Origin of the sequence: Roseateles subflavus (assembly GCF_030285365.1) — a bacterium.
Classification (GTDB): Bacteria; Pseudomonadota; Gammaproteobacteria; order Burkholderiales; family Burkholderiaceae_C; genus Roseateles_B; species Roseateles_B subflavus.
On record NZ_JASVDS010000003.1, the window covers coordinates 1 to 52,817 of the forward strand.

The following is a 52,817-nucleotide window of genomic DNA, read 5'->3' on the forward strand; positions in this document are numbered from 1 at the left end:
ACAACGTCGGCATCACCGTGAAGCTGATCGCTCCGATCGCCATGGAAGAAGGTCTGCGCTTCGCTATCCGCGAAGGTGGCCGTACCGTCGGCTCGGGCGTGGTTGCTACCATCATCGAGTAATCCCTGCGTGACTTGCGGGCGGCCTCACGGGTCGCCTGTCAACACCATTTACGCGGCCTCGCAGCCGCACGCTCTTTGAAGGAACAGTCATGCAAAAGCAAAAGATCCGCATCCGCCTGAAGGCCTTCGATTACAAGCTGATCGACCAGTCGGCTCTGGAAATCGTGGAAACCGCCAAGCGTACCGGCGCCATCGTCAAGGGCCCCGTGCCCCTGCCGACCCGCCTGGAGCGTTTCGACATCCTGCGTTCGCCGCACGTCAACAAGACGTCGCGCGACCAGTTCGAGATCCGCACCCACCAGCGTCTGATGGACATCGTCGACCCGACCGATAAGACGGTTGACGCCCTGATGAAGCTGGACCTGCCGGCTGGCGTGGACGTGGAAATCAAGCTGCAGTAATGCGGGCTTGATGCGGGGAGCCTTGCGGCGCTCTGCATCTACAGCGTGAGAAGGGCAACCTCCAGGTTGCCCTTTTTTCTTGACCCTCGTGTGACGCCGCTTGCGGCCCGCTCAGGGTTGACGCTATACTCGCAGACTTTTCCGCGCTGGTCTTTGCCAGTGCGGCTTTAGTGCATCGCCTAGATGTGCCCTGGGACGCCTTTACCGGCCCGGGAGCGGATTCAAGCGGTGTTTGGTCAGCCCGACCAATCGTTGTCGGGTGTTTGTATATGGCTCTTGGAGCTGCGGGCTTGGGCTTTGGTCTTGGCTTGGCGGTGAAAGGGGCTGGAGAAAAAACATGAGTCTTAGCAATCGTCTCGGATTGCTGGGCCGCAAGGTGGGCATGATGCGCATCTTCACGGACGATGGCGACGCCATTCCCGTGACGGTGCTGGACGTGTCCAACAACCGCGTGACCCAGGTCAAGACCGAAGAGACTGACGGCTACAGCGCCATTCAAGTGGCGTACGGTGCACGCAAGGCCTCTCGCGTGACCAAGCCGGAAGCCGGCCACCTCGCCAAGGCGGGTGTGGAAGCCGGTGAAATCCTCAAGGAATTCCGTGTCGCTTCTGATGTCGCCGCCGAATACAAGGCCGGCGCTCAGGTGCCCGTGACGCTGTTTGCCGCCGGCCAGAAGGTCGACGTGCAAGGTACTTCGATTGGTAAGGGCTTCGCCGGCACCATCAAGCGCCACAACTTCAGCTCGCAGCGCGCTTCCCACGGTAACAGCCGTTCCCACAATGTCCCGGGCTCCATCTCGATGGCGCAAGATCCGGGCCGCGTGTTCCCGGGCAAGAAGATGTCCGGCCACATGGGCGACGAAACCGTGACCACCCAGAACCTCGACATCGTGCGCGTTGACGAAGCTCGTCAGCTGCTGCTGGTCAAGGGTGCTGTGCCGGGCGCCAAGAACGGCCACGTGGTCGTGCGTCCTGCCGTCAAGGTCAAGGTCAAGAAGGAGGCCAACTGATGCAGCTCGAGCTTCTGAACGAGCAGGGTCAGGCCACCTCCAAGGTGGACGCGCCTGACACCGTCTTCGCTCGCGAATACAACGAAGCCCTGGTGCACCAGGTGGTCGTGGCCTTCCAGGCCAACGCCCGTCAAGGCACCCGTGCTCAAAAGGACCGCGAACAGGTCAAGCACTCGACCAAGAAGCCCTTCCGCCAGAAGGGCACCGGCCGCGCTCGCGCCGGTATGACGTCCTCGCCGCTGTGGCGTGGGGGTGGTCGCATCTTCCCGAACCTGCCGGAAGAAAACTTCTCGCACAAGCTGAACAAGAAGATGTACCGCGCCGGTATGGCCGCCATCCTCTCGCAGCTGGCTCGTGAAGGTCGCCTGGCCGTGGTGGATTCGATTTCCGTCGAAGCCCCCAAGACCAAGCTGCTGGCAGCCAAGTTCAAGGCCATGGGTCTGGAATCCGTGATGCTGATCGCTGACCAGGTGGATGACAACCTGGCGCTGGCTTCGCGCAATCTGCCCAACGTGCTGGTTGTCGAGCCCCGTTACGCCGACCCCCTGTCGCTGGTCTTCTACAAGAAGGTGCTGGTGACCAAGGCCGCAATGGAGCAACTCAAGGAGATGCTGGCATGAGCGCCCCGAAGTTTGCAGAAGGCCGTCTGGCCCAGGTGCTGCTGGCTCCCATCGTGTCCGAAAAGGCCACTCTGGTTGCTGAAAAGCACAACCAAGTGTTGTTCAAGGTCCTGCGTGACGCCACGAAGCCCGAGATCAAGGCTGCCGTTGAACTGATGTTCAAGGTTGAAGTCGAGTCCGTGAGCGTGGTGAACACCAAGGGCAAGGTCAAGCGCTTTGGCGGCCGTGTCGGCCGTCGCGACCACGTCAAGAAGGCGTATGTGTCCCTGAAGGCTGGCCAAGAGCTCAACTTCTCCGGGGAGGCTGCGTAATGGCCGTCGTTAAAGTCAAGCCAACCTCGCCTGGCCGCCGTGGCGTGGTCAAGGTTGTGCACAAGCACCTGCACAAGGGCGCTCCTGAAGCGTCGCTGCTGGAGCCGCAAAAGCAGAAGTCCGGCCGTAACAACAACGGTCACATCACGATGCGCCACAAGGGCGGTGGTCACAAGCACCACTACCGCGTGGTGGACTTCCGTCGCAACAAGGACGCCATCCCCGCGAAGGTTGAGCGCATCGAGTACGACCCGAACCGCACGGCCCACATCGCTCTGGTGTGCTATGCCGACGGCGAGCGTCGCTACATCATCGCTCCGCGCGGCCTGGAAGTCGGTTCGACCATCCTGAGCGGCGCTGAAGCTCCGATCAAGGCTGGCAACACGCTCCCGATCCGCAACATCCCCGTGGGTTCGACGATCCACTGCGTGGAAATGATGCCGGGCAAGGGCGCACAGATGGTGCGTTCGGCAGGTGCTTCCGCGGTCCTGATGGCCCGTGACGGCGTCTACGCCCAGGTTCGTCTGCGTTCGGGTGAAGTCCGCCGTGTCCACATCGACTGCCGCGCCACCATCGGTGAAGTGAGCAACGAAGAGCACAGCCTGCGTCAATACGGCAAGGCCGGCGCCATCCGCTGGAAGGGCATCCGCCCGACCGTCCGTGGTACCGCCATGAACCCGGTTGATCACCCGCACGGTGGTGGTGAAGGCCGTACCGGTGAAGGCCAGGCGCCTGTGTCGCCGTGGAACACCCTCACCAAGGGCTACCGCACTCGTAACAACAAGCGCACGCAGACGTTCATCGTTTCGCGTCGCAAGAAGTAAGGGGTAGACCAACATGGCTCGTTCCCTCAAGAAGGGTCCGTTCGTGGACCATCACCTGCTGGCTAAAGTCGACAAGGCTGTGGCCAACAAGGACAAGAAGCCCATCAAGACCTGGTCGCGCCGCTCGACGATCCTGCCCGAGTTCATCGGTCTGACGATCGCAGTGCACAACGGCAAGCAACACGTGCCGGTCTATGTGTCGGACCAGATGGTCGGTCACAAGCTGGGTGAGTTCGCGCTGACCCGCACCTTCAAGGGTCACCCCGGTGACAAGAAGGCCAAGAAATAAGGATTGAGACGATGGAAACCCGTGCAATCGTTCGCGGTGTCCGCCTGTCGGCCGATAAGGGCCGTCTGGTGGCGGACCTGATCCGCGGCAAGAAGGTGGACCAGGCGCTCAACATCCTGGAATTCACCCAGAAGAAGGCGGCACTCATCATCAAGAAGGCGCTCGAGAGCGCCATCGCCAACGCCGAGCACAACGACGGCGCTGACATTGATGAGCTGAAGGTCACCTCGATCTATGTGGAGCAAGGCACCACGCTGAAGCGCTTCTCGGCTCGCGCCAAGGGCCGCGGCAACCGCATCAGCAAGCCCACCTGCCACATCTTCGTGTCGGTCGGTAACTGAGGCCAAGAGGAAGACTATGGGACAGAAAATCCATCCGACCGGCTTCCGCCTGCCTGTCACGCGTAACTGGGCTTCGCGCTGGTATGCGAACAACCAGAACTTCGCCACGATGCTGGCTGAAGATCTGCAGGTTCGTGACTACCTGAAGCAGCGCCTGAAGAATGCCGCCGTGTCGCGCATCCTGATCGAGCGCCCCGCCAAGAACGCCCGCATCACCATCTTCTCGGCTCGTCCGGGTGTGGTGATCGGCAAGAAGGGCGAGGACATCGAGAACCTGAAGGCCGAACTGACCAAGCGTCTGGGCGTGCCGGTGGCCGTGAACATCGAAGAAGTGCGCAAGCCTGAAATCGATGCTCAGCTGATCGCCGACTCGATCACCCAGCAGCTGGAAAAGCGCATCATGTTCCGCCGCGCCATGAAGCGCGCGATGCAGAACGCGATGCGTCTGGGCGCCCAGGGCATCAAGATCATGTCCGCCGGCCGTCTGAACGGCATCGAAATCGCTCGTACCGAGTGGTATCGCGAAGGCCGTGTGCCTCTGCATACCCTGAAGGCCGACATCGACTATGGCTTCTCCGAGGCCAAGACGACCTACGGCGTCATCGGTGTGAAGGTGTGGGTGTACCGCGGTGACCGCCTGGCCAATGGCGAGGCTCCCGTGATCAACACCCCCCCTGGCGCTGAAGACGATCGTCGTCCGCGTCGCAACGCCCGTCCGGGCGCCCCGGGTGGCCGTGGCCGTCCTGGCGCTGACAAGCCCGCCGACGGTGGCGACAAGCCCGGCGCTAAGCGCGTGGTCCGCAAGGCCCCCGCAGCTGGCGAGGCCAAAGGAGAATAAACATGCTGCAACCCGCTCGTCGCAAATTCCGCAAAGAGCAGAAGGGTCGTAACACTGGCGTGGCCACTCGCGGCGCCAATGTGTCGTTCGGCGACTTCGGCCTGAAGGCCACTGAGCGTGGCCGTCTGACGGCTCGCCAGATCGAAGCGGCTCGTCGTGCAATCTCGCGCCATATCAAGCGCGGTGGTCGCATCTTCATCCGCATCTTCCCGGACAAGCCCATCTCCCAAAAGCCCGCCGAAGTCCGTATGGGTAACGGTAAGGGCAACCCGGAGTACTACGTCGCTGAAATCCAGCCCGGCAAGGTGCTCTACGAGATCAACGGTGTGCCGGAAGCCCTGGCTCGCGAAGCGTTCACGCTGGCTGCTGCAAAGCTGCCCCTGCGTTGCACGTTCGTGGCACGCCAGGTCGGCCTCTGATTGGAGAGATCACCATGAAAGCATCTGAACTGCGTGGCAAGGATGTCGCTGCCCTGGAAAAGGAAGTGACCGATCTGCTCAAGGCCCACTTCGGCCTGCGCATGCAAAAGGCCACCCAACAGCTGAGCGACACCACTCAGCTGGGCAAGATCCGCCGCGACATCGCTCGCGTCAAGACCGTGCTGGCCGAAAAGAAGAAGGGGGCCTGATATGACGCAAGCTCAAGAAAAGAACACCCGCACCCTGGTGGGTCGCGTGGTGAGCGACAAGCGCGCCAAGACCGTCACGGTTCTGGTGGAGCGTCGCACCAAGCACGAGCTCTACGGCAAGATCGTGGCCCGTTCCCGCAAGTACCACGCCCACGACGAAAAGGGCGAGTACAAGATGGGTGACGTGGTCGAGATCGCTGAAGGCCGTCCTCTGTCGAAGACCAAGAGCTGGGTCGTGACCCGCCTGGTCGAGAAGGCAGAAGTGGTCTAAGGCCTCCGGGTCAAAGGCGCAAGATCCCTGGGGTCTTGTGCCGCGCGACCTGCGAACGGTCGGAACGCTGGGATACTGGCGTCCGACCGTTTTTCATTTCCGCCCGGCCAGCTGCTGCGCCGGGCTTTGCTTTTGAGGAGAGCCCCATGTTGAAGATTGGCGACAAACTGCCTAGCGCGACCGTGCAGGAATATGTGGAAGTGGAGGGCGATGGCTGCTCCATCGGTCCGAACGGCTTTGACGCGGCAGCGCAGGCGGCAGGCAAGACGGTGGCCATCTTTGCGTTGCCCGGCGCCTTTACGCCCACCTGCTCTGCCCAGCATGCGCCCGGCTATATCCAGCAGGCGGATGCCCTGAAGGCAGCGGGCGCCGACGAGATCTGGTGCCTCTCCGTCAACGACGCCTTTGTCATGGGTGCGTGGGCGCGTGAGCTCGGCGCCGGCGGCAAGGTGCGCTTCATCGCCGACGGCAGCGCTGACTTCACGCGGGCTACCGGCCTGACGCTGGACCTGCAAGCTCGCGGCATGGGTCTGCGCTCGCAGCGGTACAGCATGCTCGTCGTGGATGGCGTCGTGAAGACGCTGAACGTCGAGGCGCCGGGCAAGTTCGAGGTCAGTGGCGCTGACACCCTGCTGGCTCAGCTGAAGGGCTGAGCCTGGCGGGTTTGCCCGCCCTGGCGGCTGCCCTCGCCCGATGGGTGGGGTGCCGCCTGGCATTGCCTGGCCATGGATGTCGGGTACGGGGAGGCGCTCCGTTAGAGGCGCCTTTCAACTTTCAGCGGATCGGCTGCTTGACACGGCATCCGAATCGCTGGCACAATCTAATGCTTCGCCGAATGTCGGGCGCATCATGCGGTGCGTCTCGGCCTCGGATCCGCCCACAACCGCTGTAGGCGCTGGCTGGTGCACTTGCTGTGCTAGAGAGCGTCAAGGCTTACGGGCCCAAGACTGACCGGTTTGGTCTGTAGCGATGGTCGCTGCAGGTCGAGGCGGGAAAAGTTGGGGACAGACATGATTCAAATGCAATCGCGACTGGATGTCGCGGACAACACTGGCGCCAAGTCCGTTCAGTGCATCAAGGTGCTTGGTGGTTCCAAGCGCCGGTATGCCGGCATTGGCGACATCATCAAGGTCAGCATCAAAGAAGCTGCACCGCGTGGCCGCGTCAAGAAGGGCGAGGTCTATAGCGCTGTGGTCGTGCGTACCGCCAAGGGCGTGCGCCGCCAGGACGGTTCGCTGGTGAAGTTCGACGGCAATGCCGCCGTGCTGCTGAACGCCAAGCTGGAGCCGATCGGCACCCGTATCTTTGGCCCGGTCACGCGTGAACTGCGTACCGAGCGCTTCATGAAGATCGTGTCGCTGGCGCCCGAGGTGCTGTAAGCCTCGTCAAGTCAAAGGTACTGCCATGAACAAGATTCGTAAGGGCGACGAGGTCATCGTGCTGACCGGCCGCGACAAGGGCAAGCGAGGCCTCGTGGCTTCGCGTGTCGATGCTGACCACCTGATCGTGGAAGGCGTGAACGTCGTGAAGAAGCACGCCAAGCCCAACCCCATGAAGGGCACCACCGGCGGCGTGGTCGACAAGACGATGCCGATCCATCAATCCAACGTGGCGATTTTCAACGCCGCTGCCGGCAAGGCCGATCGCGTGGGCATCAAGCTGCTCGACGACGGCAAGAAGGTGCGCGTCTACAAGTCGACCGGCGAAGAGATCAAGGCTTAAGAGGTTCGACATGGCTCGTTTGCAAGCGTTTTATCGCGAAAAAGTCGTTCCCGGCCTGACCGAGAAGTTCGGCTACACCTCCGTGATGGAAGTGCCGCGCATCACCAAGATCACCCTGAACATGGGTGTCAGTGAAGCCGTCGCCGACAAGAAGGTCATGGATCACGCCGTGGGCGACCTGACCAAGATCGCCGGCCAGAAGCCCGTGGTCACCAAGTCGAAGAAGGCCATTGCCGGCTTCAAGATCCGTGACGGCGTGCCTATCGGCTGCATGGTGACCCTGCGTGGCGTCCAGATGTATGAATTCCTGGACCGCTTCGTGACCATCGCCCTGCCCCGCGTGCGTGACTTCCGTGGTATCTCCGGCCGTTCGTTCGATGGCCGTGGCAACTACAACATCGGCGTCAAGGAACAGATCATCTTCCCCGAAATCGAATACGACAAGGTGGATGCTCTGCGTGGTCTGAACATCAGCATCACGACGACTGCCAAGACGGACGACGAAGCGAAGGCCCTGCTGGCCGCGTTCAAGTTCCCGTTCAAGAACTGAGGTGACCCGTGGCAAAACTCTCGATTAAGCAACGTGAGCTGAAGCGCGAACAACTGGTCGCCAAGTTCGCCAAGAAGTACGCAGATCTGAAGGCCATCATCGACGACTCCAAGAAGTCTGATGAAGAGCGCTACGCCGCTCGCCTGGAACTGCAGAAGCTGCCCCGCAACGCCAACCCCACTCGCCTGCGCAACCGCTGCGAGCTGACTGGCCGTCCGCGTGGCACCTTCCGCAAGTTCGGTCTGGGTCGTAACAAGATTCGTGAACTGGCTTTCAAGGGCGACATCCCCGGTGTCGTCAAGGCAAGCTGGTAATCGGCAGGATTAGGAGATTTCGTATGAGCATGAGTGATCCTATCGCCGATATGCTGACTCGCATTCGCAACGCCCAGAGCGTTGAGAAGGCCAGCGTCGTGATGCCTTCCAGCAAGCTGAAGGTCGCGATCGCCAAGGTCCTCAAGGACGAGGGCTATATCGACGGTTTCGCGGTGCGTGGCGATGCAGCCCGTCCCGAACTCGAGATCGCGCTGAAGTATTACGCCGGTCGCCCGGTGATCGAGCGCATCGAACGCGTGAGCCGTCCCGGCCTGCGCATCTACAAGGGCCGCCACGACATTCCTCAGGTCATGAATGGCCTGGGTGTGGCGATCGTCACCACCCCGAAGGGTGTGATGACCGACCGCAAGGCACGTCAAGCCGGTATCGGCGGCGAAGTGCTCTGCTACGTCGCCTAAGCGCAAGGAGAGACAGACAATGTCCCGCGTTGGAAAAATGCCGGTCGCACTCCCGCAAGGCGTGGATGTGACGATCTCCGCTGAGCAGATCAGCGTGAAGGGCGCCCTGGGTACGCTGGTTCGTGCAGCCAACCCCCTGGTCGCGATCAAGAACGAAGGCGGCAAGCTGAGCTTCAGCCCGGTCGACGCTTCCTCGGAAGCTGACGCCCTGAGCGGCACCTTCCGCGCGCTGGTGGCCAATATGGTCAACGGCGTGAGCAAGGGCTTCGAAAAGAAGCTGAACCTGGTTGGCGTGGGTTTCCGCGCCCAGGCTCAAGGCCAGAAGCTGAACCTGCAGATCGGTTTCTCTCACCCCGTGGTGAAGGACATGCCGGCTGGGATCAAGGTGGAATGCCCGACCCAGACCGAAATCCTGATCAAGGGTGCCGATCGCCAAGTGGTGGGTCAGATTGCCGCCGAAGTGCGCGCCATCCGTCCTCCCGAGCCCTACAAGGGCAAGGGCATCCGCTACGCTGATGAAAAGGTCTCCCTCAAAGAGACCAAGAAGAAGTAAGGAGCCGCGCAATGTTGACCAAGAAAGAACAGCGCATCCGTCGTTCGCGCCAGACCCGTGCCCGCATCGCCGTGCAACGCGTCGCCCGCCTGACGGTTTTCCGCTCCAACCTGCACATCTACGCCAGCGTCATCTCCGAAGATGGCACTCGCGTCCTGGCTGCCGCTTCGACGGCGGAAAAGGACGTCCGCGCTCAGCTGGGTGGCGATGGCAAGGGTGGCAATGTGGCCGCTGCCACGCTGATCGGCAAGCGCATCGCCGAGAAGGCCAAGGCTGCTGGCGTCGAGAAGGTGGCGTTCGATCGCGCCGGTTTCGCGTACCACGGCCGTGTCAAGGCCCTGGCCGAAGCTGCCCGCGAAGCCGGCCTGCAGTTCTAAGCGCATAAAGGATTGATGAACATGGCAAAGTTTCAACCCCGCGTGCAGGACGAAGGTCGCGACGACGGCATGCGCGAGAAGATGATCGCGGTGAACCGCGTGACCAAGGTGGTGAAGGGCGGCCGTACGCTGTCGTTCGCAGCACTGACCGTGGTCGGCGACGGTGATGGCCGCATCGGCATGGGCAAGGGCAAGGCGAAGGAAGTTCCGGTCGCCGTGCAGAAGGCCATGGAGTCGGCTCGCCGCAACATGGTCAAGGTGAACCTGCGCAACGGCACGATCCACCACAACGTGGTGGGCGAGCACGGTGCTTCGCGCGTCATGATGGCTCCGGCTCCCGCCGGTACCGGCGTGATCGCTGGCGGCCCGATGCGTGCTGTCTTCGAAGTGATGGGCGTGACCGACATCGTGACCAAGAGCCACGGTTCGACCAACCCTTACAACATGGTTCGCGCCACCCTGGACGCCCTGAAGCGCTCGACGACGGCCGCTGAAGTCGCTGCCAAGCGCGGCAAGACCGTTGAAGATATCTTCAACTGAGTCGCCAGGATTGGAGAGACAGATGTCTGACAAGAAAACTCTGACGGTCAAGCTCGTGCGCAGCCCGATCGGCTGCCGTGCCTCGCACCGTGCCACCGTGACCGGTCTGGGCCTGCGCAAGCTGAACAGCACTCGTGTCCTCGAGGACACCCCTGCTGTGCGCGGCATGATCAACAAGATCGCCTATCTCGTGCAGGTGCTGTAAGCACGGCGCGAACTGAGGACTAGAAATGCAACTCAACACCATCAAGCCCGCCGCTGGTGCCAAGCACGCCAAGCGTCGCGTGGGCCGTGGCATCGGCTCCGGTCTGGGCAAGACTTGCGGCCGCGGCCACAAGGGCCAGAAGTCGCGCGCTGGCGGCTTCCACAAGGTCGGCTTCGAAGGCGGCCAGATGCCCCTGCATCGTCGCCTGCCCAAGCGTGGCTTCAAGTCGCTGACGCTGCCGTTCAACGCCGAGATCACCCTGAGCGATCTGCAAGGCCTGGCCGGTGACGAAATCGACATGCTGACGCTGAAGGCTGTCGGCCTGGTGCCCGAGCTGACCAAGTCGGTGAAGGTCATCCTGTCTGGCGAAATCAGCCGCAAGGTCACGCTGAAGGGCGTGGGCGCAACGGCTGGTGCCAAGGCTGCGATCGAAGCCGCTGGCGGCTCCGTCGCTGCTGAGTAAAGCTCAAGGATCAGGCAACAGTGGCTACCAACCCGAATCAACTGGCCAAGAGCGGCAAGTTCGGTGACCTGCGTCGCCGGCTTGTGTTCCTGCTGCTGGCGCTGGTCGTGTACCGTATCGGGGCGCATATCCCCGTGCCGGGCATCGATCCGGTCCAGCTGCAGCAGTTCTTCAAGGGCCAGCAGGGTGGCATCCTGAGCCTGTTCAACATGTTCTCTGGCGGTGCGCTGTCGCGCTTCACCGTCTTCGCGCTGGGCATCACGCCCTACATCTCGGCCTCCATCGTGATCCAGCTGATGGGTTATGTGGTGCCGAGCCTGGAAGCGCTGAAGAAGGAAGGCGAGTCGGGTCGTCGCAAGATCACGCAATACACCCGCTATGGCACGCTCGGCCTGGCAATTTTCCAGAGCCTCAGCATTGCGCTGGCCCTGGAGAGTTCGCCCGGTCTGGTGCTGGCTCCCGGTTTCGGCTTCCGCCTGACCGCTGTCAGCAGCCTGGTGGCTGGCACCATGTTCCTGATGTGGCTGGGTGAGCAGATCACCGAGCGCGGTCTGGGCAATGGCATCTCGATCCTCATCTTCGGCGGTATTGCGGCAGGTCTGCCGGGTGCCATCGGTGGTCTGCTGGATCTGGTGCACAACGGTGCCATGACGATCTTCTCCTGCCTCGTGGTCATTGCCATCGTGATTGGCGTGACCTGGCTGGTGGTGTTCGTCGAGCGTGGTCAACGCAAGATCCTGGTGAACTACGCCAAGCGTCAGGTTGGCAACAAGGTGTACGGCGGTCAGTCGTCGCACCTGCCCCTGAAGCTGAACATGTCGGGTGTGATTCCCCCGATCTTCGCATCGTCGATCATCCTGCTGCCGACCACGCTCGTGAGCTGGTTTGCAACGGGTGACAGCATGCGCTGGTTGAAGGACATTGCGGACATGCTGCGTCCGGGTCAGCCGATCTACGTGCTGCTGTACGCTTCCGCGATCGTGTTCTTCTGCTTCTTCTACACGGCACTGGTGTTCAACAGCCGTGAGACCGCAGACAACCTGAAGAAGAGCGGGGCGTTCATCCCCGGGATTCGTCCCGGTGAGCAGACCGCAAAGCACATCGACAAGATCCTGTCCCGTCTGACCATGGCTGGCGCCATCTACATCACCGGTGTGTGCCTGCTGCCTGAGTTCCTGACACTGAAGTACAACGTTCCCTTCTACTTTGGCGGCACTTCGTTGCTGATCATTGTGGTGGTGACCATGGACTTCTGGGCCCAGGTGCAGTCCTACGTGATGAGTCAGCAGTACGAGTCTCTGCTGAAGAAGGCAAATTTCAAGGCGAACTGAGTTTCGACTCGGTGGAGCCCATCCATTAACTACCGTACCAACCGAAGCGGCACGAGGCATGGCGAAAGACGACGTCATTCAGATGCAGGGTGAGATTCTCGAGAACCTGCCCAATGCCACGTTTCGAGTGAAGTTGGAGAACGGACATGTCGTTCTCGGTCACATCTCCGGCAAGATGCGTATGCACTACATCCGCATCCTGCCTGGTGACAAAGTGACCGTGGAGCTGACACCGTACGATTTGAGTCGTGCTCGCATCGTGTTCCGGGCGAAGTGAGCGAATTTGTCCCCCGGACGCGCTGTTTGAGCGAATAGATTTAGGTCAAGGAGCAGACCATGAAAGTTTCGGCATCCGTCAAGAAGATGTGCCGCAATTGCAAGATCATCCGTCGCAAGGGCGTGGTGCGTGTGATCTGTACCGATCCGCGCCACAAGCAGCGTCAAGGCTGATTGCTGCACGACACGAGCGAATTAGAGGACGCAAATGGCACGTATTGCTGGTATCAACATTCCGCCGCAAAAGCACACCGAGATCGGTCTGACCTCGATCTACGGCATTGGCCGTACGACCGCGCAGAAGATCTGCAACGCTTGCGGTATTCCCCTCGACAAGAAGGTCAAGGACCTCAATGACTCCGATCTGGAAAAGATCCGTGAGGAAGTGGGCAAGCTGACCATCGAAGGCGATCTGCGCCGTGAGATGTCGATCAACATCAAGCGATTGATGGATCTGGGCTGCTATCGCGGTTTCCGTCACCGCCGTGGCCTGCCGATGCGTGGCCAGCGCACGCGCACCAACGCCCGTACCCGCAAGGGTCCGCGCAAGGCTGCGCCGACCGGCAAGAAGTGATCCAGCGGCAACCCTGAAGAGAGCTCACCATGGCAAAAGCACCTAACAACTCGGCTGCCCAGCGCGTTCGCAAGAAGGTTCGCAAGAACGTGGCTGACGGCATCGCCCACGTCCACGCGTCTTTCAACAACACCATCATCACCATCACCGACCGTCAAGGCGGCGCCCTGTCCTGGGCTTCGTCGGGTGGCCAAGGCTTCAAGGGCTCGCGCAAGTCGACGCCTTTCGCAGCCCAGGTGGCGGCTGAAGTGGCTGGCCGTGCTGCTCAAGAGCAAGGCATCAAGAACCTGGACGTCAAGATCAAGGGCCCCGGCCCGGGTCGCGAGTCTTCCGTTCGCGCACTGGCAGCGCTCGGCATCCGCATCAATTCGATCTCGGATGTGACGCCTGTCCCGCACAACGGCTGCCGTCCGCAAAAGCGCCGTCGCATCTAAGGCGATTTGCTGCGATAATCGCGGACTGTTTTCCCCGCCGGCGGGCACGAAAGTGCCTCGCCGGCTGTTTTGCTGAGCACGGCATCGCTCGTCGCTCATGAAGCCCACCGTTCGAGCCCATAAAAACACGGGCCGGACTCGCGCAGGCACCGCCTTCACGCGGCGCTTGCGTCAGATTGAACAAGGACACGCAAAGTGGCACGTTACCTCGGCCCGAAGGCCAAACTTTCCCGCCGTGAAGGCACTGACCTGTTCCTGAAGAGCGCCCGCCGCGCCATCAGCGACAAGGCCAAGTTCGACACCAAGCCTGGTCAGCATGGCCGCACCTCCGGTCAGCGCACCTCCGACTTCGGCCTGCAACTGCGTGAAAAGCAGAAGGTCAAGCGCATGTACGGCGTGCTGGAGCGCCAGTTCCGCCGCTACTTCGCCGAAGCCGAGCGCCGCAAGGGCTCGACCGGCGTGAACCTGCTGACGCTGCTGGAATCGCGTCTGGACAACGTCGTGTACCGCATGGGCTTCGGCTCCACGCGTGCTGAAGCACGTCAGCTGGTCTCGCACAAGGGCATCACCGTCAATGGTGAAGTCGTCAACATCGCTTCCTACCTGGTGAAGGCTGGCGACACCGTCGCCGTCCGTGAAAAGGCCAAGAAGCAGCTGCGCATCCAGGACAGCCTGAAGCTGGCCGAGTCGATCGGTCTGCCCGCCTGGGTGCAGGTCGATGCCACCAAGATGGAAGGCATCTTCAAGAAGACCCCGGATCGCGACGAATTCGGCGCCGAAATCAACGAATCGCTGATCGTTGAACTGTATTCGCGTTAATTCTTTCGCGCTTGCCGAGCGGCCCTTCGTGGGCCTGCTCGGCATTTCCTCGTCCGGGTCCAGCGCTCTCGCTGGGCTCGGTTGGTCCCTCAGCCTTATCGGTGTAACGAACCGAGGGTATTGAAAGAAAGACCTCATGCAAACCAATCTGCTCAAACCCAAATCCATCAATGTGGAGCCCCTGGGCGGTCATCGCGCCAAGGTCACCCTGGAGCCGTTCGAACGCGGCTATGGCCACACCCTGGGCAACGCCCTGCGCCGTGTGCTGCTGTCCTCGATGGTGGGTTATGCGCCGACGGAAGTGACGATCGCTGGGGTGCTGCACGAGTACTCGGCCATCGATGGCGTGCAGGAAGACGTGGTTCACATCATGCTGAACCTCAAGGGCGTCGTGTTCCGCCTGCACAACCGTGAGGAAGTCACCCTGGTGCTGCGCAAGGAGGGCGAAGGCCCCGTCACCGCCGCAGACATCCAGACGCCTCATGACGTCGAGATCATCAATCCCGAGCACGTCATTGCCCATCTGTCGCAAGGCGGCAAGCTGGACATGCAGATCAAGGTCGAGAAGGGCCGCGGCTACGTGCCGGGCACGATGCGCCGTTACGGCGACGAGCCGACCAAGTCCATCGGTCGCATCGTCCTGGATGCCTCGTTCTCCCCGGTGAAGCGCGTCAGCTACGCCGTCGAGAACGCCCGCGTGGAACAGCGTACCGATCTGGACAAGCTGGTCATGGAGATCGAGACCAACGGCGCCATCTCGCCGGAGGAAGCGATCCGTGCCTCGGCCAAGATCCTGGTCGAGCAGCTGGCCGTGTTCGCTCAGCTGCAGGGTACCGACCTGGTCGACGCCTTCGACCAGCCGGCCCAACGTTCCAGCACCTTCGATCCGATCCTGCTGCGTCCGGTGGACGAGCTGGAACTGACGGTGCGTTCGGCCAACTGCCTGAAGGCCGAGAACATCTATTACATCGGCGACCTGATCCAGCGCACCGAGACCGAGCTGCTGAAGACCCCCAACCTGGGTCGCAAGTCGCTCAACGAAATCAAGGAAGTGCTGGCTTCGCGCGGTCTGACTCTGGGCGCCCGCCTGGAAAACTGGCCGCCGCAAGGCCTGGACAAGCGCTGATCCCCCACGCCCTGCGCGCTTCGCGCGGCCCCCGCCAGGGGGCGGGCTCGCAGGACCGGCAGAGCCGGATCCTCGAGCCCCGCGGGGGACTATGGGACAGAGAGTATTTTGAAAGGGGCGGGGTGTTGACAAACCCCGCTCGGTGCTCCGGCAGTACCTGATACGGCTGCTGGTATTACATCGTAGGAAAGGAAAGCACCATGCGTCATCGTAACGGCCTCCGCAAGCTCAACCGCACCAGCGAACATCGCAAGGCGATGCTGCGCAACATGTGCGTCTCGCTGCTGCAGCACGAAGCCATCAAGACCACGGTCCCCAAGGCCAAGGAACTGCGTCGCGTCGTCGAGCCCCTGATCACCCTGGCCAAGGAGCCGACGCTCGCCAATCGTCGTCTGGCTTTCGACCGTCTGCGTGACCGCGACATCGTCAGCAAGCTGTTCAACGAGCTGGGCCCCCGTTTCGCCACCCGTCCGGGCGGCTACACCCGCATCCTGAAGATGGGCTTCCGCGTGGGCGACAACGCTCCGATGGCCTATGTCGAGCTGGTGGACCGCGCCGAAGAGTCGGCTGAGGCTCCGAAGGCTGAATAAGCCAGCACCGCGGCCCTCGCGGCCGCAGGTGACTTGAAGAAGGTCGGCATCCGCCGGCCTTTTTTTACGTCCGCGAACCCGTGCGATTGGCTGGCAGGCCCTGTGATTCCGTGGCTTATCGCATGCCGGGTGGCGGCTGGCCTTGGCAGCCGCTAAGCTGCGCGCTTCGCCGCGGCCGCACCGTGGCGCCCGGCAAGAGCCAACGCCGGGCGCTCTGTGCCGGCGGCCTGGCACGAAGAGAACTCAGCATGAACATGATCAAGCAAGCGGTATCGCCCTGGCTGGTGCGGGTGCTCGCACCCCTCCTGTTGGTGGTCGGTGCATGGGCGCCCGCAGCGGCGCAGGCGGACGACTTCCTGGAGCCCGAGCAGGCCTTCAAGCTGGCCGCCCGCGTTCAGGGCGACAAGAGCCTCGAGCTGCGCGTCACCATCGCGCCCGGCTACTACATGTACCGGGAGCAGTTCCAGTTCGCAGCCGACGGCGTGCAACTCAAGCCCGCCATTCCGGACGGCAAGAAGAAGTTCGACGAGACCTTCCAGAAGGAGGTCGAGATCTACCGCGACGGGCTCACGATTCGTCTGGACGTGACCCAGGCCCCTGCCAGCTTCGAGCTCAAGGCCACGGGTCAGGGTTGCGCGGACAAGGGGCTGTGCTATCCGCCCATGACGCGCCCTCTGCAGGTGCAATTGAAGGGCTTTGGGGGTGCCGGGCAGGTGCGCCTGTTGCCGCCGGGCGAAGGGCTCGGCAGCTTCGGGGATGGCGAGGCGATGGCGCCTGCCACCGAGGGGGCGCCGGCCGGCAGCGATGCCAGCGCCGGTGTGCGCGCGGCGTCGTCCAATGAGCCCGGCGGGCTCGAGGGGGCGCTGCAGTCCGGGCGCTTCTGGTGGGTCGTCGCGCTGTTCTTCCTGGGTGGCGTCGGGCTGTCGCTGACGCCCTGCGTGCTGCCGATGGTGCCCATCCTGGCATCGATCATCGTGGGGGGCGGTCAGCAGGTGTCGCGCGGTCGCGGCTTTGCGCTTGCGCTCGCCTACTCTCAGGGGATGGCCCTGGTGTACACGGCGCTGGGCGTGGCGGCGGGGCTGGCGGGCGAGGGGCTGGCGGCCTACTTCCAGTCGCCTTGGGTTCTGGGGACGTTCGGCGTCGCGCTGGCGGTGTTCGCGCTGTCCATGTTCGGGGCCTACGAGCTCCAGCTGCCCAGCCGATTCGCCAATCGCCTGAACGATGCCTCGCAGCGCCTGCAGGGGGGGCGCCTGGTGGCCGTGTTCGTGATGGGCGCACTGTCTGCGCTGCTGGTCAGCCCTTGCGTCACGGGTGTGCTGGCGAGCGCGCTGCTGTACCTCAGCAAGACGCACGACGTCGTGCTGGGCGGCTCGGCGCTGTATGCCATGGCCAATGGCATGAGCGTGCCGCTGCTGCTGCTGGGACTGTCGGCAGGATCGCTGCTGCCCCGTGCCGGCGCCTGGATGGATGGCGTGAAGCACTTCTTCGGGATGTTGCTGCTGGCGGTGGCGATTTGGACGGTGCAGCCGCTGCTGTCAGATGCCGTCACGCAGATTCTGATCGGCGCGCTGGCCGTGGCGGCGGCCCTGGCGCTGGGGCTGTTCAAGGGCTGGCATCCGCATGCGGGCCCGCGCGCCTGGCTGGGCAAGACGGCGGCACTTGCCGCGCTGGTCTTCGGTCTCCTGCAGTGGGTCGGCGCCGCCGCCGGTGGGACGGATCCGCTCAAGCCGCTGCGCGGCGTCTTCGGTGTGTCTTCGGCCCAAGCGGCCACGCCCGCTGGGGTCACGCAGGGGCTGGAGTTCCGGAAGATCCACAGTGTCGAGGAGCTCGACGCCGCGCTGAAGTCGGCCGGGCGCCCGGTCATGCTGGACTTCTACGCGGACTGGTGCAAGTCCTGCAAGGAGATGGAACGCTTCACCTTCACGGACGCGAAGGTGCAGCAGCGTCTGTCCAAGGCCCTGCTGCTCAAGGCGGATGTCACGGCCAATTCGCCGGAAGATCGCGAGCTGCTCAAGCGATTCAAGCTCTTCGGTCCGCCGGGCACGATCTTCTTCGATGCGAGCGGTGCAGAGCTGCAGGACCGCCGGGTCATCGGCTTCCAGGACGCCGCTACCTTCATCCGGTCGCTGGAGGCTGCCGGCATTTGATCGGCTCTTCAAATTCGTGCTATACTTTTAGCTTCAGTCGCGGGGTGGAGCAGTCTGGTAGCTCGTTGGGCTCATAACCCAAAGGTCGTAGGTTCAAATCCTGCCCCCGCAACCAGAATTCTTGAGGAAGGCGCTGGCATGCAGCCGCGTTTGACTCGAAGCCAGCCGCTGGCCATCCAGGTGATCTGCAGTGATTTCCTGATGTCAGGCGGCTTGTTTTTTCCTCGGTTCACAACCGGGGCGGCATCCGAAGGGCCCAGGCCCTGATGCTGGCGACAGTTCAGTCGCGGGGTGGAGCAGTCTGGTAGCTCGTTGGGCTCATAACCCAAAGGTCGTAGGTTCAAATCCTGCCCCCGCAACCAATCAAGGCCCGTGAGTCTCCATGCTCATGGGCCTTTTGTCTTGATGGGCACGCCGTTCGCCCGCTGGGCCGCGATCCTCTCCGTGGGCCCTGCCTGTGTCCGGCGGCGAGCGCAAGCGGGGCGGGTTGGTACTTGTGACGTCGCGCAGGTGGCCCCACCAACCATGTGCCATGCGGCATGCGGGCCGAGAGTTGGCACAATCCGAGTTTTGCACCTTCGAATCCAATCCATGTCTGAATCGACTACTCAGCCGGGCGCTGACCAGCAAGCGCAGCAAGCAGCCTGTGCCGAGCAGCTCAAGGCCCTGTTCCCTGCCTTGTTCACGGGGGCGCCCAAGCCGGTGAAGCTGCGCATTCAGGCGGATATCCAGGAGCGCGCGCCCGGCCAGTTCAGCAAGCAGCAGTTGTCTGCGTTCCTGCGTCGCCACACCGGCAGCACGGCCTATCTGAACGCGGTGATCAAGTCGACGCACCGTTTTGACCTGGATGGACAGGAAGCCGGCGAGATCACGGCCGAGCACAAGCAGGTGGCCCGTGACGAGCTGACCCGCCGACGCGCCAAGCACCAGGAGCGGCAGGCGCAGGAAGAGGTCGCGCAGCGTCAGCGCTTCGAGCTGCTGCGTGCCTTCGAGACCACGACGCTGACGCGCGCCAACTTCTGCGCACTCAAGGGGCTGGCGGAAGACCAGCTGGACGGCCTGCTGGCCCTGGCCCGGGAAGAGGCGAAAGCCCGTGCCGCCCGTCCCCGCGCCCAGGAGGGCGGTCGCCCCGGCGCTGGAGATCGACGTGGTGCACCGGGTGCCGATCGCCGCGGCCCGCGTCAGGGACGTCCGGACGAGCGCCGCCACGGCCGTGGCGGCCCCGCGAAGGGCGCCTCCCCCAAGGTGCGCCCGCCCGCGGCTGGTGGCGATGCTGCGGTCCCTGCAGCGGCCACCGCAGTGACGGCCGAACCGACAACCGCGCCCGCCGCGGTGCAGGACGCCCAGGAAGGTTGACATCCGGGCGGCGGTCGGCGCGAGTTCGCGCGCGATCCAGGCCTGGAATGCAGAAAAGGGGCTGCCAGCCGGTCAAGGCTGCTGCCCCTTTGTCGTGATTTCGCCGTGCCGGATGTGGCCGGTGCCCAAGCGGGTATCGACGTACGCGCCCTGCCGGCGCGCCGCGTCATGGCCTCAGATGGATGACTTCACGCCGGTCTTTGTGTCACTCGCGCAACTCGGTTTGCAGACCACTTCGTTGCGACCGAGGACGCGCTTGGACTGCAGGGCGCTGGGCGGACGGTGCTTGCCGCACTTGAAGCAGGAACGGGTGTGCCCACTGCCAAGAAACGGCGAACCGCCGAGCTTGGACTCGTAGCGCAGGCCGTCTTCGCTGACGGCCGTGTATGTATCTTTGCTCATTCTTGTCCTTGTCCTGGCCCACCTCTTGCCATGTACAGCGAGGGTGAAGGGCGAACCGAGAATGTCGAAATCCCTCTGAACCCAATTTAGGCACATGCCGCGGTCGGCCGCTACCTCGCAAACCCACGCTCTTGTCACAAACCGCGTCACGGCCTGACTGCCGACATCCCGCGAGCAAGGGAGTCGGGTGACGGGGCCCCGGCCCCGGCGGGCGCATCGCGAACCCGGCGCGGGCTTTTGGTGCATCATGGGCGCTTGAACGTCCTTCCCCTGTCATCCCCTCCATGCAAGACCTGCCGCCCGAAGCGCTTCAGCAGATTGCTGCCTATTTCCAGGTGCTGGCCGAGCCCACACGCCTCAGATTGCTGAATGCCCTTCGCGACGGCGAACGCAATGTGGGGGACCTGGCGGCGCTGTGCGGCTCCACGCCTGCCAACGTGTCTCGCCACTTGTCCCAGCTGGCCAAGCAGGGGCTGGTGGAACGGGAGGGCCGCGGCAACAGCGTCTACTACCGCATGGCTGACGCGTCGGTCTACGCGCTGTGCGACCTCGTGTGCGGAAACATCGCCCGACGCTTCGAACGCGACGTGCAGGCGCGCGAGCTCTTCCGCGAGGCGCGGGCCAGCGGGCGGGCCAAGGCGGGCTGATCCCGCCGCCGGGTCTGGCCTCAGGCGCAGGTCGGCGCGCTTGGCGCACAATCCGCGTTTTTGAATTGCCTGCCCCCGCCATGGCCAAACTGTTTTTCCGCTATGCGGCGATGAACGCCGGCAAGTCCACCGCCCTGCTGCAGGTCGCGCACAACTACGAGGAGCGTGGCCATCGCGTGCGCATCTTCACGGCGCAGCTGGACGACCGCTATGGCCGCGGCTACGTCACCTCGCGCCTGGGGCCCCAGCGGGCGGCGGAAGTGTTCACGCCACAGACGGACTTCCTGGCCCTCACCCAGGCGGATCCCGGCATCGCCTGTCTCCTGGTGGACGAGGCGCAGTTCCTGAGCAAGTCGCAGGTCCATGCGCTGCATGAGATTGCGCACCTGCGCAACCTGCCGGCCATCTGCTATGGCTTGCGGACGGATTTCAGGGGGGAACTCTTTCCCGGTTCCGCGACGCTGCTGGCCCTGGCGGACGAGATGGACGAGATGAAGACCATCTGCGACTGCGGGCGCAAGGCAACCATGAACATGCGGGTGGACGAAAGCAACCGCAAGGTCACCGAGGGGGCGCAGGTGGAAATTGGTGGAAACGCACGCTACCGCGCGGTCTGCGGGCGCTGCTTCCGGCAGGCGGCCTGAGTCCGCGGGGCGTCGCTCCATGGAAAAACGGCCCGGGCAAAGCCACGGGCCGTCTGGACGGTGCGAACGGGGAGGGCGATGCCCGGCCCCGTCGCGGGGGCGCGCTCAGCCCTTGGTGTTGAGTTGCTCTTCGAGTTCCTTGCAGGAGGGCGCGCACACCGGCTGGGACTTGCCCAGCAGCTTCTTGGACTTCAGCATGGCCCGAGGGCGGTGCTTGCCGCAAAGAAAGCACGACATCGTGGCCGCGCCAAACGAAGAGGTGGCCGCGAAAGGCGAGCCGGGAGCTTTTGATCGGTAGCGCAGACCATCGGCGTCGATGGTCGTCTTGGTACTGTCCTTGGCCACGCTGGTCCTGACTGATATATGAGTAAAACGACGAGGATCCGGTCTTTCCGAGCTTCCTCTGCCCGAGAAACCGGCCTTTCTACACCCTCTATTTTCCATCATCAGGCGCTGTTCGGCGCAGACCGGGGGTGAGAATTTCGCCGCAGTCCCCCGCTCATGGGGCGGCCGCCCCGACCGGGCACGGGCGTCGCCCCTGGCCTCAGCAGCCGGTGAAGCGCGGCGTCCGTCGCTCCTGCCAGGCTTGCACGCCCTCGGCCAGGTCCCGCGAGGCGCCGGCACGGGCGATGTCGCGTGCAAGCTGTGCTGGATCGAGCTCATGGCGGGCGATGGCATTGAGGTGCCGCTTCATGCCGTCCAGCGCCAGCGGGGCCAGCTCGCACAGGGACTGCGCGAGGGCTTGCGCCTCGGCCTGCAGGAGCGCCCCGTCCTCGTACAGCCGGTCCAGGAAGCCGCAGGCGAGCATGGCGTCGGCATCGAGCGTCTCGCAGGCGAGCAGGATGCGCTTGGCCATGCCCAGGCCCAGGCGGTTCACATAGCGCGTCATGCCGCCACGGTAGAAGTGCAGGCCGAGCCGGGCGGCCGGCACGAACATCTCGCAGGCGCGGGTGCCCAGGCGGAAGTCGCAGGCCAGCGCGAGATCGGTGGCGCCGCCGTAGACGCCGCCCTGGATGGCCGCGATCGTGATCGGACGTGCGTTCTCCCAGGCATCCGTCAGCCGCTCGAACAGCGCGCCCGCATCAACGCCCGGCACGGCGCCGATGTTGAATCCGCTGCAGAAATGCCGGCCCTCGCTCTGCAGCAGCAGCACGCGGACATCCGCCGTCTGGTTGACCACTGCGAGGTGCTGCTCCAGCGTCTGCAGGTCCTGGATCTCCAGGCGGTTGGCCACCTTCGGCCGCCGCAGCGTGATGCAGGCCAGGTGCTGGTCGATGTGCAGACGGGGGGCGAGGTGGGGCATGGCGGCGCAGGAAATCGGTGGCATCGCCAGTGTAGGGGCCGGCGCCCGGCACCATTCCCCGACCAAGCCGCTCGGGCATTGGGCGCGCGTCGCGCATCCGACGGGACCAGACTGTCGGTGGGGCGTCAATGTCGGGGCCGGTGAGGCCTCAAAAGGCCCGCAAATTCATCGACCGACCGGTCGGACTATTTCTTGAGCCTTGTCAATGCGCGTTGGCACGAAGCGTCGTGTCAGGCGCTTTGTTTAGAGTGGGCCGCAACTAGAGGCGGTGTCCATGGATTTCACAATAGCAAGCATTCTCGCGCTGGACGGGTTCACCAACGGCGCCATCTATGCGCTGCTGGCCCTGGCCACGGTGCTGGTCTTTGCGGTGACGCGGGTGATCTTCATCCCCCAGGGCGAGTTCGTGGCCTTCGGGGCGCTGACGCTGGCCGCGATGCAGCAGGGGCAGACGCCGGCGACCGTGCACTTCCTGCTGCTCATGACCGCCCTGGTGGCCCTGCTGGATGGATGGCAGGCCTGGCAGGGCAGGCAAGGCCTGCGGGGGCTGATGCGGGTGGCGCGGCAGGCGCTGCCGGGCTTGCTCATCGGCGTGTTGGCCCTCTGGGCGGCCCCGCGCCAGTGGCCGCTGCCCTTGCAGGCAGCGCTGAGCCTGGCCATCGTCACGCCCATGGGCGCGCAGGTGTACCGCCTGGCCTACCAATCGCTGGCGGACGCGTCGGTGCTGGTGCTGCTGATCGTCTCGGTCGGCGTGCACTTCGCCTTGACGGGCCTCGGGCTGGTGTTCTTCGGCGCCGAGGGCTCGCGCAACCCGGCCTTCTGGGACGCGAGCTTCTCTGCCGGGCCGCTGAGTCTCTCGGGGCAGACCGTGATCATCGTGGCCGCGGCCGGCGCGCTGATCGCCGCCCTGTGGCTCTTCTTCGAGCACAGCCTGCGCGGCAAGGCCCTGCGTGCCACGGCCGTCAACCGGCTGGGCGCGCGGCTGATGGGCATTTCCAGCACCGCGGCCGGCCAGCAGGCCTTCACGCTGGCGGCGTTCATCGGCGCCCTGTCGGGCCTGCTCATCAGCCCGACGACGACCATCTTCTATGACAGCGGCTTTCTGATCGGCCTCAAGGGCTTCGTGGCCGCCGTGTTCGCCGGCCTGGCCAGCTACCCGGGGGCGGCGCTGGGCGCGGTCCTGGTCGGCCTGCTGGAGTCCTTCAGCTCCTTCTGGGCCAGCGCCTACAAGGAAGTCATCGTCTTCACCTTCATCCTGCCCGTGCTGCTGTGGCGCTCCCTGCGCGACCCGCATGGCGAAGAGCATTGAGCAGGAGGTCCCCATGTCGCAAAGCAAAGTCCTGCCCGCCCTCGCGCTGCTGCTGTTCTTCCTGCTGCCGGCCCTGCCGGTGCCGGAGTTCTGGATCACCCAGCTCAACTACATCGGCATGTTCGCCCTGGTGGCGCTCGGCCTGGTGCTGCTCACCGGGGTGGGCGGCCTGACGTCCTTCGGCCAGGCCGCCTTCGTGGGGCTCGGGGCCTACACGACGGCTCTGCTGTCCACGCACTTCGGCCTGTCGCCGTGGCTCGGTCTGCTGGCGGGGCTGGCGATCACGGGGGCGGTGGCGCTGGTCCTCGGCCTGCTGACGCTGCGCATGTCCGGCCACTACCTGCCGCTGGCCACGATCGCCTGGGCGCTGAGCCTGAACTACCTCATCGCCAACACCGAGTTCCTCGGCAAGTACGACGGCCTGCTGGGTCTGCCGGCGCTGCAGCTCGGTTCCCTCCCCCTGGCCAGCGGCCGGGCGATGTTCGCGCTCATCTGGGCCTGTGCGCTGCTGGCCGCACTGGGCGTGAAGCACCTGCTGGATTCGCGCCCGGGCCGCGCCATCCGCGCGCTCAACGGCGGCACCACGATGGCCGAGGCCATGGGGGTGTCGACCTTCCGCTACAAGCTCGGCGTCTTCGTGCTCGCGGCCCTGCTGGCGTCGATGTCGGGTTGGCTGTTCGCCCACTTCCAGCGCACCGTCAACCCGAGCCCCTTCGCGCTGAAGATGGGCATCGAGTACCTCTTCATGGCCGTGGTCGGCGGCATCGCGACGGTGCCGGGCGCCTTCGTCGGGGCGGGCGTGGTCAAGTTGCTGGAGGACCAGCTGAAGGAGCTGCTGCCCCGCCTGCTCGGCAGCAACGGCAACTTCGAGATCATCGTGCTGGGCGTGGTCCTCGTGCTGATGCTGAAGTACGCGCCCAAGGGGCTGTGGCCCTTCGTGCAGGCCGCGTGGCAGCGCCGCCATCCCGCCCGCGTCCGCCTGCGCGACTGGGAAGGGGCCGCAGCCTTGCCTTCACGCGACAAGCCCCAGCGTGGCGAGCTGCTGCTCGACGTCGACCGCATCCGCAAGCAGTTCGGCGGCCTCGTCGCGGTGAACGATGTGAGCTTCCAGATCCGCGCGGGCGAGATCATCGGCCTGATCGGACCCAATGGGGCGGGCAAGTCCACCACCTTCAACCTGGTCAGCGGCGTGCTCTCGGCCACCAGCGGTCGCGTGCAGTTCCGCGGGCAGCCCGTGGCCGGGCTTGGTTCCCGCCAGATCGCGGAGCGCGGCATGTCCCGCACCTTCCAGCACGTGAAGATGGTGGCGGACATGACGGTGCTGGAGAACGTGGCCCTGGGCGGCCACCTGCGCAGCCGTGCGGGGATGGTCGCGAGCATGCTGCGTCTCAACGCGAGCGAGGAGCGCCAGCTCTTTGCCGAGGCGGAGGCGCAGCTGCGCCGCATCGGCATGGCCGAGCAGATGCACGAGCTCGCCGGCAATCTGGCCCTCGGTCCGCAGCGCCTCATGGAGATTGCGCGGGCGCTGTGCAGCGACCCCTCGCTGCTGCTGCTGGACGAGCCCGCCGCCGGCCTGCGTCACAAGGAGAAGCAGGCCCTGGCGGCGGTGCTGAGGCAGCTCCAGGACGAGGGCCTGAGCATTCTGCTGGTCGAGCACGACATGGAGTTCGTGATGGGCCTCACCGACCGACTCGTCGTGATGGAGTTCGGCACCAAGCTGATCGAGGGCACGCCGCAGGAGGTGCAGGACAGCCCCATCGTGCGGGCGGCCTACCTCGGCACCGAGCATTGACCCGCGCAGGAGAGAGACGATGACGCAATTGCTGCAAGTGCGCGGACTGCATGCCGGCTACGGCCGCGCCGAAGTCCTCAGTGGCCTGGACCTGGACCTGGCGCAGGGACAGGTCGTGACGGTGATCGGCCCCAACGGCGCGGGCAAGAGCACGACGCTCAATGCCCTGATGGGCGTGCTGCCCTCGCGCGGCCAGGTCACTTTCGATGGCGAGGACCTGACGGGCTGCGGCCTCGAGGAGCGCGTGATGCGGGGCATGGCCCTGGTGCCGGAGAAACGCGAGCTCTTCACCACCATGAGCGTGGCCGACAATCTCCTGCTGGGCGGCTTCCGGCCGATGCGGCTCGGGCAGCGCGAGTGGCGTGACGAGCTGGAGCGGGTCTACCAGATCTTCCCCCGGCTCAAGGAGCGGCGCGAGCAGATGGCCGGCACGCTGTCCGGCGGCGAGCGCCAGATGCTCGCGGTCGGCCGCGCGCTGATGTCTCGGCCCAAGCTGCTCATGCTGGACGAGCCGAGCCTCGGCCTCGCGCCCTTGATCGTGAAGGAGATCTTCCGCATCGTGGCGCAGCTGCGCGAGGCCGGCGTGAGCATCCTGTTGATCGAGCAGAACGCCCGAGCCGCGCTGGAAGTGGCGGATTACGGCTACGTGCTGGAAACGGGGGAGATCGCGCTGCAGGGGCCGGCGGCCGAGCTGGCGCGCGACCCGCGCGTGATCGAGACCTACCTGGGCGCTGCACGCAAGTCCGCCTGAGGGCCGGCGCGTTCTCGGCCTGCCCTTTCATCTGCGCAAGGTTCCGCTCGGGGCGACCGGGCTGCAGCCTGTCGCGCCGCACTGGAGAAGGGCCGGCGGGCCTCGATATCCTGGGGACCAATGACCGTCTTCCAGGAGATGCCCCATGAATGCCCGCTGCTCGTTCCCCGCCTTGCGCCCTCTCTCGTCCCGCCTGATGGCCGCCCTTGCGTTGCCCGCTGCGCTGCTGCTGGCCCCTGCGGCGATGGCGCAGAGTGACAAGCCCGCCCGCGGCGCCAGCTCCAGCGGTTTCAGCGCCGGCGTGGAGTTCAGGGCCCAGGCCACACCGGCGGACGTCGGCCTGCCGGCGTATCCCGGTGCCGTGCCGCAGTTCGACAAGAAGGACGATGCGGCCTCGCTGACCATGGGCCTGTGGGGCGGCACCTTCGGCTTCAAGCTGGTGGTGACCAAGTTCGCGACGGACGACAGCCTCGAGACCGTCAGCCGCTTCTACAAGGACGCCCTGGGCAAGTACGGCCCGGTGCTGGACTGCAGCCAGAACACCGGCGGCACGAAGAAGGACGAAAAGATCCTGAGCTGCGATGACGACAAGCCCGAGAAGGGCGGCCTGCTCTTCAAGGCCGGCAAGCCTGAGGCCTACCGCCTGGTGAGCCTGCAGCAGCGCGGCAGCAAGGTCCACTTCCAGCTCGTGCGCATCGAGGGTCCCAAGCGCTGAACACGGCGGCACGCACCGCCGCGTTCAGTCCGCGTCCAGCAGGCTGCCGATGGGCAGCGGCTGCAGCGGGAAGCGCACACCACGCTGCGGATGGGCCTCGGGCCAGCCCAGCAGCTGCTGGGTGATCGGGCCGCAGATCCGCCCCTGGCAGGCGCCCATGCCGCAGCGGGTCTGCAGCTTGGCCTCACGCCAGCTGGGCCAGGCCTGCAGCTCGCGCAGGCGAATCCCCTCGCAGCGGCACACGCGCACGTCAGGCGTGCAGCGCGCCCATTGCGCCGGCGTCGGACCGAAGTGGCGCGCGAGCCGGTCGGCAAAGCGCAGGGCCCGGCCGTGTGCGCGCCGCAGGGCGCTGGGCGCGGGGGAGCCGAGCATGGCGAGGGCCGCCAGCTCGCCTTCGATCCAGGCCTTGCGCATGCCGCCGATGCCGGTGCACTCGCCCGCGGCATGCACGCCCGGGACACTGGTGCGCAGTTGCGCATCGACGCGGATGTGCCCATCCGGCCCCGTCTCGCAGCCCCGCATGGCGGCCAGTTCGCTGTTGGGGATCAGCCCGAAGCCGAGGCCGAGCGCCTCGCAGGGTTCGTCCCACTCGCGTTCGCCGTCTCCCAGCCGCACGCCTTCGACTCGGTCCTGGCCGAGTACACGGAGGACCTGCACACCCGTGCGGTAGGGCACGCCGCGCAACTGCCACCGCAGGGCCAGCGCCTGGCGCCATTGCGAGGCGTCGAGCCGGCTGGCGAAAAGGGCCAGGTCTTGCCACCGATGCAGCTCGGCGATGCCCTGCAGCCGGGCACCGGCCTCCTGCAGCGTCTTCGCGGTGGCCAGCAGCAGCGGCCCGCTGCCCGCCAGCATCACGCGCTGGCCGGTGACGGGCCACCCGCCCTTGACCAGCGCCTGCAGGCCACCCGCGCCAGTCACGCCGGGCAGCTCCCAGCCGGGCACGGGCACGTGCAGCTCGCGGGCGCCGAGCGCCAGCAGCGTGTGCTCGCCGTGCAGGGCCCGCAGCGGACCGCCGGCCGGGGCCTGCGCCAGGATGCCGCCGTCCGGCGTGACGCCGACGGCCATGTGCGCGGGCAGGTAGCGCAGGCGAGGGTGATCCAGCCAGTGCGGGAGGCGGGCGGCCACGCGGCGCGCATGGGCGTCCTGCGCCTGTGGGCCGCCGCGCCAGATCTGGCCGCCGGCCGTCGCCTGGTTGTCGATCCACAGCACGTCGGCATCGGCCTGCAGCAGGGTCCGCACCGCGGCGAGGCCCGCCGGCCCGCCGCCGACCACGAGATGGGAGGCGTGCAGCGCGCTCATGCCAGGGTCTCCACCCGCATGCCGTCGGCCACCAGGCGCATGCAGGCGAGTGACTCGTCCTGGCCGTCGATGCGCACCCGGCAGGCCTGGCACTGGCCCATGCCGCAGAACACGTCGCGTGCGCCGCCGTGGGCGGTCAGTCCGAACACCGCGACGCCGCTGCGGCGCAGGGCCGCCGCCACGGTGATGCCTTCGGGCACGGCGCGCGGGCTGCCGTTGATGTGGAGCGTGAGTGTCTTCATCGGTCCTGTGCCGCCAGGAATCGAGCGGGATCGTAGGGCCGGGCGTCGAGCGCCGCGGGCTGGGCCAGGCTGAGGTCCGCCAGCAGTTCGGCCGTGGCCAGGGAGGTGGTGATGCCCAGCCCCTCGTGCCCGCAGGCGACCCAGGTGCTGCGCAGCCGGGGGTGCGCACCGATCAGCGGCTGGCCGTCGCCGCTGGCCGGGCGGATGCCGCTCCAGCAGCGCAGCAGGCTCTGCTGCGGCAGCGTGGGCAGGTAGTCGGCCGCACAGGCCAGCATGCGACGCAGCATGGGCAGGTCGATCTCGCGGTCCTCACGGCCGATCTGCCGCGAGGAGCCGATCAGCCATTGCCCGGCCGGCCGCGGCTGGACGTTGAAGGACACGGTGTCCTCGTCCACCCGATGCGCCTTCTTGAGGTAGCCCAGCTCGACGAGCTGGTGGCGCAGCGTCTGCTCGCGGGCCTGGGTGATGGCCAGCTGGCCTTTCTTGGGCACGAGGCAGCCCTCGGGCAGGAAGCGCTGGCTGGCGAGCCCGCCGCACAGCACGACCATGGCGGCGCTGACGACCCGGCCATCCCGCAGGCGCACGCGGCCCGGATGCAGGGCCTGCACCTCGCCGCGGATCAGCAGCGCGCGCGCCTCGTCCAGCCACTGCTGCACGACCTTGGGCGGGTAGACCCGACCGTCCGCGGGCACGCGCAGCGCTCCCACCAGGCGGTGATGCAGCAGCGGCTCCGCCTGCCGCAGCGCGGCCGCATCCAGCAGCTCGGCGGCCAGCCCCTCGGACTGCAGCCACTCGGCCTTGCGCCGCGCGATCTGCCATTCCTCGTCATCCGCTGCCAGCCACAGCGTGCCGCAGCGCTGGAACTCGGCCGTGTGCCCATGGTCCCGGGAGGCGGCCAGCCATTCGGCCCACTTCTGCATGGACCGGCGCGAGAGCCGGTACTCGTGCTCGTCGCTCGCGCCCTCGGCGTCGACGACGAGCAGATGGCCCATGGACGCCGCCGTCGCACCACCGCCGGGGGCGGCCTGCTCGACGACCGCGACCGACAGCCCGCGCTGCGCGAACTCGCGCGCGCAGGCGGCGCCGACGATGCCGGCGCCGATGATCAGCACATCGGCCTGCAGCATGGCGGTGGTCTCAGCGGGGGATGCCCCAGGCGAACGGGTCGCCGGGCTGGATGATCAGTTGCGCGTCGAGGTTCACGTAGGCGCGGCCGGTGATGGTGGGCAGGATGCGGCCGGAGCCGTCGCCCGCGGGCTGGAAGCGCCCTTCGAAGACGCTGCCGATCACGCTTTCCTGCAGCCACCGGGCGCCCGGCGCCAGCTGGCCGTCGGCGGCCAGGCAGGCGAGCTTCGCGCTGGTGCCCGTGCCGCAGGGCGAGCGGTCATAGGCACTGCCGGGGCACAGCACGAAGTTGCGCCCGTCGTTGGCCGGATCCGCCGCCGGGCCGATCAGCTCGATGTGGTCGATCTCGGCCCCGTCGGCTCCCGTGATGCCCTGCGCCACGAGGGCCTGGCGCACCCGCTCCGAGAAGGCCGTGAGGGCCACGGTGCGATCGGGGGTCAGGTCTTGCCCGTGGTCGTCGCACAGGAAGAACCAGTTGCCGCCCCAGGCGATGTCGCCGTGCAGCCGGCGGCCGTCGACGTCGACCGGAACCTGGTGCGCCAGGCGGTAGGCCGGCACGTTGGCGATGCTCACGCGGCCGTCCTCATGGAGCGTGGCCGTGATCTCACCGACGGGCGTCTCGATGCGGTGAGCGCCCGGCTGGAGGCGGCCCAGGTAGGCCAGCGTGGCGACGAGGCCGATGCTGCCGTGCCCGCACATGCCGAGGTAGCCGACGTTGTTGAAGAAGATCACCCCCGCCGCGCACGCCGGGTCGACGGGCTCGCACAGCAGCGCGCCCACCAGCACGTCCGATCCGCGCGGCTCGTTCATCAGCGCTCGGCGCCAGGCGTCGTGCTCGCTGCGCAGGCGCTGCAGCCGCTCGGCCATGGGGCCGCCGCCGAGGTCGGGGCCGCCGCTGACGACGAGTCGCGTGGGCTCGCCGCCGGTGTGGGAGTCGATGATGCGGGTGGGGGTGATGGGCGTCATGGGGGAAGCAGGGCTCTCAGGCGATCACCTGCTGCGCGAACTGCCGCAGGTAATCCATCAGTTGGTCCGCCGCCGCCGCCGCCGCCTCGCTCTGCCCCTGGGCGATGGCTTCTGCAAGCAGCTGGTGGCAGCGCGCGCCTTCGCTCATGTCGCCCTGGTGCTGGTAGGCGGTCCAGAAGCGCCGGCACTGGATGACCATGGGGATCACCGCGGCGACGGCAGCCTGGTTGCGGCAGGCGGCGTGGTTGACGTGGTCCAGGGCCTGGTCGGCCTGGAGGTAGGCAGTGAGGTTGCCGGCCTTGGCGGCGGCCGTCATCTCGGCGGCGCAGGCGAGCAGGGCTTCGCGCTGCGGAGGCGTCGCCCGGCGCGCGCTGGTGCTGGCGATGAGGCGCTCCAGCGCACGGCGGGCCTCCAGCAGGTCCAGGTGCTGGGCCAGCTGGATGTCGCTGACGAGCAGGCCGCGGCGCGGCAGCTGCACGATCAGGCCGTTGGCGACCAGACGCATCAGGGCTTCACGCGTGGGCGTGCGCCCGAGGCCGATGCGCTCGATCAGCTCGGCTTCGACGATGGGCGCGCCCGGCTTCAGGGCCAGCGTGGCGATGAGGTTCTCGATCGCGTCGTAGGCCTGGTCGGCCACGCGCCGCTTGTCGAGGGCCTCGTCGCCCGCCTCGTGCGGGATGGGGGAGGACGTTGTTGCGTTCATGCCCGCATCTTCGCAGCAGAAGCGCGCCTGCCTATGCCGGATTACGCGAAATGGCGACAGTCACCGAGGCCGGCTCGGGCGTCAGAAGAACTGGCGCAGGTCCGGGCGGGTGTCCAGACCCTTCTGGATGATGGCCTGCACGCGCTCGCGCTCGGCGCCCACCAGCGGCATGCGGGGGCGGCGGACGTGCTCGGTGCCGACGCCCACCATGGCCTCGGTCAGCTTGATGTTCTGCACCAGCTTGGTGGAGACGTCGAGGTGCAGGAGCGGCGTGAACCACTGGTACAGCTTCAGCGCCTCGTCGTAGCGCTTGGCCTGCATCAGGCGGTACAGCGCCACGGTCTCGGCCGGGAAGGCCGTGCACAGGCCGGCCAGCAGGCCGTCGCAGCCCAGGGCCAGGCCCTCGAAGCTGAGGTCGTCCACGCCGATGAAGAGCTGGTAGCGCGTGCCCAGGGCATTGCGAAGGTCCGTCAGGCGGCGGATGTTGTCCGTCGACTCCTTGATGGCGACGAGCCATTTGCAGTCGGCCAGCTCGACGAAGTTCTCGGGCGTCAGGTCGACCCGGTAGGCCACCGGGTTGTTGTAGACCATGGTGGGCAGCTGGGCGGCGTTGGCGATGGTGCGCACATTGGCCATGGCCTCACGGGCGTCGGCCACGTAGATCACCGAAGGCATGAGCATCAGGCCCTGCACGCCGATCTTGTTGGCGCCCTCCACGTAGCGCAGCGCCTCGCGGGTGCTGGTCTCGGAGACATTGGCCAGCACCGGCACGCGGCCGGCCGACACCTTCACGGCGATCTCGGCCACCTGCAGCTTCTCTTCCAGCGTCAGCGTGCTGGCTTCGCCCAGCGAACCACCCGTCACCAGGCCGTCGACGCCATTGGCGATGAGGAACTCGAAGTGGCGCTCCATGGCCGGGACGTCGAGGTTCTCGGCGGCATCGAACTTGGTGGTCACGGCGGGGTAGATGCCGCGCCATTGGGGCAGGGGGCGGGAAGTCATCAGGATCTCCTGTTTCAATATATTTGCAGAATATTCGTTGAAAAGGGGGCTGTCAACCCCAGATCCCAGGCACCGGCGTCCGCTGAGCGCCCGACGCCCGGGCCGGCGTCCCGGGCGGGGGCAGGCCCCAGGCTCCGGGGGCCGGCCTGACGCATACAATCCGCGATCCGTCCGCGCTGGCACTGCCGTGCGCGCGGGCCATTCCAAGAGGGTTCAGACCGTGTTCATTTCTACTGCTTTCGCCCAGACCGCTGCTCCGGCGGCCCAGAGTCCCGAATCCAGCCTCATGGGCATGCTGCCCCTGGTGCTGATGTTCGTCGTGCTCTATTTCGTGATGATTCGTCCGCAGATGAAGCGTCAGAAGGAGCACAAGGCCATGATCGACGCCCTGGCCAAGGGCGACGAGATCGTGACCAGCGGCGGCCTGCTGGGCAAGGTGGCCAAGATGGACGACAACTTCCTGAGCGTGGAAGTCGCCAGCGGCGTGGAAGTCAAGGTCCAGCGTTCGGCGGTGGTCCAGGTCCTGCCCAAGGGCTCGGTCAAGTAAGACACCCCGGCGGCGCGCCCGGTGGCGGGCCGCCTGTCATTCATCCGGCCCGGGCCGCCCCAGTGCGGTGCCGGGCATGTTTTCAGGGCGCGAGCCCAGGTCTGGTCCAGACCTCCAGAGGATGCCTCCATGAACCGTTATCCCTTGTGGAAGTACGCGCTGCTCGTCGTCGCGCTGCTGATCGGTCTGATCTACACCCTGCCCAACTTCTTCGGCGAGGCGCCGGCGGTGCAGGTGTCCAGTGGCAAGGCCACGGTGAAGCTGGACGCGGCCATGGTGGCCCGCGTCGAGGCGGCCATGCAGGCCGTCGGCGTCAAGGCGGACTCGGTGGCCTTCGAGGGCAATTCCGTGCGCGCCCGCTTCAATGACACCGACACCCAGCTCAAGGCCAAGGACGCCATCAACAAGGCGATCAACACCGACCTGAGCGAGCCGTCGTACATCGTGGCGCTGAACCTCGTGTCGCGCTCGCCGGACTGGCTCAAGAGCCTGCGTGCCTTCCCGATGTACCTGGGCCTGGACCTGCGCGGCGGCGTGCATTTCCTGATGCAGGTGGACATGAAGGCGGCGATCGCCAAGAAGGTCGAGTCCCTTGTGGGCGACACCCGCTCCATGCTGCGCGAGAAGAACCTGCGCCATGCCGGCATCGCCAAGGAGGGCAACGACCTGGTCATCGCCTTCCGCGACGTCGAGACCCGCACCGCCGCGCTGGGCCTGCTGCAGGACAAGCTGCCGGACATGCAGTGGCTCCCCCAGGGCGAGGGTGCCGAGCTGAGCCTGCGAGGCAGCTTCAAGCCCCAGACGCTCGCTGCGGTGCAGGACGCCGCGCTGAAGCAGAACATCACCACGCTGCACAACCGGGTCAATGAGCTGGGCGTGTCCGAGCCCGTGATCCAGCAGCAGGGCCTGGATCGCGTCGTGATCCAGCTGCCGGGCGTGCAGGACACCGCCAAGGCCAAGGACATCATCGGCCGTACCGCCAACCTCGAGTTCCGCCTGGCCGACATGTCCTCCGAGGCCATGGCTGCGCTGGCCGGTACCGGCCCCGTGCCCTTCGGCCGCGAGCGCTTCGGCGTCGGCCGCGGAGCGCCCGTGATCGTCTACAAGGACGCCATCGTCACCGGCGACCTGCTCACGGACGCCCAGCCCCGTCAGGACGAGAACCACCAGCCGGCCGTCTCGGTGCGCCTGGATGCCAAGGGCGGGCGCCTGATGAAGGAGGTGTCGCGCGTCAACGTGGGCAAGCACATGGCCGCCATCCTCTTCGAGAAGGGCAAGGGCGAAGTGCTGACCGTGGCCCGCATCAACAGCGAGCTGGGCAGCGACTTCCAGATCACCGGCATGGGCTCGACGGAGAACGCCGCCGACCTTGCCCTGCTGCTGCGCGCCGGCGGCCTGGCCGCGCCGATGGAAATCATCGAAGAGCGCACCATCGGCCCGACGCTCGGCGCCGAGAACATCGCCAAGGGCATGCACAGCGTGGCCTGGGGCTTCGCCGCGGTGGCGATCTTCATGTGCATCTACTACATGCTCTTCGGCGTGTTCTCCACGCTCGCACTGGGCTTCAACCTGCTGATGCTCGTGGCCGTGCTGTCGATGCTGCAGGCGACGCTCTCGCTGCCGGGCATGGCCGCCATCGCCCTGGTGCTGGGCATGGCCATCGATTCCAACGTGCTGATCAACGAACGCGTCCGTGAGGAGTTGCGCAGCGGCGCGACACCGCAGGCAGCCATCTTCGCCGGCTACGAACGCGCCTGGGCCACCATCCTGGACTCCAACGTCACCACGCTGATCGCCGGCCTGGCGCTCCTGGCCTTCGGCTCGGGCGCGGTGCGGGGCTTCGCCATGGTGCACTGCCTGGGCATCATGACGTCCATGTTCTCCTCGGTGATGTTCTCGCGCGCCCTGGTCAACCTCTGGTATGGCCGTCAGAAGAAGCTGAAGTCCCTCTCCGTGGGCCAGGTCTGGAAGCCTGCCGCCGAACCCGGCAGCGCCTCGACCGACACCCCCGAAGCGGCCGAAGGCAAGGCCTGACCCCCTGACAGGAATCCGACATGGAACTCTTCCGAATCAAGCGGGACATCCCGTTCATGAAGCACGCGTTGGTCTTCAACGCGATCTCCTTCCTCACCTTCGCAGCCGCCGTCTTCTTCCTGATCACGCGTGGTCTGCACTACTCGATCGAGTTCACCGGCGGCACCGTCGTCGAGGTGGCCTACGCCCAGAGCGCGGACATCGAGAAGACGCGGGCCACGGTCGAGCACATGGGCTTCGGCGAGGTCACGGTGCAGAAGTTCGGCACGTCGCATGACGTGATGATCAAGATGCCGCCCCACAAGACGATCAAGCAGGACAAGGTCGTCGGCCAGGTCTTCGTCGAGCTCTGCGCGGCGGAAAAGGGCCAGGTCTCCAAGCGCCAGACCGTGTCCGACAAGGGCGAAGGCATCGAGAAGGACGTCTGCACGACGGCCGACGGCGCCGAGCCGGTCAAGCTCTCGCGCAGCGAGGTGGTGGGCCCCTCGGTGGGTGCCGAGCTGGCGGCCGATGCGGCCAAGGCCCTGGCCATGACGGTCATCGGCATCATGATCTACCTGGCCTTCCGCTTCGAGTGGAAGTTCGCGGTGGCCGGCATCATCGCCAACCTGCACGACGTGGTCATCATCCTGGGCTTCTTCGCCTTCTTCCAGTGGGAGTTCTCGCTGTCCGTGCTGGCGGCCGTGCTGGCCGTGCTGGGCTACTCCGTGAACGAGTCCGTCGTGATCTTCGACCGGGTCCGCGAAGCCTTCCGCAAGTACCGCAAGCTCACCACGCACGAGGTCATCGACCACGCCATCACCTCGACGATGAGCCGCACCTTCATCACCCACGGCTGCACGCAGCTGATGGTGCTGTCGATGCTGCTGTTCGGCGGCCCGACGCTGAAGTTCTTCGCGGTGGCGCTGACCATCGGCATCTGCTTCGGCATCTATTCCTCCGTGTTCGTGGCCGCGGCCATCGCCATGTGGCTGGGCGTGAAGCGTGAGGATCTTGTCAAGACCGGCACCTCGGTCAAGGAAGATCCGGACGATCCGAACGCTGGAGCGGTGGTGTAGAGTCGTCCGCATGGCCGACTTCCCGTCCCACTTCGCCCATGAGCGGCACTGATCCGCGCCGGCAGGCCCAGGCGGCCCAGGCCCGGCGCGTCTTCACCGAGGCCCTGGTGCGCGGCATCGCCGCGACCGGGGCCGCGCTCCATGAGGCCGCTGCGCAACTGCTGCTGCAGCCCGCGGAGTACGCCCTCAGCGTGGCGCGCCGTGACGGCGTCGCCCTGTGGCAGCGGCGGGGCGTGGTGTGGCTGAGCATGCTCCGGGATGCCGTGCGCACGGCCGCCACGCAGGGCGTTCCCGAGCATGTCACCGTCAGCGGCAGCGCCAGTCTGAGCCTGGTGGATGACGACACCATCGAGCGCCAGATCACGGCCTCGCGCCTCGCGCTGGCCATGATGGACAAGGCGACGTGGGAGTTCACCGATCTGCGCACCCGCATGCTCCTGCTCGAGGGGCATGAGGAGCTGGCGCCGAACGATCTGGTGCGCGCACAGGCCCTGGCGCGACTTGTCCTCGATTGCTGGTACGCCAGTGGGCTCACGCCCACGGAATGGCAGCTGTTCCTGCTGACGCTCAACGAGGAGATGTCGCACCTGCTGCTGGAGGCCTACCACGAGACCAATCACTGGCTGATGCAGCAGGGGGTGCTGCCGGAGGTCGACCTGCGGCCCTACATCCGTCGCACGGCCGACAGCCGCCAGGCCTCCGCCGTGCCGGATGCCTCCCAGGACCCCGCCTTTGCGCCCACGACGCTCTACGCGCGGGGCTTGGGCGGGGCGGACGGGCCGCCGGGGCACGGCCATGGCGCGGCTTCCGCCGGGCATCAGGGCCAGGCGGCGGGCTTTGCCAGGACCGGGCAGGGGCAGGCCCTCGGGGCGTCGGCTCCCGCGCAGGGCGTCGTCAAGTCAGCCGTGCGCACCTCGGCCGAGCAGGTGATGGCCCAGCTGCAGCGGGTGCTGAATCGCCAGGTGCCCGGCATGTCCGCCGCCATGGCGCCGGCCATGAACGCCCCCACGCAGCCGATGCCGGCCGATCCGCGCGGCGATCGTGCGGGCCCCGCCACGCTCACCGGCCGCCTCCATGCGGCCATCAACCATGCCCAGGAAATGCTGCGCCATCGTGCGCAGCCGTCGCTGGCCAGCGCGCCCGGCGCGCCGACGTCCGGCGGCCTGGCGGGCGGCGCCCCCAGCACGGGCAGCCCCGTGCGCGAGATCCCGGTTCCCCAGCAGATCGAGGAACTCAAGGCCCGCAACCTGGCCGTCAAGCAGGTCCTCAAGCAGGCCGCCGACACGCCGGCCGAACGCGCCACGATCGAGGTGGTGGCCTTGCTGTTCCAGTCCATCCTGACGGAGGAGCGCATCCCGGCCTCGGTGCGCGTGTGGTTCGCGCGGCTGCAGATGCCGGTGCTGCGCGTGGCCATCGGCGAGCCGGACTTCTTTGCCACCACGGACCACCCGGCGCGACGCCTGATCGACCGCATGGGGGCCTGCGTGATGGGCTTCAACACCTCTTCCGGCGGCGACGTCAGCGAGGCGGTGGAGCGCGAGATCAAGCGTGTCGTGCAGGTCGTCGAGGCCTATCCTGACACCGGTCGCCGCGTGTTCCAGACGGTGTTGACGGAGTTCGAGAAGTTCCTCGCCCACTACTTCGAGCAGGAGAACAGCGCCTCCATCAAGGGCGTGTCCCTGGCCCAGCAGGTCGAGCAGCGGGAGACCCTGGCCATCCAGTACACCATCGAGCTGCGCAAAATGCTCAACGAGGTGCCGGTGCAGGATGGCGTGCGCGACTTCCTGTTCCAGACCTGGGCGGATGTGCTGGCCGTGACCGCCGTGCGGGCCGGCGCCCAGGCCGAGGTCACCAAGCAGATGAAGCGGGCCGCGGCGGACCTGATCTGGTCCGCGACGGCCAAGGTGTCCCGCGAGGAACGGGCCGAGGTGATCCGCCGGCTGCCCCCCCTGCTGAAGGTGCTGCGCGAGGGCATGGGCCACGCGGGCCTCTCCGCGCAGAGGCAGGACGAGCAGATCCGGGCGCTCAACAACTCCCTGGCGGCCGCCTTCACGGCCAAGTCCGCCAGCATCCCGCCGGAACGCCTCGAGGAGCTGATGAGCCAGCTCGAGACGCTGGAGGCCATGCTGCCCGACACTGCGGACGGCGAGCTGGACGAGACGCTCATGCGGGACCTGTCCTCGCACGAGTCGGAAGACCTGGAGGTCGTGGCCGAAGGGGGCGCGCCGCCGTCGGCGGCGATGGTCGCCTGGGCGCAGGAGCTGCAGGTCGGGTCCTGGTACATGCTGGACTACCGCGGCCGCAACGAGCCGGTGCAGCTGGCCTGGCGCGGCCTGCGGCATCAGTTGACGCTGTTCGTCTCGCCCAAGGGGCGCGGCGTGCTGTTCCAGCAAAGCCGCCTGGCGGCTTTCCTGCAAGCCGGGCTGCTGCTGCCGGCGCAGGACGAGGCCCTCACCGTCAAGGCCACGCGCAATGCCCTGGCCAAGATCGACGCGGATCCCGATCGCCTGCTGAACTGAAAACACCGGCCGAGGCGGGCACCTGGCCGCCGCTTGGCGCCGGCGTGCGGCGGGATGGGGCGTGCGACGCTGGACGTCGCGCCGCCGCGAGAAACGGGCCGGCATCGGCGCTGCCAAGAAAGCGCGCGGGGAGCGGCGCAGCAATGAAAAACGCGCCGGGAGCGGCGCGTCGGTGGAGCAATGGATCAGTGCATCAGTGGATCAGCCGATCCTCGGGCGCCACGAAGAGCTCGTCGAGGATGAGGGCGTCCGGCTCCTCGCCCAAGCTCCAGAACACCATCAGCACGATGATCTTGAGGTCTTCGAGGTCCAGCGGGGCACCGGGGATGGCCATGGCGCGGTCCACCACCATCTCCCGCATGGGGGGCGGCAGCACGCCGGCCGACTCCAGGAAGCTGATGAAGCCGACCGAGGCTTCGCCCAGGTGCTCCAGCTCATCCTTGGAATAGATCCGCAGGCTCAGGGCGCCTTGCTCCCCATGATGGGACTGCGCGGCGACCGCCAGGCCGTCCAGCCAGGAAAGCGCCTCCTGGATTTCGTCGGTCTCGAAGCCTACGGCTGACAATTTGCGAGTCAGCTGGGCGTGATCCGGACAGGCATCCGGCCGCCAGTAGGTCTCATAGAGATAGACGAGGACGTCAAACATGGCTGGACTATACCCCAGCCGTTCCGGACACCGATGCCGCGAAACAGGCCGCCACGGCAGGGCTTTTACGCAGTCTGGCGAGCCCCAAGGCCCCGTCCGGAAGGGCCGCGGTGGCCCTGCCGGCAGGCCGGCGGCAGGGACCGGCCCGGCCATGGAGGCCGCGATCGGCTCAGGCGCTGTGACGCCGCTGCAGCAGCCCGCCCGGCAGGCGAACGACGAGGCCGTCCAGCTCCAGGTCCAGCAGCAGCGCTTGCAGCAGCTCGGTCGGCCATCCGCCGCGGGCCTGCAGGGCGTCGAGGCTCACCGGCTCGTGGGACATGGCGGCGAGCAGGCGCTGATGCTCGCTGGCGCCCGCCAGACTCAGAGGGGCGCTCGGCAAGGCGTCCGACTCGGAGGGCGCGGAGGGCTCGGCTGTGGGGGTGGGGAGCCCGCTGTGCCGGGGCAGCTCTTCGAGGACGTCGGTGGCCGACTCCACCAGCTTGGCCCCTTGCCGGATCAAGGCATGGCAGCCCCTGCTCAGCGGGGAGTGGATCGAGCCGGGAATGGCGAACACCTCGCGCCCGGCCTCGCCGGCCAGCCGCGCGGTGATGAGCGAGCCGCTCTGCAGCGCCGCCTCGACGACGAGGCACCCCTCGGCCAGGCCCGCGATGATGCGGTTGCGCACCGGGAAATGAGGCGCCAGCGCCGGGGTGTCCAGTGCGTACTCGCTCATCAGCAGGCCCTGCTCGACGATGCGCATGGCCAGCGCGGCGTTGCGGCGAGGGTAGATCTCGTTGAGCCCCGTGCCCAGCACGGCGATGGTGCCGCCCGCGGCGGAGAGCGCGCCCTCATGCGCCGCCGCATCCACGCCGAGGGCCAGGCCGGACACGACGCAGTGGCCTCCCTCGCTGAAGTGGCGGGCAAAGGTGAGCGCATGGTCCAGCCCCTGGGGCGTGGCATTGCGGCTGCCGACGATGGCCAGCATGGGGCGGCGAAGCAGGCCCCGCTGGCCCCAGAGATACATCAGCAGCGGCGGATCCGCGGTCTCGAGCAGTGCCTGGGGGTAGTCCGGGTCCCCCAGCAGCAGCAGGCTGCGGCGCCCATCTTCCTTGAGCCACAGTCGCGTCTGCTCGAGCAGGGCCTCCAGCTGCTCGGGCGGGCGGCCCAGGGCCTGAGCGGCCTGCGGGCCGATGATGCGGGACCAGTCGGCCGGGCCGCGCTCAAAGATGGCCCGAGGCTCGCCAAAGGCCGCCAGCAGGCGGCGCAGGGAGGAGCGGCCGAGCCCCGGCGTCTCCACGAGGCGCAACCAGGCGGAGAGCTCCCCGGGATCACGAATCGGCGCAGGCATGCCAGGGACCCTGGAGGGAAGCGCGGTGGAGGGGCTGGCGATCAGGCCCGGAGATCAGGGCGGCAGCATCAGGGCTGGGAGAGGCGATCGCCCGGCCCGACGGGCTGTTGCGCCGACAGGATCAGCGCGTACGAGACGCGGCGGAAGGTCTGGAACACGAACAGCTTGCCGTTCTTTTCGTCCGGCAGGCGGATGGCGTCGGCACGACCGGTGCCGCTGCTGGTGTCACGCACTTCCTGGCCGGTGCGCCACAGGGCCAGCACATGCCCCTGCTCCATGCCGTCCTGCGTGCCCTTGTTGATCGAGACGATCTGGTTCTGGCCGGCGTTCAGGCCCTCGCCGTAGACCGCAATGACGCGGCCATCGATGGCCTTGCCCGGCGCATGGGGCACGTAGCGGTTGAAGGTGCGGGGCGGCACGGGGGCCAGGCGGTCGCCTGCGTTGACCTCCTGACGGATCTGCTTGACCTGGAAGGTGGCAGGCACCTCGAGGGTCTTGCCGTCGGCCGGGGTGCCGGGGCGGAGGAATTCCAGCGAGCCCACATAGGCGGCCTCATAGCCCAGCACTTCCTTGGTGAGCGGGTCGCGCAGGGGCTTGGCCGTGCGGAAGGCGCGGTAGTCGCCTTGCGTCGGGAGCGTGCCGCGGACATAGGCCAGATCCCCGCGGCTCAGCAGCACGCGGCCTTCCTGGGCGGCGGCCACGCGGGGGGCCGATGCGAGGCTGTCCTCGTCGAGGACGATGGCCTCGTTCAGGAAGGGCTCGATCAGGTGCATGGGGATGGCGGGGATGCCGCCGTCGTCCAGGGACTCGGCCCGCGCGCGGGGCGAGAGCTTCACGGTGCCGTTCGGGCCCGTGATCGACTGGGCCAGCTCCAGTCGCGCACGGCCATCCACCTTGACCAGCACCAGCTGCTGGCCGGGGTAGATCAGGTGGGGGTTGCGGATCTGGTCCTGGTTCATGCCCCAGAGTTCCGGCCAGCGCCAGGGGCTCTTGAGGAAGAGCGTGGAAATGGCCCACAGCGTGTCACCCTTCTTCACGGTGTAGCTGTCCGGGGCATCCGGGGCGAGTTCCGACAGGGGCACGCCGGCCTGGGCCACCTTCTGGGCGGTCTCCCGCTGGGACTGGCTGATGGGGAAGTCGGTGGCCATGGCCGGCGCTGCGCTGAGAAGGGCGGCCGCGGCCCACAGGGCGGTGACGAGGGGGGCGGGGCGCAGCATGGGCCATGAAGTCATCGGTCGTTCTCCTGCGGGCTGCCGGTGCATCGGGGGAGGCGCCGGACCCGCTGTTTTCTTGCCTGTCGGCATGCAGTGGGAATACTGAGGGGCGAGCCGGGGAGTGCGGCCGCACGCAGGGTGATCAGCAAGAACGCTGAAGTCCTGCGGCAGATCGGCGAAAATCCCCTCAGCTTGAGATGATTCTGCCCCTAAAGCGGGTGGACGTTGCAATGAATCCCGCCGGAGCATCGATGCTCTTGCAGGCACTTACAAAGCCGCGTTGTGGATTGTCCACAGCGCGGCATTGGAACTCCGAGATGGCCAAACTGAATATCCTTCGTTACCCCGACCCGCGTCTGCATACTGTCGCTCAAACCGTGGCCGTCGTGGACGACCGTATCCGCCAGCTGGTGGACGACATGCTCGAGACCATGTACGCCGCCGAGGGCGTGGGCCTGGCCGCCACCCAGGTGGACGTCCACGAGCGCGTGGTGGTGATCGACACCTCCGAAGAGCGCAACGAGCCGCGCGTGCTGATCAACCCCGAGATCATCGAGACCGGCGGCGCGCTGCGCGACGGCGAGGAGGGCTGCCTCTCCGTGCCGACCATCTACGACAAGGTGGCGCGCCACGAGCGCGTCAAGGTGCGCGCCCTGGATCGCGACGGCCAGCCCTACGAGTTCGAGGCCGAGGGCCTGCTGTCGGTGTGCGTGCAGCATGAGCTGGATCACCTGAAGGGCAAGGTCTTCGTCGAGTATCTGAGCTCGCTCAAGCGCGACCGTATCAAGACCAAGCTGGCCAAGAAGGCCCGCGACGAGCAGCCGCGTCGCTGATGGGACTGCGCGTCGCCTTCGCCGGAACGCCGGAATTCGCGGCCGTCGCCCTGCAGGCCCTGCTGGCCGCAGGCTTTGAGGTTCCCCTGGTCCTGACGCAGCCCGACCGCCCCGCCGGCCGCGGCATGAAGCTGCAGGCCTCGCCGGTCAAGCAGGTGGCGCAGCAGCATGGCATCCCGGTCAGCCAGCCGCTGAGCCTGCGCCTGGATGGCAAGCATCCCGGCGAGGCTGCGGCCGGCCGCGAGGCGCTGCTGGCCGCCCGGCCGGACCTCCTCGTGGTGGCGGCCTATGGCCTGATCCTGCCCCAGTGGGTGCTGGACCTCCCGCGCCTGGGCTGCCTGAACATCCACGCCTCGCTGCTGCCGCGCTGGCGTGGCGCTGCGCCCATCCACCGGGCCATCGAGGCGGGCGATGCCGAGACGGGCATCACCATCATGCAGATGGACGCGGGCCTGGACACGGGCGACATGCTGCTCATCGAGCGCCTGCCCATCGCGGCCGATGACACCACCGCCAGCCTGCATGACAAGCTCGCCGTGCTGGGCGGCCGCCTGATGGTCGAGGCGCTGGAGCTGGCCGCATGCGGCGGGTTCCGGCCGGAGCGTCAGCCCGAGGCCGGGGTCTGCTATGCCCACAAGATCGAGAAGGCCGAGAGCGACATCGACTGGACGCTGCCGGCCGCCGCCATCGAGCGCCGCCTGCGGGCCTTCGATCCCTTCCCGGGTGGCCTGAGCCATCTGGACGGGGAGGCGCTCAAGATCTGGAAGGCGCAGCCGGCACCCGGTACCGGCCAGCCCGGCGAGGTGCTCGCGGCCGATGCGTCTGGCCTGCTGGTGGCCTGCGGCGAGGGGGCGCTGCGCCTGACCGAGCTGCAGCGGGCAGGCGGCAAGCGCCTGCCGGCGGCGGCCTTCCTGCAGTCGCGGCCGGTGCCGGTGGGCACGGTCTTGAAATCGGCAGCGGCCAGCCCCACCTGACACCTCAGCCGCGCCGCGGTCCCTGGTCTGTCCTATCGGAGGAGTGAGCGATGTTCAACATGATGAAGACTGCCATCCTGATGGCCGCCATCACCGCGCTGTTCATGGCGATCGGCTCGGTGCTGGGCGGCCAGCAGGGCATGGTCCTCGCGCTGCTGATCGCGCTGGGCATGAACTTCTTCAGCTACTGGTTCTCCGACAAGCTCGTCCTGCGCATGTACAACGCGCAGGAGGTCGACGAGTCCAGCGCCCCGCAGTTCTACCGCATGGTGCGGGAGCTGGCCCAGCGGGCCGGCCTGCCCATGCCGCGCGTCTACCTGATCGAAGAAGACGCGCCCAATGCCTTCGCGACCGGCCGCAATCCCGACCATGCGGCCGTGGCCGCGACCACCGGCATCCTGCGCGTGCTGTCCGAGCGTGAACTGCGCGGCGTCATGGCCCATGAGCTCGCCCATGTGCAGCACCGGGACATCCTCATCTCCACCATCAGCGCCACCATGGCCGGTGCCATCGGCATGCTGGGCAACTTCGCGATGCTGTTCGGCGGGCGGGACAGCGAGGGCCGCCAGACCAACCCCCTCGTGGGCCTGCTGGTGATGATCCTCGCCCCCATCGCCGCCAGCCTGATCCAGATGGCCATCAGCCGCGCCCGCGAGTTCGAGGCCGACCGCGGCGGCGCCGAGATCTCGGGCGACCCGGCGGCCCTGGCCTCGGCGCTGGACAAGATCCACCGCTACGCCCAGGGCCTGCCCATGGAGGTGGCGGAGCGCCATCCCGAGACGGCGCAGATGATGATCATGAACCCGCTCTCCGCGGGCGGCATCAAGGGGCTGTTTTCCACGCATCCGGCCACGGAGGAACGGATTGCACGGCTGATGGAGATGGCGCGCCAGCGCTGACTCAAGACTGCCGCAGATCAGCCGATAAGCCGGGCATGACGCGCATTTCCCACCCCTTGCGCCGGCGCCTGGCCGTCGGCCTGCTGCTCCTGCCGCTGGCCGGCTGCGAATGGCTGGGCATCGACGATCCGGCCAAGCTGGCCGCCGCCAAGGAGGCTGAGGGCAAGGCCGTGGGCAGCGCCTGCCGCCATGCGCAGCGCGCCATCGAGGACTGCTACACGCTCAATCCCAAGGCGCAGAAGGCCGCCGTCTTCTCGGGCTGGAAGGAGATGGACGAGTACATGCGCGAGAACAAGCTCGAAGGCATCGCGCCCGTGGTGCCCCGTCCTGGCACGAGCAAGCCGGCCGACGAGGAGGCCGCGGGTGGCGATCACGGGGCCGAGAAGGCCGCGGACAAGGCGTCCGACAAGACCGCGGAGAAGGGCGGCGCCAAGACGGACAAGGCCGCCGCCAAGGGCGGTCACTGAGCGGTCACTGAGCGGCCACTGAGCGGGGCCGAAGCGGGGCCCGCGCGGGCTTCCTGCATCTGGTGCCGCCGTTCCTGCATTTCGTCTGAGTCGGCTCGCCAGCGGCGGACGGGCTTTGCATCATGCGTCCATCGTCAACGCATGAGACAAGGATCCCCACCATGAGCACCACCACGCGCCGCTTCTTCGCCGTCACGCTGCTGGGCAGCGCCGCCCTGCTGAGCACCGGCGCCGCGCAGGCCTGGTCCTGGAGCTGGGGCTCCGGCGAGCGTGTCACCGGCGAGGGCGAGATCACCAGCGAGCGCCGTGATGTCAGCGGCTACGACGCCGTTGCCCTCGAAGGCAGCTTCAAGGTGCAGATCCGCCAAGGCAGCGGCCACAAGCTGGAACTGCGCGCCGAACGCAACCTGCTGCCCTACATCGAGACCCGCGTGGTCGATGGCAGCAAGGGCCGCACGCTGGAGATTCAGACGCGCCGCGGCTACCACCTGAGCACCAAGCAGGCACCGGTCATCGAGATCGAGATGCCGGCGCTGCGCGGCGTGTCCATTGCCGGCTCGGGCACGATCAAGGTCGACCCCATCAGCGCGCCTGATCTCAAGGCCAGCATCAGCGGCTCGGGAGACATCCACCTGAACGGCGTCAAGAGCGAGCGCGTCGCCATGACCATCTCCGGCAGCGGGGACATCATCGCCAGCGGCTCCACCGCGAACCTGAGCGTCTCGGTGGCGGGCAGCGGCGACGTCAAGGCCCGCGACCTGCAGGCCGACGAGGCCAAGGTCAGCATCGCCGGCAGCGGCGACGTCATCGTGGCCGCCAACAAGCTGCTGAAGGTCTCCATCGCCGGCTCCGGGGACGTCGCCTATGTCGGCAATCCCGAGCTGAGCTTCTCGTCCGCCGGCAGCGGCAAGGTGCGCAAGCTCAACAACTGAGCCCGACCACCCCGGACCCCTCGCGACAGGGCCGGCCGCCCCTCACCGGGCGCCGGCCCTTTTTGCTGGGCACGACACGGCGGGGCGGTGCCGGCCTGCCGCTCCTTAGAATCACGCCCAGTCCCGGGGCCGCAGTCCGACCCCGGCCGCATCAGTCACACGGGGAACGGCTTGAGCCAGGTCAGCCAGGGAAAGGCAGCAGCGAGCGAGGAATGGGGCCTGGGTCGGCTGGTCGCGCTACCGTCCTGGGTCAAGACCGCGCTGCTGGTGGCCGGGGACGCGCTCTTCCTGCCCCTGTGCATGTTCACCTCCGTGGTGCTGCGCCTGGGCACGCTGGACGAGGCCGTGCAGACGGCGCTGCCCGCGCAGATCGTCTTCGCCTGGCTGGCGATCCCGGTGCTGGCCGCGGCGGGGCTGTACCGCTCCGTCGTGCGCTACCTGGACTTGCGGGTGATCGCCCGCTGCAGCGCGGCGCTGGCCGTCGAGGTGCTGCTGGTCTACAGCCTCGCCCAGCTGACTGACCTGCGCATGCTGCCGCGGTCGTCGATGCTGATCTTCTGGTTCATCACCTTCGCCTACGTGCTCATCTCGCGCTTTCTGGCGCGGGCCCTGCTGTGGGGCGCGCTGCAGCGGCACGGGCGGCCGCTGGTGCGCACGCTCATCTACGGTGCCGGGGCCGCGGGCGCCCAGCTTGCGCAAAGCATGCAGTTCAGCCCCGAATACCGCGCGGTGGGCTTCGTGGACGACGCGCCGGCGCTGCACGGCAAGAAGGTCGCGGGCCTGGACGTCCTGCCCGCCGCCCGCCTGAAGAGCGTGGCGGACAAGCTCGCCGTCGACCTCATCGTCGTGGCGGTCCCCTCGGCCGGCCCGGTGGTGCGCCGTCGCATCATGGAGCTCGCGGAGGGCACGGGCCGTCCGGTCAAGACGCTGCCGGGCCTCGTGGACCTGGTGCAGGGCGATGTGCGGGTGTCCGACATCCGCGAGGTGGCGCTGCCCGACCTGCTGGGGCGTGACGTCGTTCCGCCCGATGCCAGCCTGTTCAGCCGCAACATCCGCGGCAAGGCCGTGCTGGTGACCGGCGCCGGCGGTTCCATCGGCAGCGAGCTGTGCCGCCAGATCATCAGCCAGCGCCCGGCGGTGCTGATCCTGCTGGACCACTCCGAGTTCGCGCTGTACAGCATCGAGCAGGAGCTGCGCCCGCAGGCGCAAGACCTGACCCTCGAGACCGTGCTGGGCAGCGTGCTGGACGAGGACCTGCTGATGCAGCTGATGCGCGGCCACCAGGTTGACACCGTCTACCACGCCGCGGCCTACAAGCACGTGCCGCTCGTCGAGGCCAACGTGCTGCGCGGCATCTCCAACAACGTCTTCGGCTCGCAGGCCGTGGCGCGCTGCGCGGCGGCGGCCGGCGTGTCGACCTGCGTGCTCGTGTCCACCGACAAGGCCGTGCGTCCGACCAACATCATGGGTAGCACGAAGCGTGCGGCCGAGCTGATCTTCCAGGCGGCGGCCCGGGAGGCGGGGCACCGCACCACCTTCGCGATGGTCCGCTTCGGCAACGTGCTCGGATCCTCGGGCTCCGTGGTGCCGCTGTTCAAGCGCCAGATCCAGGACGGCGGCCCCATCACCATCACGCACCCGGACATCATCCGCTACTTCATGCTGATCCCCGAGGCGGCGCAGCTCGTGATCCAGGCGGGGGCGATGGCCGAGGGCGGCGAGGTCTTCGTGCTGGACATGGGCGAGCCCGTGCGCATCGTGGACCTGGCGCGGACGCTGATCCGCCTGTCGGGCCTGACCGAGCGCACCGAGCGCCAGCCGGACGGCGACATCGCCATCGAGTTCGTCGGCCTGCGTCCCGGCGAGAAGCTCTACGAGGAGCTGCTGATCGGGGACGGCGTCACGCCCAGCGCGCATCCCCGCATCCTGTGCGCCCACGAGCGCCTGCTCGAGCCGGCCGTGCTGGAGCCGCTGCTCGCCGCGTTGCGCGAGGCCTGCCGCACGGGCGACGCGGGCGGCGCGGTGGCGCAGCTGCGCCGCCTGGTGCCGGAGTACCAACCCGCGGCCCAGTAGCCTTCTGCGGCAGAGAAGGGCGCACTGCGGGCTTGCGATGCCCGAGTGCCAGCACCGTGAACGCCGGCTGGCGACAATGCAGGCATGAGCAGTACCTTCCTGGCGCTCCGGCGCCGTCCCGAATTTCGCGAGGGCGCCCGCGACATGCTGGGCATCACGCTCGGCATCTCGGCCTGGGGGCTGGTCACCGGCGTGGCCATGATCAAGAGCGGGCTGTCGCTGCCGCTGGCGCTGATGATGAGCCTGACCGTCTTCGCCGGCAGCTCGCAACTCGCGGCGCTGCCGCTCCTGGCCGCCGGCGCGCCGCTGTGGGTGCTGTGGGCCACGGCCTTCTGCGTGAACCTGCGCTTCGTGATCTTCAGTGCGCAGTGGCGCTTCTACCTGGGGCACCTGCCGCGGCGCTGGCGGCTGTTCACCGGCTACTTCGCGGCCGATCTCAACTACGTCGCCTTCATGCGCCGCTACCCCGAACCCAAGCCCGCCGACGAGCCGGCGCTGGCCTACTTCTGGGGCGGCGTGGCGCTGAACTGGAGCGCCTGGCAGGTGCCGTCCATCGCCGGCATCCTGCTGGCGGACCGGGTGCCGACCGAATGGGGACTCGGCTTCGCCGGCGTGCTGGCGTTGCTGGGCCTGACCTACTCGCTGCTGTCCGACCGCAAGAGCTGGATCTCCGCGGGCGTGGCCGGCTGTGCGGCGGTGGCGAGCTATGCCCTGCCGCTGAAGCTCAACATCGTCGTCGCCATCGCGGCCGCCGTGGCCATGGGCCTGCTGCTGGACCACTGGATGCCCGACGCCAGGAAGCCCGAGGAGGCCGTCAAGTGAACGAGTGGATGACCGCCCTGGCCATCGCCGGGCTGGCCCTGATCACGGTGCTGGCCCGCGGCTTCTTCATGATCCCCGAGCGCGAGATTCCCATGCCGGACTGGGCGAAGCAGGGGCTGCGCTATGCGCCACTCGCCGCGCTGGCGGCCGTGGTGCTGCCGCAGATCGTGATGACCCCCGACGGCCAGTTGCTGCACACCTGGCAGGACGCGCGGCTCTACGCGGCAGCGGTCGGGACGGCCTACTTCTTCTGGAAGCGCGGCATCCTGGGCACGATTCTCAGCGGCACGGCGGTGATGCTGGCCCTGCGCATCGGCCTGGGCTGGTAAGCGCCTTGTCCTCGGGTACGTGCCCGGTACGCAAGGGCCCCGCCGGGGGGGCTTGGTAAGCTAGAGGGCTTGCGCTGCCTGGCACCGCCTCGCGCAGCCCCCGAATTCCAATCCCAATCGAGAGACTCATGAACGTTCTGCGTTTTTCCGACCTCGTGGCCGCCGGCAAGGTCGCCGGCCAGCGCGTCTTCATCCGTGCCGACCTGAACGTCCCCCAGGACGACGCCGGTCACATCACCGAAGACACCCGCATCCGCGCCTCCATCCCCGCGATCGAGATGGCGCTCAAGGCCGGTGCCGCCGTGATGGTCACCTCGCACCTGGGCCGTCCCACCGAGGGCGAGTTCAAGCCGGAGGATTCCCTGGCCCCCATCGCCCAGCGCATGGGCGAGCTGATGGGGCGTGAAGTGCCGGTGATCGCCAACTGGGTGGACGGCGTGAGCGTCGAGCCGGGCCAGTTGGTGCTGCTGGAGAACTGCCGCGTCAACAAGGGCGAGAAGAAGAACAGCGAGGAGCTGGCGAAGAAGATGGCCGCCCTGTGCGACATCTACGTCAACGACGCCTTCGGCACCGCCCACCGCGCCGAGGGGACGACCTACGGCATCGCCCAGTTCGCGAAGATCGCCTGCGCCGGCCCGCTGCTGGCGGCCGAAATCGACGCCATCACCCTGGCGCTGGCCAATCCGAAGCGCCCGCTCGTGGCCATCGTGGCGGGCTCCAAGGTCTCGACCAAGCTGACCATCCTGCAGTCGCTGTCCAAGAACGTCGACGGCCTCGTGGTGGGCGGCGGCATCGCCAACACCTTCATGCTGGCCGCCGGCCTGAAGATCGGCAAGTCGCTGGCCGAGCCCGATCTCGTGGGTGAAGCCACGGCCGTGATCGAGTCGATGAAGGCCCGTGGCGCCGCGGTGCCCATCCCGGTCGACGTGGTGACTGCCAAGACCTTCGCCGCCGATGCGCCGGCCACCGTCAAGGCCGCGACGGAGGTGGCGGACGACGACCTGATCCTCGACATCGGCCCCAAGACCGCCGCCATCCTGGCCGAGCAGCTCAAGGCCGCGGGCACCATCGTCTGGAACGGCCCGGTGGGCGTGTTCGAGTTCGACGCCTTCGCCCACGGCACCGAGACCATCGCCCGCGCCATCGCGGACAGCAGCGCCTTCAGCATTGCCGGCGGTGGCGACACCCTGGCTGCGATCGCCAAGTACGGCATCGAGAAGGACGTGGGCTACATCTCCACCGGCGGCGGCGCCTTCCTCGAGGTGCTGGAAGGCAAGACCCTGCCGGCCTTCGAGATCCTGGCCAAGCGCGCCAACGGCTGATCTTCGCTCCTGCGCCTGAGGAAGCCCGGCTCGCCCGGGCTTTTTCTTGCCTGCATCGCGGCTCGGCGGAAGCTGGCTTGCCTGGTCGCGAAGGCCAGCAGCCCCGTGTTTGCGATTTGTGCATGAGGGGCAAAGGACTCGGCATCAGCGCGGCATGAAACCGTCATGTACCCGGGAGTAAGCTGGTCGGCCCTGCAGTCCATACAGCTACAAGAGGAGACCCGGATGGCTGAGAAAGAGCCCTTGTCGCCGGCCGAGAGCGCCTTGCGCGACGCCGCGCTGGAATACCACCGCGCGCCGACCCGCGGCAAGATCGCCGTCACGCCTACCAAGGCCCTGTCCAACCAGCGCGACCTCTCGCTGGCCTACTCGCCCGGTGTGGCCTATGCCTGCCTGGCCATTGAGGAGGACCCGAGCCTCGCCGCCGAGTACACCTCGCGCGCCAACCTCGTCGGCGTGATCACCAATGGCACGGCCGTGCTGGGCCTGGGGGACATCGGCCCCCTGGCCGGCAAGCCGGTGATGGAAGGCAAGGGCTGCCTGTTCAAGAAGTTCGCCGGCGTCGACGTCTTCGACATCGAGCTGGCCGAGCGCGATCCCGACAAGCTCGTGGACATCATCGCCGCCATGGAGCCCACGCTCGGCGGCGTGAACCTTGAGGACATCAAGGCGCCCGAGTGCTTCTACATCGAGAAGAAGCTCTCCGAGCGCATGAACATTCCCGTCTTCCACGACGACCAGCACGGCACCGCCATCATCAGCAGCGCCGCGCTGCTCAACGGTCTGGAGCTGGTGGGCAAGGCCATCGGGCAGGTGAAGCTGGCGGTCTCGGGCGCGGGGGCCGCGGCCATCGCCTGCCTGGACGTGATGGTCGGCCTCGGCGTGAAGCGCGAGAACGTCTTCGTCTGCGATTCCAAGGGCCTGATCCAGAGCGAGCGCGCCGATGCGCAGGCCGGCAAGCTGGACGAGTCCAAGCAGCGCTACTGCCAGGTCACGAGCGCCCGCACGCTGGCCGACGTGGTGGCCGGTGCCGACGTCTTCTTGGGCTGCTCGGCCGCCGGCGTGCTGACGCCGGAGATGGTCACCACGATGGCCGACAAGCCCATCATCCTGGCCCTGGCCAATCCCGAGCCCGAGATCCGCCCCGAGCTGGCCAAGGCCGTGCGCCCGGACTGCATCATCGCGACGGGCCGCTCGGACTACCCGAACCAGGTCAACAACGTCCTGTGCTTCCCCTACATCTTCCGCGGCGCCCTGGACTGCGGCGCGACCAAGATCACCGAGGCCATGAAGCTGGCCTGCGTGCGCGAGATCGCGGCGCTGGCCAAGGCCGAGATGAGCGATGAGGTGGCCGCCGCCTACGCGGGCCAGGAGCTGGCCTTCGGCCCGGACTACCTCATCCCCAAGCCCTTCGACGCCCGCCTGATCCTGCGCATCGCGCCCGCCGTGGCCGAGGCTGCTGCGGCCTCCGGCGTCGCCACGCGCCCCATCGCCGATCTGGCGGCCTACCGCGAGCAGCTCTCTCGCTTCGTCTATCAGACCGGCATGTTCATGCGCCCGGTCTTTACCGCGGCCAAGGCCGAGTACCTCGAGGGCCAGGCCCGCGTGATCTACGCGGAAGGCGAGGACGAGCGTGTGCTGCGCGCGGTGCAGGTCGCCCTCGACGAGAAGCTCACCCGCCCGACGCTGATCGGCCGCCCCGAGGTCATCCAGATGCGCCTGCAGCGCGCCGGCCTTCGCATGAAGCTCGGCGAGGACGTCCAGGTCATCGACCCCGACAACGACGCGCGCTTCCGCCACTACTGGGAGCGGTATCACCAGGTCATGGGCCGCCGCGGCGTGACGCCGGAGATGGCCAAGGCCGCGGTGCGCCGCTCGGCCACGACCATCGGCGCGCTGGCCATCGAGCTGGGCGATGCCGACGCCATGATCTGCGGCATGGTGGGACGTTTCGAGTCGCACCTGGAGCATGTGTCCGACCTCATCGGGCTCAAGGCCGGCGTGCAGAACTTCGCCACGCTCAATGCGCTGATGCTGGAGCAGCACACGCTCTTCATCACGGACACCTTCGTCAACGAGGACCCCAGCGCCGAGCAGCTGGCCGAGATCGCCGCCATGGCCGCCGAGGAGATGCGCCGCTTCGGCCTGCCGCCCAAGGTGGCCTTCCTGTCGCACTCGATGTTCGGCTCCAGCAAGCGCGCCTCGGCCCAGAAGATGCGCCGCGCCCGCGAGCTCTTCGTCCAGCATGCCCCGGACGTGGAATGCGACGGCGAGATGCATGGCGACGCGGCCCTCAGCGAGTCGGTGCGCGCCACCTTCCTGCCGGACAGCACGCTCAAGGGCGCGGCCAACCTGCTGGTGCTGCCAAGCCTGGACTCGGCGAACATCCTCTTCAACGTGCTGAAGATCACCAGCGGCCAAGGCGTCACCGTGGGCCCGATGCTGCTGGGCGCGGCCCGTCCGGTGCACAT

65 protein-coding genes and 2 tRNA genes (1 of these 67 running past the window's edge) are annotated in these 52,817 nt (G+C 67.1%); 55 read left to right on the plus strand and 12 right to left on the minus strand.

Annotation, left to right across the window (positions count from 1 at the left end; translation table 11 throughout):
- The 35 genes from QRD43_RS10905 to QRD43_RS11075 all read left to right on the plus strand — a co-directional run.
- Positions 1-122 (plus strand): EF-Tu C-terminal domain-related protein (locus QRD43_RS10905; RefSeq protein WP_491572015.1); only part of this gene is annotated, 122 nt, incomplete at its 5' end.
- An 89-nt stretch (positions 123-211) separates the two neighbouring features.
- Positions 212-523: a 30S ribosomal protein S10 gene (gene rpsJ, locus QRD43_RS10910; protein WP_132576760.1), complete on the plus strand. Its 312-nt coding sequence runs from the start codon at positions 212-214 to the stop codon at positions 521-523.
- A 337-nt stretch (positions 524-860) separates the two neighbouring features.
- Positions 861-1,532: a 50S ribosomal protein L3 gene (rplC, locus tag QRD43_RS10915; protein ID WP_285982527.1), complete on the plus strand. Its 672-nt coding sequence runs from the start codon at positions 861-863 to the stop codon at positions 1,530-1,532.
- On the plus strand, positions 1,532-2,152 hold the full coding sequence (gene rplD, locus QRD43_RS10920; protein ID WP_285982528.1) for a 50S ribosomal protein L4: 621 nt from the start codon (positions 1,532-1,534) through the stop codon (positions 2,150-2,152). Before rplC ends, rplD begins: the two co-directional genes overlap by 1 nt.
- Positions 2,149-2,463, plus strand: coding sequence for a 50S ribosomal protein L23 (gene rplW / locus QRD43_RS10925; protein ID WP_183103989.1), 315 nt, complete (start codon positions 2,149-2,151; stop codon positions 2,461-2,463). The genes rplD and rplW overlap by 4 nt, the downstream gene beginning before the upstream one ends.
- Entirely contained in the window at positions 2,463-3,287 is an 825-nt protein-coding gene (gene rplB, locus QRD43_RS10930; protein ID WP_285982529.1) for a 50S ribosomal protein L2, read from the plus strand. The genes rplW and rplB overlap by 1 nt, the downstream gene beginning before the upstream one ends.
- A 13-nt stretch (positions 3,288-3,300) precedes the next feature.
- On the plus strand, positions 3,301-3,576 hold the full coding sequence (gene rpsS, locus QRD43_RS10935; protein WP_183103991.1) for a 30S ribosomal protein S19: 276 nt from the start codon (positions 3,301-3,303) through the stop codon (positions 3,574-3,576).
- 11 nt (positions 3,577-3,587) lie between these two features.
- On the plus strand, positions 3,588-3,917 hold the full coding sequence (gene rplV, locus QRD43_RS10940; protein WP_183103992.1) for a 50S ribosomal protein L22: 330 nt from the start codon (positions 3,588-3,590) through the stop codon (positions 3,915-3,917).
- Between the two features lie 16 nt (positions 3,918-3,933).
- A complete protein-coding gene (gene rpsC / locus QRD43_RS10945) occupies positions 3,934-4,755 on the plus strand; it encodes a 30S ribosomal protein S3 (RefSeq protein ID WP_285982530.1) in 822 nt (273 codons plus the stop codon).
- Positions 4,756-4,757: 2 nt separating this feature from the next.
- Positions 4,758-5,174: a 50S ribosomal protein L16 gene (rplP, locus tag QRD43_RS10950; protein ID WP_183103994.1), complete on the plus strand. Its 417-nt coding sequence runs from the start codon at positions 4,758-4,760 to the stop codon at positions 5,172-5,174.
- Positions 5,175-5,188: 14 nt separating this feature from the next.
- Positions 5,189-5,383 carry a 50S ribosomal protein L29 gene (rpmC, locus tag QRD43_RS10955; protein ID WP_285982531.1) on the plus strand — a complete coding sequence of 65 codons (195 nt, stop codon included), beginning with the start codon at positions 5,189-5,191 and terminating at the stop codon, positions 5,381-5,383.
- A 1-nt stretch (position 5,384) separates the two neighbouring features.
- Positions 5,385-5,654: a 30S ribosomal protein S17 gene (gene rpsQ / locus QRD43_RS10960; RefSeq protein WP_285982532.1), complete on the plus strand. Its 270-nt coding sequence runs from the start codon at positions 5,385-5,387 to the stop codon at positions 5,652-5,654.
- A gap of 146 nt (positions 5,655-5,800) precedes the next feature.
- Complete coding sequence (locus tag QRD43_RS10965; protein WP_285982533.1) at positions 5,801-6,307, plus strand: peroxiredoxin; 507 nt, start codon at positions 5,801-5,803, stop codon at positions 6,305-6,307.
- Between the two features lie 357 nt (positions 6,308-6,664).
- A complete protein-coding gene (gene rplN, locus QRD43_RS10970) occupies positions 6,665-7,033 on the plus strand; it encodes a 50S ribosomal protein L14 (RefSeq protein ID WP_183103998.1) in 369 nt (122 codons plus the stop codon).
- A 25-nt stretch (positions 7,034-7,058) separates the two neighbouring features.
- The gene (gene rplX, locus QRD43_RS10975; RefSeq protein WP_285982534.1) at positions 7,059-7,376 is read left to right on the plus strand and encodes a 50S ribosomal protein L24; all 318 of its coding nucleotides are present in this window, start codon (positions 7,059-7,061) and stop codon (positions 7,374-7,376) included.
- 10 nt (positions 7,377-7,386) lie between these two features.
- Positions 7,387-7,926, plus strand: coding sequence for a 50S ribosomal protein L5 (gene rplE / locus QRD43_RS10980; protein WP_285982535.1), 540 nt, complete (start codon positions 7,387-7,389; stop codon positions 7,924-7,926).
- 8 nt (positions 7,927-7,934) lie between these two features.
- Positions 7,935-8,240 (plus strand): 30S ribosomal protein S14, encoded by a 306-nt coding sequence (gene rpsN / locus QRD43_RS10985; protein WP_285982536.1) that lies wholly within the window; start codon positions 7,935-7,937, stop codon positions 8,238-8,240.
- A 23-nt stretch (positions 8,241-8,263) separates the two neighbouring features.
- Entirely contained in the window at positions 8,264-8,659 is a 396-nt protein-coding gene (rpsH, locus tag QRD43_RS10990; RefSeq protein ID WP_133605050.1) for a 30S ribosomal protein S8, read from the plus strand.
- A 19-nt stretch (positions 8,660-8,678) separates the two neighbouring features.
- Positions 8,679-9,212, plus strand: a complete 534-nt coding sequence (gene rplF / locus QRD43_RS10995) for a 50S ribosomal protein L6 (protein ID WP_285982537.1) — start codon at positions 8,679-8,681, stop codon at positions 9,210-9,212.
- Positions 9,213-9,223: 11 nt separating this feature from the next.
- The gene (gene rplR / locus QRD43_RS11000; RefSeq protein WP_285982538.1) at positions 9,224-9,589 is read left to right on the plus strand and encodes a 50S ribosomal protein L18; all 366 of its coding nucleotides are present in this window, start codon (positions 9,224-9,226) and stop codon (positions 9,587-9,589) included.
- 21 nt (positions 9,590-9,610) lie between these two features.
- On the plus strand, positions 9,611-10,129 hold the full coding sequence (gene rpsE, locus QRD43_RS11005) for a 30S ribosomal protein S5 (RefSeq protein WP_285982539.1): 519 nt from the start codon (positions 9,611-9,613) through the stop codon (positions 10,127-10,129).
- A gap of 22 nt (positions 10,130-10,151) precedes the next feature.
- The gene (gene rpmD, locus QRD43_RS11010; RefSeq protein ID WP_285982540.1) at positions 10,152-10,334 is read left to right on the plus strand and encodes a 50S ribosomal protein L30; all 183 of its coding nucleotides are present in this window, start codon (positions 10,152-10,154) and stop codon (positions 10,332-10,334) included.
- Between the two features lie 25 nt (positions 10,335-10,359).
- Positions 10,360-10,797: a 50S ribosomal protein L15 gene (gene rplO / locus QRD43_RS11015; RefSeq protein ID WP_285982541.1), complete on the plus strand. Its 438-nt coding sequence runs from the start codon at positions 10,360-10,362 to the stop codon at positions 10,795-10,797.
- 20 nt (positions 10,798-10,817) lie between these two features.
- Positions 10,818-12,128, plus strand: coding sequence for a preprotein translocase subunit SecY (gene secY / locus QRD43_RS11020; RefSeq protein WP_285982542.1), 1,311 nt, complete (start codon positions 10,818-10,820; stop codon positions 12,126-12,128).
- Between the two features lie 58 nt (positions 12,129-12,186).
- Complete coding sequence (gene infA, locus QRD43_RS11025; RefSeq protein WP_009855680.1) at positions 12,187-12,405, plus strand: translation initiation factor IF-1; 219 nt, start codon at positions 12,187-12,189, stop codon at positions 12,403-12,405.
- Positions 12,406-12,464: 59 nt separating this feature from the next.
- Positions 12,465-12,578 (plus strand): 50S ribosomal protein L36, encoded by a 114-nt coding sequence (gene rpmJ / locus QRD43_RS11030; protein WP_035036301.1) that lies wholly within the window; start codon positions 12,465-12,467, stop codon positions 12,576-12,578.
- Positions 12,579-12,612: 34 nt separating this feature from the next.
- Complete coding sequence (gene rpsM / locus QRD43_RS11035; protein WP_285982543.1) at positions 12,613-12,978, plus strand: 30S ribosomal protein S13; 366 nt, start codon at positions 12,613-12,615, stop codon at positions 12,976-12,978.
- Positions 12,979-13,007: 29 nt separating this feature from the next.
- On the plus strand, positions 13,008-13,412 hold the full coding sequence (gene rpsK / locus QRD43_RS11040) for a 30S ribosomal protein S11 (RefSeq protein WP_056194196.1): 405 nt from the start codon (positions 13,008-13,010) through the stop codon (positions 13,410-13,412).
- Positions 13,413-13,607: 195 nt separating this feature from the next.
- Positions 13,608-14,231 carry a 30S ribosomal protein S4 gene (gene rpsD, locus QRD43_RS11045; RefSeq protein WP_285982544.1) on the plus strand — a complete coding sequence of 208 codons (624 nt, stop codon included), beginning with the start codon at positions 13,608-13,610 and terminating at the stop codon, positions 14,229-14,231.
- Positions 14,232-14,367: 136 nt separating this feature from the next.
- Positions 14,368-15,357: a DNA-directed RNA polymerase subunit alpha gene (locus tag QRD43_RS11050; protein ID WP_183104009.1), complete on the plus strand. Its 990-nt coding sequence runs from the start codon at positions 14,368-14,370 to the stop codon at positions 15,355-15,357.
- Between the two features lie 200 nt (positions 15,358-15,557).
- Positions 15,558-15,947, plus strand: coding sequence for a 50S ribosomal protein L17 (gene rplQ / locus QRD43_RS11055; RefSeq protein ID WP_285982545.1), 390 nt, complete (start codon positions 15,558-15,560; stop codon positions 15,945-15,947).
- A gap of 248 nt (positions 15,948-16,195) precedes the next feature.
- Complete coding sequence (gene dsbD / locus QRD43_RS11060; RefSeq protein WP_285982546.1) at positions 16,196-18,094, plus strand: protein-disulfide reductase DsbD; 1,899 nt, start codon at positions 16,196-16,198, stop codon at positions 18,092-18,094.
- A gap of 38 nt (positions 18,095-18,132) precedes the next feature.
- Positions 18,133-18,209, plus strand: a tRNA-Met gene (locus QRD43_RS11065).
- Between the two features lie 170 nt (positions 18,210-18,379).
- A tRNA-Met gene (locus tag QRD43_RS11070) sits at positions 18,380-18,456 on the plus strand.
- A 229-nt stretch (positions 18,457-18,685) separates the two neighbouring features.
- Complete coding sequence (locus QRD43_RS11075; protein WP_285982547.1) at positions 18,686-19,450, plus strand: ProQ/FINO family protein; 765 nt, start codon at positions 18,686-18,688, stop codon at positions 19,448-19,450.
- Between the two features lie 174 nt (positions 19,451-19,624).
- On the opposite strand, the gene QRD43_RS11080 is transcribed toward QRD43_RS11075, so the two are convergent.
- On the minus strand, positions 19,625-19,852 hold the full coding sequence (locus QRD43_RS11080; protein ID WP_285982548.1) for a hypothetical protein: 228 nt from the start codon (positions 19,850-19,852) through the stop codon (positions 19,625-19,627).
- Between the two features lie 284 nt (positions 19,853-20,136).
- Here QRD43_RS11080 and QRD43_RS11085 point away from each other — a divergent pair, with 284 nt between their 5' ends.
- On the plus strand, positions 20,137-20,499 hold the full coding sequence (locus QRD43_RS11085) for an ArsR/SmtB family transcription factor (protein WP_285982549.1): 363 nt from the start codon (positions 20,137-20,139) through the stop codon (positions 20,497-20,499).
- A gap of 80 nt (positions 20,500-20,579) precedes the next feature.
- Positions 20,580-21,143 (plus strand): thymidine kinase, encoded by a 564-nt coding sequence (locus QRD43_RS11090; RefSeq protein ID WP_285982550.1) that lies wholly within the window; start codon positions 20,580-20,582, stop codon positions 21,141-21,143.
- 105 nt (positions 21,144-21,248) lie between these two features.
- On the opposite strand, the gene QRD43_RS11095 is transcribed toward QRD43_RS11090, so the two are convergent.
- On the minus strand, positions 21,249-21,488 hold the full coding sequence (locus QRD43_RS11095; RefSeq protein WP_285982551.1) for a hypothetical protein: 240 nt from the start codon (positions 21,486-21,488) through the stop codon (positions 21,249-21,251).
- A 199-nt stretch (positions 21,489-21,687) separates the two neighbouring features.
- Entirely contained in the window at positions 21,688-22,446 is a 759-nt protein-coding gene (locus QRD43_RS11100) for an enoyl-CoA hydratase/isomerase family protein (protein WP_285982552.1), read from the minus strand.
- A gap of 274 nt (positions 22,447-22,720) precedes the next feature.
- Here QRD43_RS11100 and QRD43_RS11105 point away from each other — a divergent pair, with 274 nt between their 5' ends.
- The 4 genes from QRD43_RS11105 to QRD43_RS11120 all read left to right on the plus strand — a co-directional run bounded on the left by QRD43_RS11105 (position 22,721) and on the right by QRD43_RS11120 (position 27,013).
- A complete protein-coding gene (locus QRD43_RS11105) occupies positions 22,721-23,755 on the plus strand; it encodes a branched-chain amino acid ABC transporter permease (protein ID WP_285982553.1) in 1,035 nt (344 codons plus the stop codon).
- A 13-nt stretch (positions 23,756-23,768) separates the two neighbouring features.
- Positions 23,769-25,547 carry a branched-chain amino acid ABC transporter ATP-binding protein/permease gene (locus tag QRD43_RS11110; protein WP_285982554.1) on the plus strand — a complete coding sequence of 593 codons (1,779 nt, stop codon included), beginning with the start codon at positions 23,769-23,771 and terminating at the stop codon, positions 25,545-25,547.
- A 19-nt stretch (positions 25,548-25,566) separates the two neighbouring features.
- A complete protein-coding gene (locus tag QRD43_RS11115; protein WP_285982555.1) occupies positions 25,567-26,298 on the plus strand; it encodes an ABC transporter ATP-binding protein in 732 nt (243 codons plus the stop codon).
- A gap of 145 nt (positions 26,299-26,443) precedes the next feature.
- Positions 26,444-27,013 (plus strand): hypothetical protein, encoded by a 570-nt coding sequence (locus QRD43_RS11120; RefSeq protein WP_285982556.1) that lies wholly within the window; start codon positions 26,444-26,446, stop codon positions 27,011-27,013.
- Positions 27,014-27,037: 24 nt separating this feature from the next.
- On the opposite strand, the gene QRD43_RS11125 is transcribed toward QRD43_RS11120, so the two are convergent.
- From QRD43_RS11125 to QRD43_RS11150, 6 genes are all read right to left on the minus strand, one after another.
- Positions 27,038-28,312 carry an FAD-dependent oxidoreductase gene (locus QRD43_RS11125; protein WP_285982557.1) on the minus strand — a complete coding sequence of 425 codons (1,275 nt, stop codon included), beginning with the start codon at positions 28,310-28,312 and terminating at the stop codon, positions 27,038-27,040.
- The gene (locus tag QRD43_RS11130) at positions 28,309-28,554 is read right to left on the minus strand and encodes a (2Fe-2S)-binding protein (RefSeq protein WP_285982558.1); all 246 of its coding nucleotides are present in this window, start codon (positions 28,552-28,554) and stop codon (positions 28,309-28,311) included. The genes QRD43_RS11125 and QRD43_RS11130 overlap by 4 nt, the downstream gene beginning before the upstream one ends.
- Complete coding sequence (locus QRD43_RS11135; RefSeq protein ID WP_285982559.1) at positions 28,551-29,681, minus strand: NAD(P)/FAD-dependent oxidoreductase; 1,131 nt, start codon at positions 29,679-29,681, stop codon at positions 28,551-28,553. The genes QRD43_RS11130 and QRD43_RS11135 overlap by 4 nt, the downstream gene beginning before the upstream one ends.
- Before the next feature lie 10 nt (positions 29,682-29,691).
- Entirely contained in the window at positions 29,692-30,645 is a 954-nt protein-coding gene (locus QRD43_RS11140; RefSeq protein WP_285982560.1) for a 4-hydroxyproline epimerase, read from the minus strand.
- A gap of 16 nt (positions 30,646-30,661) precedes the next feature.
- Positions 30,662-31,348: a GntR family transcriptional regulator gene (locus QRD43_RS11145; RefSeq protein ID WP_285982561.1), complete on the minus strand. Its 687-nt coding sequence runs from the start codon at positions 31,346-31,348 to the stop codon at positions 30,662-30,664.
- An 81-nt stretch (positions 31,349-31,429) separates the two neighbouring features.
- Positions 31,430-32,350, minus strand: a complete 921-nt coding sequence (locus tag QRD43_RS11150; protein ID WP_285982562.1) for a dihydrodipicolinate synthase family protein — start codon at positions 32,348-32,350, stop codon at positions 31,430-31,432.
- Between the two features lie 220 nt (positions 32,351-32,570).
- Between QRD43_RS11150 and yajC the strand changes: the two genes are divergently transcribed.
- The 4 genes from yajC (at position 32,571) to QRD43_RS11170 (ending at position 38,508) form a co-directional block, all read left to right on the plus strand.
- On the plus strand, positions 32,571-32,897 hold the full coding sequence (gene yajC / locus QRD43_RS11155; protein ID WP_285982563.1) for a preprotein translocase subunit YajC: 327 nt from the start codon (positions 32,571-32,573) through the stop codon (positions 32,895-32,897).
- A gap of 129 nt (positions 32,898-33,026) precedes the next feature.
- The gene (gene secD / locus QRD43_RS11160; RefSeq protein WP_285982564.1) at positions 33,027-34,931 is read left to right on the plus strand and encodes a protein translocase subunit SecD; all 1,905 of its coding nucleotides are present in this window, start codon (positions 33,027-33,029) and stop codon (positions 34,929-34,931) included.
- 20 nt (positions 34,932-34,951) lie between these two features.
- On the plus strand, positions 34,952-35,989 hold the full coding sequence (secF, locus tag QRD43_RS11165) for a protein translocase subunit SecF (protein ID WP_285982565.1): 1,038 nt from the start codon (positions 34,952-34,954) through the stop codon (positions 35,987-35,989).
- A gap of 38 nt (positions 35,990-36,027) precedes the next feature.
- Positions 36,028-38,508 carry a DUF1631 family protein gene (locus QRD43_RS11170; protein WP_285982566.1) on the plus strand — a complete coding sequence of 827 codons (2,481 nt, stop codon included), beginning with the start codon at positions 36,028-36,030 and terminating at the stop codon, positions 38,506-38,508.
- A gap of 193 nt (positions 38,509-38,701) precedes the next feature.
- Here QRD43_RS11170 and QRD43_RS11175 read toward each other — a convergent pair whose 3' ends face one another.
- The 3 genes from QRD43_RS11175 to QRD43_RS11185 form a co-directional block, all read right to left on the minus strand.
- Positions 38,702-39,154, minus strand: coding sequence for a Smg family protein (locus QRD43_RS11175; RefSeq protein ID WP_183104031.1), 453 nt, complete (start codon positions 39,152-39,154; stop codon positions 38,702-38,704).
- 169 nt (positions 39,155-39,323) lie between these two features.
- Positions 39,324-40,481 carry a DNA-processing protein DprA gene (gene dprA / locus QRD43_RS11180; protein WP_285982567.1) on the minus strand — a complete coding sequence of 386 codons (1,158 nt, stop codon included), beginning with the start codon at positions 40,479-40,481 and terminating at the stop codon, positions 39,324-39,326.
- A 68-nt stretch (positions 40,482-40,549) separates the two neighbouring features.
- Positions 40,550-41,713 carry a LysM peptidoglycan-binding domain-containing protein gene (locus QRD43_RS11185; RefSeq protein ID WP_285982568.1) on the minus strand — a complete coding sequence of 388 codons (1,164 nt, stop codon included), beginning with the start codon at positions 41,711-41,713 and terminating at the stop codon, positions 40,550-40,552.
- A 299-nt stretch (positions 41,714-42,012) separates the two neighbouring features.
- On the opposite strand from QRD43_RS11185, the gene def reads away from it, so the two are divergent.
- The 10 genes from def to QRD43_RS11235 form a co-directional block, all read left to right on the plus strand.
- Entirely contained in the window at positions 42,013-42,528 is a 516-nt protein-coding gene (gene def / locus QRD43_RS11190; protein ID WP_285982569.1) for a peptide deformylase, read from the plus strand.
- 5 nt (positions 42,529-42,533) lie between these two features.
- Positions 42,534-43,502 (plus strand): methionyl-tRNA formyltransferase, encoded by a 969-nt coding sequence (gene fmt / locus QRD43_RS11195; RefSeq protein WP_285983165.1) that lies wholly within the window; start codon positions 42,534-42,536, stop codon positions 43,500-43,502.
- A 50-nt stretch (positions 43,503-43,552) separates the two neighbouring features.
- Entirely contained in the window at positions 43,553-44,401 is an 849-nt protein-coding gene (gene htpX / locus QRD43_RS11200; RefSeq protein WP_285982570.1) for a zinc metalloprotease HtpX, read from the plus strand.
- Positions 44,402-44,436: 35 nt separating this feature from the next.
- Complete coding sequence (locus tag QRD43_RS11205) at positions 44,437-44,868, plus strand: hypothetical protein (RefSeq protein ID WP_285982571.1); 432 nt, start codon at positions 44,437-44,439, stop codon at positions 44,866-44,868.
- 161 nt (positions 44,869-45,029) lie between these two features.
- The gene (locus QRD43_RS11210; RefSeq protein WP_285982572.1) at positions 45,030-45,800 is read left to right on the plus strand and encodes a head GIN domain-containing protein; all 771 of its coding nucleotides are present in this window, start codon (positions 45,030-45,032) and stop codon (positions 45,798-45,800) included.
- A gap of 171 nt (positions 45,801-45,971) precedes the next feature.
- On the plus strand, positions 45,972-47,873 hold the full coding sequence (locus QRD43_RS11215) for a polysaccharide biosynthesis protein (protein WP_285982573.1): 1,902 nt from the start codon (positions 45,972-45,974) through the stop codon (positions 47,871-47,873).
- 84 nt (positions 47,874-47,957) lie between these two features.
- A complete protein-coding gene (locus QRD43_RS11220; protein ID WP_285982574.1) occupies positions 47,958-48,695 on the plus strand; it encodes an AzlC family ABC transporter permease in 738 nt (245 codons plus the stop codon).
- Positions 48,696-48,703: 8 nt separating this feature from the next.
- Complete coding sequence (locus tag QRD43_RS11225; RefSeq protein ID WP_285983166.1) at positions 48,704-49,024, plus strand: AzlD domain-containing protein; 321 nt, start codon at positions 48,704-48,706, stop codon at positions 49,022-49,024.
- Between the two features lie 128 nt (positions 49,025-49,152).
- Positions 49,153-50,346: a phosphoglycerate kinase gene (locus QRD43_RS11230; protein ID WP_285982575.1), complete on the plus strand. Its 1,194-nt coding sequence runs from the start codon at positions 49,153-49,155 to the stop codon at positions 50,344-50,346.
- A 225-nt stretch (positions 50,347-50,571) separates the two neighbouring features.
- Positions 50,572-52,817, plus strand: partial view of an NADP-dependent malic enzyme gene (locus QRD43_RS11235; protein WP_285982576.1) — the 5' portion only. It continues 82 nt past the right edge of the window; the window shows 2,246 of its 2,328 coding nt (coding positions 1-2,246); the start codon lies at positions 50,572-50,574; its stop codon lies off the right edge, out of view.

What these genes read in the sequence shown, in the direction of transcription:
- rpsJ (WP_132576760.1), top strand. Translation starts at nt 212, where the DNA reads ATGCAAAAGCAAAAGATCCGCATCCGCCTGAAGGCCTTCGATTACAAG.
- rplC (WP_285982527.1), top strand. Translation starts at nt 861, where the DNA reads ATGAGTCTTAGCAATCGTCTCGGATTGCTGGGCCGCAAGGTGGGCATG.
- rplD (WP_285982528.1), top strand. Translation starts at nt 1,532, where the DNA reads ATGCAGCTCGAGCTTCTGAACGAGCAGGGTCAGGCCACCTCCAAGGTG.
- rplW (WP_183103989.1), top strand. Translation starts at nt 2,149, where the DNA reads ATGAGCGCCCCGAAGTTTGCAGAAGGCCGTCTGGCCCAGGTGCTGCTG.
- rplB (WP_285982529.1), top strand. Translation starts at nt 2,463, where the DNA reads ATGGCCGTCGTTAAAGTCAAGCCAACCTCGCCTGGCCGCCGTGGCGTG.
- rpsS (WP_183103991.1), top strand. Translation starts at nt 3,301, where the DNA reads ATGGCTCGTTCCCTCAAGAAGGGTCCGTTCGTGGACCATCACCTGCTG.
- rplV (WP_183103992.1), top strand. Translation starts at nt 3,588, where the DNA reads ATGGAAACCCGTGCAATCGTTCGCGGTGTCCGCCTGTCGGCCGATAAG.
- rpsC (WP_285982530.1), top strand. Translation starts at nt 3,934, where the DNA reads ATGGGACAGAAAATCCATCCGACCGGCTTCCGCCTGCCTGTCACGCGT.
- rplP (WP_183103994.1), top strand. Translation starts at nt 4,758, where the DNA reads ATGCTGCAACCCGCTCGTCGCAAATTCCGCAAAGAGCAGAAGGGTCGT.
- rpmC (WP_285982531.1), top strand. Translation starts at nt 5,189, where the DNA reads ATGAAAGCATCTGAACTGCGTGGCAAGGATGTCGCTGCCCTGGAAAAG.
- rpsQ (WP_285982532.1), top strand. Translation starts at nt 5,385, where the DNA reads ATGACGCAAGCTCAAGAAAAGAACACCCGCACCCTGGTGGGTCGCGTG.
- QRD43_RS10965 (WP_285982533.1), top strand. Translation starts at nt 5,801, where the DNA reads ATGTTGAAGATTGGCGACAAACTGCCTAGCGCGACCGTGCAGGAATAT.
- rplN (WP_183103998.1), top strand. Translation starts at nt 6,665, where the DNA reads ATGATTCAAATGCAATCGCGACTGGATGTCGCGGACAACACTGGCGCC.
- rplX (WP_285982534.1), top strand. Translation starts at nt 7,059, where the DNA reads ATGAACAAGATTCGTAAGGGCGACGAGGTCATCGTGCTGACCGGCCGC.
- rplE (WP_285982535.1), top strand. Translation starts at nt 7,387, where the DNA reads ATGGCTCGTTTGCAAGCGTTTTATCGCGAAAAAGTCGTTCCCGGCCTG.
- rpsH (WP_133605050.1), top strand. Translation starts at nt 8,264, where the DNA reads ATGAGCATGAGTGATCCTATCGCCGATATGCTGACTCGCATTCGCAAC.
- rplF (WP_285982537.1), top strand. Translation starts at nt 8,679, where the DNA reads ATGTCCCGCGTTGGAAAAATGCCGGTCGCACTCCCGCAAGGCGTGGAT.
- rplR (WP_285982538.1), top strand. Translation starts at nt 9,224, where the DNA reads ATGTTGACCAAGAAAGAACAGCGCATCCGTCGTTCGCGCCAGACCCGT.
- rpsE (WP_285982539.1), top strand. Translation starts at nt 9,611, where the DNA reads ATGGCAAAGTTTCAACCCCGCGTGCAGGACGAAGGTCGCGACGACGGC.
- rpmD (WP_285982540.1), top strand. Translation starts at nt 10,152, where the DNA reads ATGTCTGACAAGAAAACTCTGACGGTCAAGCTCGTGCGCAGCCCGATC.
- rplO (WP_285982541.1), top strand. Translation starts at nt 10,360, where the DNA reads ATGCAACTCAACACCATCAAGCCCGCCGCTGGTGCCAAGCACGCCAAG.
- infA (WP_009855680.1), top strand. Translation starts at nt 12,187, where the DNA reads ATGGCGAAAGACGACGTCATTCAGATGCAGGGTGAGATTCTCGAGAAC.
- rpmJ (WP_035036301.1), top strand. Translation starts at nt 12,465, where the DNA reads ATGAAAGTTTCGGCATCCGTCAAGAAGATGTGCCGCAATTGCAAGATC.
- rpsM (WP_285982543.1), top strand. Translation starts at nt 12,613, where the DNA reads ATGGCACGTATTGCTGGTATCAACATTCCGCCGCAAAAGCACACCGAG.
- rpsK (WP_056194196.1), top strand. Translation starts at nt 13,008, where the DNA reads ATGGCAAAAGCACCTAACAACTCGGCTGCCCAGCGCGTTCGCAAGAAG.
- QRD43_RS11050 (WP_183104009.1), top strand. Translation starts at nt 14,368, where the DNA reads ATGCAAACCAATCTGCTCAAACCCAAATCCATCAATGTGGAGCCCCTG.
- rplQ (WP_285982545.1), top strand. Translation starts at nt 15,558, where the DNA reads ATGCGTCATCGTAACGGCCTCCGCAAGCTCAACCGCACCAGCGAACAT.
- dsbD (WP_285982546.1), top strand. Translation starts at nt 16,196, where the DNA reads ATGAACATGATCAAGCAAGCGGTATCGCCCTGGCTGGTGCGGGTGCTC.
- QRD43_RS11075 (WP_285982547.1), top strand. Translation starts at nt 18,686, where the DNA reads ATGTCTGAATCGACTACTCAGCCGGGCGCTGACCAGCAAGCGCAGCAA.
- QRD43_RS11080 (WP_285982548.1), bottom strand. Translation starts at nt 19,852, where the DNA reads ATGAGCAAAGATACATACACGGCCGTCAGCGAAGACGGCCTGCGCTAC.
- QRD43_RS11085 (WP_285982549.1), top strand. Translation starts at nt 20,137, where the DNA reads ATGCAAGACCTGCCGCCCGAAGCGCTTCAGCAGATTGCTGCCTATTTC.
- QRD43_RS11090 (WP_285982550.1), top strand. Translation starts at nt 20,580, where the DNA reads ATGGCCAAACTGTTTTTCCGCTATGCGGCGATGAACGCCGGCAAGTCC.
- QRD43_RS11100 (WP_285982552.1), bottom strand. Translation starts at nt 22,446, where the DNA reads ATGCCCCACCTCGCCCCCCGTCTGCACATCGACCAGCACCTGGCCTGC.
- QRD43_RS11105 (WP_285982553.1), top strand. Translation starts at nt 22,721, where the DNA reads ATGGATTTCACAATAGCAAGCATTCTCGCGCTGGACGGGTTCACCAAC.
- QRD43_RS11110 (WP_285982554.1), top strand. Translation starts at nt 23,769, where the DNA reads ATGTCGCAAAGCAAAGTCCTGCCCGCCCTCGCGCTGCTGCTGTTCTTC.
- QRD43_RS11115 (WP_285982555.1), top strand. Translation starts at nt 25,567, where the DNA reads ATGACGCAATTGCTGCAAGTGCGCGGACTGCATGCCGGCTACGGCCGC.
- QRD43_RS11120 (WP_285982556.1), top strand. Translation starts at nt 26,444, where the DNA reads ATGAATGCCCGCTGCTCGTTCCCCGCCTTGCGCCCTCTCTCGTCCCGC.
- QRD43_RS11125 (WP_285982557.1), bottom strand. Translation starts at nt 28,312, where the DNA reads ATGAGCGCGCTGCACGCCTCCCATCTCGTGGTCGGCGGCGGGCCGGCG.
- QRD43_RS11130 (WP_285982558.1), bottom strand. Translation starts at nt 28,554, where the DNA reads ATGAAGACACTCACGCTCCACATCAACGGCAGCCCGCGCGCCGTGCCC.
- QRD43_RS11135 (WP_285982559.1), bottom strand. Translation starts at nt 29,681, where the DNA reads ATGCTGCAGGCCGATGTGCTGATCATCGGCGCCGGCATCGTCGGCGCC.
- QRD43_RS11140 (WP_285982560.1), bottom strand. Translation starts at nt 30,645, where the DNA reads ATGACGCCCATCACCCCCACCCGCATCATCGACTCCCACACCGGCGGC.
- QRD43_RS11145 (WP_285982561.1), bottom strand. Translation starts at nt 31,348, where the DNA reads ATGAACGCAACAACGTCCTCCCCCATCCCGCACGAGGCGGGCGACGAG.
- QRD43_RS11150 (WP_285982562.1), bottom strand. Translation starts at nt 32,350, where the DNA reads ATGACTTCCCGCCCCCTGCCCCAATGGCGCGGCATCTACCCCGCCGTG.
- secD (WP_285982564.1), top strand. Translation starts at nt 33,027, where the DNA reads ATGAACCGTTATCCCTTGTGGAAGTACGCGCTGCTCGTCGTCGCGCTG.
- secF (WP_285982565.1), top strand. Translation starts at nt 34,952, where the DNA reads ATGGAACTCTTCCGAATCAAGCGGGACATCCCGTTCATGAAGCACGCG.
- QRD43_RS11170 (WP_285982566.1), top strand. Translation starts at nt 36,028, where the DNA reads ATGAGCGGCACTGATCCGCGCCGGCAGGCCCAGGCGGCCCAGGCCCGG.
- QRD43_RS11175 (WP_183104031.1), bottom strand. Translation starts at nt 39,154, where the DNA reads ATGTTTGACGTCCTCGTCTATCTCTATGAGACCTACTGGCGGCCGGAT.
- dprA (WP_285982567.1), bottom strand. Translation starts at nt 40,481, where the DNA reads ATGCCTGCGCCGATTCGTGATCCCGGGGAGCTCTCCGCCTGGTTGCGC.
- QRD43_RS11185 (WP_285982568.1), bottom strand. Translation starts at nt 41,713, where the DNA reads ATGACTTCATGGCCCATGCTGCGCCCCGCCCCCCTCGTCACCGCCCTG.
- def (WP_285982569.1), top strand. Translation starts at nt 42,013, where the DNA reads ATGGCCAAACTGAATATCCTTCGTTACCCCGACCCGCGTCTGCATACT.
- htpX (WP_285982570.1), top strand. Translation starts at nt 43,553, where the DNA reads ATGTTCAACATGATGAAGACTGCCATCCTGATGGCCGCCATCACCGCG.
- QRD43_RS11205 (WP_285982571.1), top strand. Translation starts at nt 44,437, where the DNA reads ATGACGCGCATTTCCCACCCCTTGCGCCGGCGCCTGGCCGTCGGCCTG.
- QRD43_RS11210 (WP_285982572.1), top strand. Translation starts at nt 45,030, where the DNA reads ATGAGCACCACCACGCGCCGCTTCTTCGCCGTCACGCTGCTGGGCAGC.
- QRD43_RS11220 (WP_285982574.1), top strand. Translation starts at nt 47,958, where the DNA reads ATGAGCAGTACCTTCCTGGCGCTCCGGCGCCGTCCCGAATTTCGCGAG.
- QRD43_RS11225 (WP_285983166.1), top strand. Translation starts at nt 48,704, where the DNA reads ATGACCGCCCTGGCCATCGCCGGGCTGGCCCTGATCACGGTGCTGGCC.
- QRD43_RS11230 (WP_285982575.1), top strand. Translation starts at nt 49,153, where the DNA reads ATGAACGTTCTGCGTTTTTCCGACCTCGTGGCCGCCGGCAAGGTCGCC.